This is a genomic window from Peptococcaceae bacterium (assembly GCA_024655825.1).
GTDB lineage: Bacteria > Bacillota > Peptococcia > DRI-13 > PHAD01 > JANLFJ01.
Map to the genome: position 1 here is coordinate 1 of JANLFJ010000003.1, position 57,671 is coordinate 57,671.

General features: G+C 49.4%; 55 protein-coding genes, 1 pseudogene, 1 CRISPR repeat array and 1 riboswitch (1 of these 58 running past the window's edge). Of the genes and pseudogenes, 3 read left to right on the forward strand and 53 right to left on the reverse strand.

The window, feature by feature from the left end:
* The 12 genes from NUV48_01730 to NUV48_01785 all read right to left on the reverse strand — a co-directional run.
* Positions 1 to 353: transposase (locus NUV48_01730; GenBank protein MCR4440858.1), on the reverse strand; the 353-nt coding region annotated here is incomplete at its 3' end.
* Between the two features lie 87 nt (positions 354 to 440).
* Positions 441 to 791, reverse strand: a complete 351-nt coding sequence (locus NUV48_01735) for a hypothetical protein (GenBank protein ID MCR4440859.1) — start codon at positions 789 to 791, stop codon at positions 441 to 443.
* A gap of 165 nt (positions 792 to 956) precedes the next feature.
* Positions 957 to 1,343: direct repeats of the CRISPR family, unit length 36 nt; unit sequence GTTTCCGTCCCCTTACGGGGTTAATAAGGTTCAAAT.
* Between the two features lie 174 nt (positions 1,344 to 1,517).
* Complete coding sequence (gene cas2, locus NUV48_01740) at positions 1,518 to 1,850, reverse strand: CRISPR-associated endonuclease Cas2 (protein ID MCR4440860.1); 333 nt, start codon at positions 1,848 to 1,850, stop codon at positions 1,518 to 1,520.
* 13 nt (positions 1,851 to 1,863) lie between these two features.
* Complete coding sequence (gene cas1, locus NUV48_01745) at positions 1,864 to 2,871, reverse strand: CRISPR-associated endonuclease Cas1 (GenBank protein ID MCR4440861.1); 1,008 nt, start codon at positions 2,869 to 2,871, stop codon at positions 1,864 to 1,866.
* Entirely contained in the window at positions 2,868 to 4,253 is a 1,386-nt protein-coding gene (locus NUV48_01750) for a hypothetical protein (GenBank protein MCR4440862.1), read from the reverse strand. Before NUV48_01750 ends, cas1 begins: the two co-directional genes overlap by 4 nt.
* The gene (gene cas6, locus NUV48_01755; protein ID MCR4440863.1) at positions 4,246 to 4,995 is read right to left on the reverse strand and encodes a CRISPR system precrRNA processing endoribonuclease RAMP protein Cas6; all 750 of its coding nucleotides are present in this window, start codon (positions 4,993 to 4,995) and stop codon (positions 4,246 to 4,248) included. Before cas6 ends, NUV48_01750 begins: the two co-directional genes overlap by 8 nt.
* A gap of 2 nt (positions 4,996 to 4,997) precedes the next feature.
* A complete protein-coding gene (gene csm5 / locus NUV48_01760) occupies positions 4,998 to 6,197 on the reverse strand; it encodes a type III-A CRISPR-associated RAMP protein Csm5 (GenBank protein MCR4440864.1) in 1,200 nt (399 codons plus the stop codon).
* Positions 6,194 to 7,174, reverse strand: coding sequence for a type III-A CRISPR-associated RAMP protein Csm4 (csm4, locus tag NUV48_01765; protein ID MCR4440865.1), 981 nt, complete (start codon positions 7,172 to 7,174; stop codon positions 6,194 to 6,196). The genes csm5 and csm4 overlap by 4 nt, the downstream gene beginning before the upstream one ends.
* On the reverse strand, positions 7,171 to 7,899 hold the full coding sequence (gene csm3 / locus NUV48_01770) for a type III-A CRISPR-associated RAMP protein Csm3 (protein MCR4440866.1): 729 nt from the start codon (positions 7,897 to 7,899) through the stop codon (positions 7,171 to 7,173). The genes csm4 and csm3 overlap by 4 nt, the downstream gene beginning before the upstream one ends.
* Positions 7,896 to 8,288: a type III-A CRISPR-associated protein Csm2 gene (gene csm2, locus NUV48_01775; protein MCR4440867.1), complete on the reverse strand. Its 393-nt coding sequence runs from the start codon at positions 8,286 to 8,288 to the stop codon at positions 7,896 to 7,898. The genes csm3 and csm2 overlap by 4 nt, the downstream gene beginning before the upstream one ends.
* A complete protein-coding gene (cas10, locus tag NUV48_01780; protein ID MCR4440868.1) occupies positions 8,281 to 10,833 on the reverse strand; it encodes a type III-A CRISPR-associated protein Cas10/Csm1 in 2,553 nt (850 codons plus the stop codon). Before cas10 ends, csm2 begins: the two co-directional genes overlap by 8 nt.
* Positions 10,834 to 10,973: 140 nt before the next feature.
* On the reverse strand, positions 10,974 to 11,933 hold the full coding sequence (locus tag NUV48_01785; protein MCR4440869.1) for an AAA family ATPase: 960 nt from the start codon (positions 11,931 to 11,933) through the stop codon (positions 10,974 to 10,976).
* A gap of 122 nt (positions 11,934 to 12,055) precedes the next feature.
* Here NUV48_01785 and NUV48_01790 point away from each other — a divergent pair, with 122 nt between their 5' ends.
* Positions 12,056 to 12,736: an undecaprenyl diphosphate synthase family protein gene (locus tag NUV48_01790; protein MCR4440870.1), complete on the forward strand. Its 681-nt coding sequence runs from the start codon at positions 12,056 to 12,058 to the stop codon at positions 12,734 to 12,736.
* A gap of 52 nt (positions 12,737 to 12,788) precedes the next feature.
* Here the strand turns inward: NUV48_01790 and hfq are convergent, their stop codons facing one another.
* The 9 genes from hfq to NUV48_01835 all read right to left on the reverse strand — a co-directional run bounded on the left by hfq (position 12,789) and on the right by NUV48_01835 (position 24,713).
* Positions 12,789 to 13,025 carry an RNA chaperone Hfq gene (gene hfq / locus NUV48_01795; GenBank protein MCR4440871.1) on the reverse strand — a complete coding sequence of 79 codons (237 nt, stop codon included), beginning with the start codon at positions 13,023 to 13,025 and terminating at the stop codon, positions 12,789 to 12,791.
* A gap of 33 nt (positions 13,026 to 13,058) precedes the next feature.
* On the reverse strand, positions 13,059 to 14,012 hold the full coding sequence (gene miaA / locus NUV48_01800; GenBank protein MCR4440872.1) for a tRNA (adenosine(37)-N6)-dimethylallyltransferase MiaA: 954 nt from the start codon (positions 14,010 to 14,012) through the stop codon (positions 13,059 to 13,061).
* Between the two features lie 54 nt (positions 14,013 to 14,066).
* Positions 14,067 to 14,843, reverse strand: a complete 777-nt coding sequence (locus tag NUV48_01805) for a class I SAM-dependent methyltransferase (GenBank protein MCR4440873.1) — start codon at positions 14,841 to 14,843, stop codon at positions 14,067 to 14,069.
* A gap of 14 nt (positions 14,844 to 14,857) precedes the next feature.
* Positions 14,858 to 16,666, reverse strand: a complete 1,809-nt coding sequence (gene mutL, locus NUV48_01810) for a DNA mismatch repair endonuclease MutL (GenBank protein MCR4440874.1) — start codon at positions 16,664 to 16,666, stop codon at positions 14,858 to 14,860.
* A gap of 6 nt (positions 16,667 to 16,672) precedes the next feature.
* A complete protein-coding gene (locus NUV48_01815) occupies positions 16,673 to 18,004 on the reverse strand; it encodes a histone deacetylase (protein MCR4440875.1) in 1,332 nt (443 codons plus the stop codon).
* Complete coding sequence (locus tag NUV48_01820) at positions 17,997 to 19,673, reverse strand: hydantoinase/oxoprolinase family protein (protein MCR4440876.1); 1,677 nt, start codon at positions 19,671 to 19,673, stop codon at positions 17,997 to 17,999. The genes NUV48_01815 and NUV48_01820 overlap by 8 nt, the downstream gene beginning before the upstream one ends.
* A 45-nt stretch (positions 19,674 to 19,718) precedes the next feature.
* Positions 19,719 to 22,355: a DNA mismatch repair protein MutS gene (mutS, locus tag NUV48_01825; protein MCR4440877.1), complete on the reverse strand. Its 2,637-nt coding sequence runs from the start codon at positions 22,353 to 22,355 to the stop codon at positions 19,719 to 19,721.
* Between the two features lie 70 nt (positions 22,356 to 22,425).
* A complete protein-coding gene (gene miaB / locus NUV48_01830; GenBank protein MCR4440878.1) occupies positions 22,426 to 23,739 on the reverse strand; it encodes a tRNA (N6-isopentenyl adenosine(37)-C2)-methylthiotransferase MiaB in 1,314 nt (437 codons plus the stop codon).
* 116 nt (positions 23,740 to 23,855) lie between these two features.
* Positions 23,856 to 24,713, reverse strand: coding sequence for a patatin-like phospholipase family protein (locus NUV48_01835; protein MCR4440879.1), 858 nt, complete (start codon positions 24,711 to 24,713; stop codon positions 23,856 to 23,858).
* Positions 24,714 to 24,885: 172 nt separating this feature from the next.
* Between NUV48_01835 and NUV48_01840 the strand changes: the two genes are divergently transcribed.
* The gene (locus tag NUV48_01840) at positions 24,886 to 25,848 is read left to right on the forward strand and encodes a peptidoglycan-binding protein (protein MCR4440880.1); all 963 of its coding nucleotides are present in this window, start codon (positions 24,886 to 24,888) and stop codon (positions 25,846 to 25,848) included.
* Between the two features lie 55 nt (positions 25,849 to 25,903).
* Here the strand turns inward: NUV48_01840 and NUV48_01845 are convergent, their stop codons facing one another.
* On the reverse strand, positions 25,904 to 27,409 hold the full coding sequence (locus tag NUV48_01845) for an aminotransferase class I/II-fold pyridoxal phosphate-dependent enzyme (GenBank protein ID MCR4440881.1): 1,506 nt from the start codon (positions 27,407 to 27,409) through the stop codon (positions 25,904 to 25,906).
* Positions 27,410 to 27,592: 183 nt separating this feature from the next.
* Here NUV48_01845 and NUV48_01850 point away from each other — a divergent pair, with 183 nt between their 5' ends.
* Entirely contained in the window at positions 27,593 to 28,609 is a 1,017-nt protein-coding gene (locus tag NUV48_01850; GenBank protein MCR4440882.1) for a rod shape-determining protein, read from the forward strand.
* On the opposite strand, the gene NUV48_01855 is transcribed toward NUV48_01850, so the two are convergent.
* From NUV48_01855 to NUV48_02005, 31 genes and pseudogenes are all read right to left on the reverse strand, one after another.
* The gene (locus tag NUV48_01855; GenBank protein ID MCR4440883.1) at positions 28,602 to 29,420 is read right to left on the reverse strand and encodes a polysaccharide deacetylase family protein; all 819 of its coding nucleotides are present in this window, start codon (positions 29,418 to 29,420) and stop codon (positions 28,602 to 28,604) included. The genes NUV48_01850 and NUV48_01855 overlap by 8 nt on opposite strands.
* 89 nt (positions 29,421 to 29,509) lie before the next feature.
* Positions 29,510 to 30,964: an IMP dehydrogenase gene (gene guaB / locus NUV48_01860; protein MCR4440884.1), complete on the reverse strand. Its 1,455-nt coding sequence runs from the start codon at positions 30,962 to 30,964 to the stop codon at positions 29,510 to 29,512.
* Positions 30,965 to 31,059: 95 nt separating this feature from the next.
* On the reverse strand, positions 31,060 to 31,359 hold the full coding sequence (locus NUV48_01865) for a YkvA family protein (protein ID MCR4440885.1): 300 nt from the start codon (positions 31,357 to 31,359) through the stop codon (positions 31,060 to 31,062).
* 17 nt (positions 31,360 to 31,376) lie between these two features.
* Entirely contained in the window at positions 31,377 to 31,994 is a 618-nt protein-coding gene (locus NUV48_01870) for a histidine phosphatase family protein (protein MCR4440886.1), read from the reverse strand.
* A gap of 39 nt (positions 31,995 to 32,033) precedes the next feature.
* A complete protein-coding gene (gene cobS / locus NUV48_01875) occupies positions 32,034 to 32,774 on the reverse strand; it encodes an adenosylcobinamide-GDP ribazoletransferase (protein ID MCR4440887.1) in 741 nt (246 codons plus the stop codon).
* A 48-nt stretch (positions 32,775 to 32,822) separates the two neighbouring features.
* The gene (gene cobU / locus NUV48_01880; GenBank protein MCR4440888.1) at positions 32,823 to 33,377 is read right to left on the reverse strand and encodes a bifunctional adenosylcobinamide kinase/adenosylcobinamide-phosphate guanylyltransferase; all 555 of its coding nucleotides are present in this window, start codon (positions 33,375 to 33,377) and stop codon (positions 32,823 to 32,825) included.
* A 1-nt stretch (position 33,378) separates the two neighbouring features.
* The gene (locus tag NUV48_01885; GenBank protein ID MCR4440889.1) at positions 33,379 to 33,645 is read right to left on the reverse strand and encodes a translation initiation factor 2; all 267 of its coding nucleotides are present in this window, start codon (positions 33,643 to 33,645) and stop codon (positions 33,379 to 33,381) included.
* Between the two features lie 71 nt (positions 33,646 to 33,716).
* A complete protein-coding gene (locus NUV48_01890; GenBank protein ID MCR4440890.1) occupies positions 33,717 to 34,586 on the reverse strand; it encodes a PHP domain-containing protein in 870 nt (289 codons plus the stop codon).
* Positions 34,555 to 35,532 carry a dipeptidase gene (locus tag NUV48_01895; protein MCR4440891.1) on the reverse strand — a complete coding sequence of 326 codons (978 nt, stop codon included), beginning with the start codon at positions 35,530 to 35,532 and terminating at the stop codon, positions 34,555 to 34,557. Before NUV48_01895 ends, NUV48_01890 begins: the two co-directional genes overlap by 32 nt.
* Positions 35,533 to 35,606: 74 nt before the next feature.
* Positions 35,607 to 35,867 (reverse strand): stage V sporulation protein S, encoded by a 261-nt coding sequence (locus tag NUV48_01900; GenBank protein MCR4440892.1) that lies wholly within the window; start codon positions 35,865 to 35,867, stop codon positions 35,607 to 35,609.
* A gap of 103 nt (positions 35,868 to 35,970) precedes the next feature.
* Positions 35,971 to 36,762, reverse strand: coding sequence for a TIGR00282 family metallophosphoesterase (locus tag NUV48_01905; protein MCR4440893.1), 792 nt, complete (start codon positions 36,760 to 36,762; stop codon positions 35,971 to 35,973).
* Between the two features lie 300 nt (positions 36,763 to 37,062).
* Positions 37,063 to 38,613 (reverse strand): ribonuclease Y, encoded by a 1,551-nt coding sequence (gene rny, locus NUV48_01910; GenBank protein ID MCR4440894.1) that lies wholly within the window; start codon positions 38,611 to 38,613, stop codon positions 37,063 to 37,065.
* Positions 38,614 to 38,866: 253 nt separating this feature from the next.
* Positions 38,867 to 39,325 (reverse strand): recombination regulator RecX, encoded by a 459-nt coding sequence (locus NUV48_01915; GenBank protein MCR4440895.1) that lies wholly within the window; start codon positions 39,323 to 39,325, stop codon positions 38,867 to 38,869.
* A complete protein-coding gene (recA, locus tag NUV48_01920) occupies positions 39,325 to 40,356 on the reverse strand; it encodes a recombinase RecA (GenBank protein ID MCR4440896.1) in 1,032 nt (343 codons plus the stop codon). The genes NUV48_01915 and recA overlap by 1 nt, the downstream gene beginning before the upstream one ends.
* Positions 40,357 to 40,420: 64 nt before the next feature.
* A complete protein-coding gene (gene thpR / locus NUV48_01925; protein ID MCR4440897.1) occupies positions 40,421 to 40,987 on the reverse strand; it encodes an RNA 2',3'-cyclic phosphodiesterase in 567 nt (188 codons plus the stop codon).
* Between the two features lie 53 nt (positions 40,988 to 41,040).
* Entirely contained in the window at positions 41,041 to 42,420 is a 1,380-nt protein-coding gene (locus NUV48_01930) for a metallophosphoesterase (GenBank protein MCR4440898.1), read from the reverse strand.
* Complete coding sequence (locus tag NUV48_01935) at positions 42,417 to 43,670, reverse strand: competence/damage-inducible protein A (GenBank protein MCR4440899.1); 1,254 nt, start codon at positions 43,668 to 43,670, stop codon at positions 42,417 to 42,419. Before NUV48_01935 ends, NUV48_01930 begins: the two co-directional genes overlap by 4 nt.
* A 107-nt stretch (positions 43,671 to 43,777) precedes the next feature.
* Positions 43,778 to 45,268 carry an AAA family ATPase gene (locus NUV48_01940; protein MCR4440900.1) on the reverse strand — a complete coding sequence of 497 codons (1,491 nt, stop codon included), beginning with the start codon at positions 45,266 to 45,268 and terminating at the stop codon, positions 43,778 to 43,780.
* Positions 45,268 to 45,828: a hypothetical protein gene (locus tag NUV48_01945; GenBank protein MCR4440901.1), complete on the reverse strand. Its 561-nt coding sequence runs from the start codon at positions 45,826 to 45,828 to the stop codon at positions 45,268 to 45,270. Before NUV48_01945 ends, NUV48_01940 begins: the two co-directional genes overlap by 1 nt.
* 124 nt (positions 45,829 to 45,952) lie before the next feature.
* On the reverse strand, positions 45,953 to 46,381 hold the full coding sequence (locus NUV48_01950; protein MCR4440902.1) for a phosphatidylglycerophosphatase A: 429 nt from the start codon (positions 46,379 to 46,381) through the stop codon (positions 45,953 to 45,955).
* Positions 46,378 to 46,923 (reverse strand): CDP-diacylglycerol--glycerol-3-phosphate 3-phosphatidyltransferase, encoded by a 546-nt coding sequence (gene pgsA, locus NUV48_01955; GenBank protein ID MCR4440903.1) that lies wholly within the window; start codon positions 46,921 to 46,923, stop codon positions 46,378 to 46,380. The genes NUV48_01950 and pgsA overlap by 4 nt, the downstream gene beginning before the upstream one ends.
* Positions 46,907 to 48,256 carry a 30S ribosomal protein S12 methylthiotransferase RimO gene (gene rimO / locus NUV48_01960; protein MCR4440904.1) on the reverse strand — a complete coding sequence of 450 codons (1,350 nt, stop codon included), beginning with the start codon at positions 48,254 to 48,256 and terminating at the stop codon, positions 46,907 to 46,909. Before rimO ends, pgsA begins: the two co-directional genes overlap by 17 nt.
* 98 nt (positions 48,257 to 48,354) lie before the next feature.
* Positions 48,355 to 49,131 (reverse strand): DUF4115 domain-containing protein, encoded by a 777-nt coding sequence (locus NUV48_01965; protein ID MCR4440905.1) that lies wholly within the window; start codon positions 49,129 to 49,131, stop codon positions 48,355 to 48,357.
* Positions 49,132 to 49,158: 27 nt separating this feature from the next.
* The gene (gene mnmH, locus NUV48_01970; protein ID MCR4440906.1) at positions 49,159 to 50,193 is read right to left on the reverse strand and encodes a tRNA 2-selenouridine(34) synthase MnmH; all 1,035 of its coding nucleotides are present in this window, start codon (positions 50,191 to 50,193) and stop codon (positions 49,159 to 49,161) included.
* A 33-nt stretch (positions 50,194 to 50,226) separates the two neighbouring features.
* Positions 50,227 to 51,675: pseudogene (locus tag NUV48_01975) on the reverse strand (DNA translocase FtsK).
* A gap of 914 nt (positions 51,676 to 52,589) precedes the next feature.
* Positions 52,590 to 52,817: a YlzJ-like family protein gene (locus tag NUV48_01980; protein ID MCR4440907.1), complete on the reverse strand. Its 228-nt coding sequence runs from the start codon at positions 52,815 to 52,817 to the stop codon at positions 52,590 to 52,592.
* Positions 52,814 to 53,554: an ATP-dependent Clp protease proteolytic subunit gene (locus NUV48_01985; protein MCR4440908.1), complete on the reverse strand. Its 741-nt coding sequence runs from the start codon at positions 53,552 to 53,554 to the stop codon at positions 52,814 to 52,816. The genes NUV48_01980 and NUV48_01985 overlap by 4 nt, the downstream gene beginning before the upstream one ends.
* Positions 53,555 to 53,663: 109 nt before the next feature.
* On the reverse strand, positions 53,664 to 55,331 hold the full coding sequence (locus NUV48_01990) for a ribonuclease J (protein MCR4440909.1): 1,668 nt from the start codon (positions 55,329 to 55,331) through the stop codon (positions 53,664 to 53,666).
* Between the two features lie 157 nt (positions 55,332 to 55,488).
* On the reverse strand, positions 55,489 to 56,370 hold the full coding sequence (gene dapA, locus NUV48_01995; protein ID MCR4440910.1) for a 4-hydroxy-tetrahydrodipicolinate synthase: 882 nt from the start codon (positions 56,368 to 56,370) through the stop codon (positions 55,489 to 55,491).
* 20 nt (positions 56,371 to 56,390) lie between these two features.
* The gene (gene dapB, locus NUV48_02000) at positions 56,391 to 57,185 is read right to left on the reverse strand and encodes a 4-hydroxy-tetrahydrodipicolinate reductase (protein MCR4440911.1); all 795 of its coding nucleotides are present in this window, start codon (positions 57,183 to 57,185) and stop codon (positions 56,391 to 56,393) included.
* Between the two features lie 124 nt (positions 57,186 to 57,309).
* Positions 57,310 to 57,492, reverse strand: a riboswitch (Lysine riboswitch).
* An 87-nt stretch (positions 57,493 to 57,579) separates the two neighbouring features.
* On the reverse strand, positions 57,580 to 57,671 hold the 3' portion of the coding sequence (locus NUV48_02005; protein ID MCR4440912.1) for a YlmC/YmxH family sporulation protein. It continues 175 nt past the right edge of the window; only the last 92 of its 267 coding nucleotides appear in the window; its start codon lies off the right edge, out of view; it ends in the stop codon at positions 57,580 to 57,582.

Here is a 57,671-nt window from a genome sequence, read left to right on the forward strand (position 1 = left end):
TGAAACTTGCTTTTGGGCTCCAGGCAACGGTTGATGGCCATTACCTCTGCGAAGGGCAGGTCAGTAAAAAAGTTGTCCAGTCCCCAATACTGCCAGAAATGATGCAACAGCGCTACATCCAAAAACCGATAGTGGGTTTTGGCTACTACATCTGACAACCTACCAACAAACACATCTTCGTTTTGAGTAACCTTAAGGATCAGCCTGATTCGCTGGGCTTGGTTCTCGGTTAAAGACCCTAAATTCCAGATATTCCGGTGTTTAACCTTACCGTCTTCCCGATAAGATTCAGTCAGGGCATAGCTTTCGTAGACCTTGCCTTTAAAGGTTTTGGTAGCTCGTTTGAGGAACATCACAAACCTCCGCTAGTATAATTCTATACTACGATTATACTAGAAAAGGCCGGTAATTACAATTATCTTAGGAGTCAATATCTGTCGTTATACCGCATATTCTATACTACAACCAGTTCGTTTCGTAGCCGTGTATCCGTGATTTATAAGGGTTTGGTAAAATATGTCGCCAAACTCGGGTTTTAACCAATCATAAATTTGGGCAGCGGTTATTTCACGATAAGTCCGCAACCATGAGATAATCAACTCTTTGTGTTGCTCAAGACTGGATTTCTTAGCCGGTTCGAGGATTGTCTCCTGAAACTCATCAGGTGTCATATCCCAGTATTTCTTAACAGTATTACGATGAATCTGTAGCAGTTTTGCCACTTTACGCTGCTTGAAACCTTCACTTTTCATTACCTGAATTTTACTGTACATGTGCCACCTCTTAATCATTTTTCGCCTCCCATAATATTACTTTTTTGGTTCCGCACCAATTAAGATAATACCATGAAAAGCCATAATATTTGCCATTACTGGCTTATTTTAGTGGCACACTTTTCATTAGCGTTTTTGGTACACTTTATTTTAGCATTTACACATAGGCTTTCCGACGGTCTCGTTTCCGTCCCCTTACGGGGTTAATAAGGTTCAAATCCCTCGAAGACGATTTTGGAAAGCCGATATATGTCGTTTCCGTCCCCTTACGGGGTTAATAAGGTTCAAATCCCTCGAAGACGATTTTGGAAAGCCGATATATGTCGTTTCCGTCCCCTTACGGGGTTAATAAGGTTCAAATTCTACAGCTACCAACTCAAAGATGTTCTAAAAGCCGTTTCCGTCCCCTTACGGGGTTAATAAGGTTCAAATCGAAAGCGAGAAGCCTGACAGAATTATCATCTTTTGTTTCCGTCCCCTTACGGGGTTAATAAGGTTCAAATAGAAGGAGGGGGAGGAGTAATATGTCAATTAGTTTCCGTCCCCTTACGGGGTTAATAAGGTTCAAATCCTGCCGTTGCAATCACCTGCCGGAGTAAGCCTCAAAATTCGTTTTGCGGCTTATGCATCGATATTCATAATGCTTGCTCAGATTTTTGCCCCAAAACCTTGGTTTTTCCAATAAAATCAAAGTGCGGCTCATACTCATGATTTTTCTCTCCATATTCAATAAGTTGAATTTTTTTACACGACTATCACTTCATCAACTTCTGTTTTTTGGATATTTCCCCAAACCTGGACGTCAGCATTTCCAGCTAAGCGGTAAATCCTAAGCAAATCATCATCGGTCACATATTTGCTTATCCCTTGAATCAGTTTTTTATGGGTTTTTGAGTCAAGGATACATTCAAAGGCGGACTTTTGAACACGAAAACCAAAGCTTTTCAAATATTTGGCCAGCCTGTTCCTTCTTTTGTTATCAATAACGTCATATATAACTACCACCAGGTACTTGCGCTTTTCTTCCGGTTCCGTTTCATCAAACAGAAAATAGTCTTCAAAAAGCTTAACCTCCACCTTGTACACCTCCTTAACGCAAGCGGACCGGATGATAGTAGTCAATGTTATTATTTTCTATACAACTGGCCAATACTCCTGCCTGGTGCTGGATAGCCCGTCGGTAGCTCATGCGTTGATTTGCGTAGGGGAGGTAATTGGCTTCACTGCGGATTTTTTCTTCAAAATATTTGATGAATTTGTGGAGAGCTTTTTTCTCTAACAACACTGCGCCGGTTTTCTTATCTGTGGTAAAATCTTCAGGCACAAGGCTGCCTCCTTGAACAATGCTCATTACCAAGGAATCTGCAATCACGGGCCGCCATTCCTCAATAAGATCGCTGGCTAATGCTGGATGGCCCTGCCTGTCCTGATGCATCAACCCGGCGTAAGGATGAAGCCCTTTATTCACAACTGCAGTATATGTTTCATATAACAGCAACGTATAACCCAAACTAAGCAAAGAATTAAACGGATCCAAAGGCGGCATCCGGCTTCGCCCTGAAAAAGCGAACCTCCTGTTGACCATAAGCGACAGAGCTTTGAAATAATGCCGGGAAGCCGCCCCCTCATAGCCCATGATTTGGGCAATAGTTACTGCTCTCAAAACAGCATCTTCCAAAAGCAGCATCTGGGAGATGTGTTCATTTACGGCGGCATTTTCGATATGGCGGTTATACCGTCGCAGTACAACCACCTGGTTGGGGATTTTTGCGGCAACAACTTTGGCAGAGAATTTTAAGCAGAAGTCCTTGTCGTCACCCGCCCTGAACTGCTCTCTCTGTCGAATGATGTTGACATGTTTGGTCGATTCCAGGCGGCCATAGAACAGGCCGGATTTGGACAGAAAGGTTACAGGGATACCTTTTTCCAGCAGTTCAGCCGAGCACGATGATGTCATTTGCGCCGAACCCATCAGAACTACACCTTCCAATAATTCCAAAGGTATGCTGACATTCAGCCCGCCGCGTTTTTCGGCAATAATCCGGCCTTCTTCTATCCTGATTCTTGTATCAGGCTCACAGACATACAAAAAGCTCATAAAGACCTCTCCAGTTCACCGGAGATTTTTGCATTGATGGTATCAAAGATGTTGAAAATCTCCTGCTTACATCGAGATTTAAAGACAACCGCAATCAGTTTTTCCAATTTTTTAACGATCTTACTGCTGTTCATACCCACTTGTTCATGAATATCTTCTTCCAAAACTCCACAAAGGCTGTGAGCAGCTGTGTTCCTTTCTTCTTTATTGAGGTTTTCCATCGCCAGCAGGAAATCGCTAAAAGATTTGATTTGACTGTCCGCATTTCTTTTTAAAAAATAGCTGATCAGGCAGTTTTGCAATTTTATATTGACATGGCTGTTATCACGATATTCTCCATTGTAGTATTCATCAATGTATTTTAGCATTCTTTGATCATAGTCCTTGATCTTATGCCTTCTGACCACCTTCTCTGGTTCCTTTTTAGGTCCTTTGGTTCTTTGGGGTTTATAGCGCTCTTCAATTATTGTATCAATTGAAAAGCCTAAGCAGTATTTAAGAAAGAGGCCTTGCAGCTCTGTGACGAGCGGGTTCAGCCGGAGAACAAAGTCCGTTAAATGCCCGGTTTTTTGCAGCAGCTTAATCGCGTTAAAGTATTCGCATACTTTCTTGCAATCTTTATCCAACTCCGGATAGCGTGCCAATGCTTTAGCAACAGCAAACTCCGGGCTATCGGATGCTGGATCCAGGTTTTTCTTGCAGTCCGCAAATTTGAGCAATGCCATTACCGACGAATCCTCTTCAGCCCCGTAGCTTCTTAGAATCTGAACGGCCTCCGCATAGTTGTATTTTTTTATCAATACCTGCACCTGCCCTTTGGCCAAGGTGCGCTTAAAGCTTATGATGTCTGGGAGCACACAGCGGTTGGGAGCGTCTGGTTCGTTATCAAGGTTGTCCTGAAACTCCCGTTCCACATCGTACTCTCTTCCCCCCGCCTTGCTCTCGTTAGCTTTGGCGGCCGGAGTGATCACCTGCACCGGGATTAATGGTTTTGACGACACAACGGTCTCCAGACAGAGCATGGCCATCATCTGGGGTGTACCCGAGCTGACGTTCAACAATATTTTGTCTTTTGGGTATTGTTGAGCGATTTCTTCCAAATGTTTGCTGAAGATGCCGATAAACGCATCGAAGTCATGAGGGTTTTCGATATGAGAGAATATCAGCTTAATATCAACGGGGTGAGCCAATTTCTCGCCCAGGAACTTTACTCCCCTGGAAAAGCGCCGGTCTTTTTCCTCCCGCATCCCCATTTCCTGCGACAGGAAAATATAGACGGTGTGCGGCCGGTAATGCCTGATGATGTGAAGCATCGGCCCGTCATAATTATCCCGGACAGGATCCGTGGAACCCGTACAGGAAAACAAAACATAATCATTCAATGCCCATCGCCCCCATTCCCAAGGCTGTTTTAATGCCGAGACCGGACCATTCACCATAACTGAAAAGCAGATTGGCCAGGCTGACCATGGTTTCCGGCCCGCTAATCACTAATTCCAGTTTCCCGATAAACGAAGGGATTTTTATTCCTTCGAGGGAATAGCTGGTGCTTCGCAGAGAATAATTTCTGATCCTGGTATTTTGCGAGAGGTGCCGGAGGGCTTCTTCATTTTTTAATGAAAAATCATCAGCAAAGGCGTCATATTTATTCATCAGGCTTTGATAGATTAAAGCAAGGTCCGGAAAAATCATGTATTGGTTGGCCGATTTAAAGGAGCAGGGAGTGAGAAACCTGATTTTAACAATTCTTCTTGGGGTTTGCTCCAGATAGAATTTCCTGGTCAGTTCCCGGTAAGTTACGGGCGGCGTTTCCTTTTTGTCCTTGATGACCAGTTTTAAATCCTTATCCTTGATGATTAACTCAGTCAGGTCGTCCTTCAAGAGAGGCTCGCCTATACCCTGCCAGGCCTGTTCGGTCAAGGTGTTGACGATCCAGACCCAGGTCTTTCCTCCTTCGCCGCAGCCAAGGAACTGGCTGAAGGGTTTAAGGCCGCTTTCGTGAAGGTGCGCAGCATAGCTGCGCTCAACTCTTTCCATCAGGATCCCATGGAAAAGCGACGCCATGTTGTAATTGCATTTTTCTTCCCTGCCAGGCTCCAAGACAATTTTAATTGTTCTCAGCATGATCAGCTCTCCCTGATCCGGCAAATACCCATAAACATGTCCTTCCCGTTGACTCTTGCCACCTTCAGCGCCCGGGGAGAGAGCGGGCGGTCCTGGAAATGCTTGTGTCTGGGGAAAACCATCTGCATGACTTTTTTCGACAATTCGTTGGCCTTCTTGGGGTCCGCCGCCAAGGAGGAAATGACGGATTTGGAATGGTAGCCGGCCCCTCCCCCCATAATTAACACTCCTTTGCCGCTGTCCTTCAGCGCTTCTCCAGGCAGGAATTTCATGCTGCCAGGCCAAACGGAAATAACGCCGGCTGAGCCAAAGAGCGCTTCAAACCTTTTTTGCAGACACACGGCAATATCGTCAAAGGTTGTAATCCCATACTCCATCTTGATCTTGAAGGAATCGATGGTTAAGGAAAACTCCACTTCGGTCCCCGGCCGGGCGCATTCCCGGTAAAGAGGCAAAGCCCCTGCTCTCTCGTCCTCGCCCTTCAACCGCCCGTCTACCAGGGATAGGTCTCTCTTCTTAACCAAAACCAGGCTTTCCGGGGGAAAGGGAGTAGAATCGCTGACGGAGATGCCGGCCATCCCTTTGAAATCTTCCAGGCGGCCGTTAATATGTTTCCGGTAGTCCAACAGGTTTTTCTCTATTTCTTGGCCCAGCCTTTCAACATCCTTCTTCTTATATTTGCCGTCGCTTGCTCCTCCCAGGATGGCCTCCATTTTTTGAAGATATTTCTGGTTTGGAGCGGCCTCCCTGTGCAGGAGAGAGGCTACGACCGCCGTGCGCAGGGCGCCCTTGATGCTGCTTCCCGGAATATAGGGAAGGCCGGCCGTATTCTTAATAAAACCGTGGATGTCATTGGTTTTAAAATCAGGGTGTTCCGCCGTGGAATAAACTACCTTGCTGACCTGTTTAAACACTGCTACCGCCCGGTTTTTGATGCGGTACTCTTTTTCTTTCAGCCATCTAAAAGTGTCAAACCCTCCATCTTTTGCCTTCTGCTGGATGAAAGCAGCGTATTCATTAAACAGCCCTGTGGACAGCAAATAATTGATCCATTTCCGCTCGTCCAAAACATAAACCTTTTTTTCGTCAGGCACAAAGGCATAGTTAAGCCTGGTAAGCTTAGTGCTGTCCCCTCCGCCCACAAAAAGGGGAGTAATTACCTGCAACTTGAGGCGATAGTTGGTTTTGCCGGCCAGGCTCATATCTTCACCCCCAGATACATCCCTTTTCCGTACCGGTAGACCGGGTGACCGCCGCGGTCAGAAACGTCAAGCACCTGCCCTTTGATTCGTTCCGGGAAGCAGGCCCCGGCAGCAAACATCACCACCGGTTTTCTTTTTAGCTGGGCTGCGGCGTAGGTCTGAGAAGCCACAAAACCGGTTCTGCCCACCAGGGTATAATACGAGTTGTCCTGTTTGACGATGCTCAGTTCGTCCTTGGCAGGAGCCAACACAGACAAGGACATATACAGCCCCACCTCTTCCGTCAGCAGCTCATCAAGGATGCAATCGCTGTCATAAAGGCCTGTCTCAAAGGAGTCCTTGACCAATACAAATTTCCCCAGCCCGCTGCTCTTTTTGCCGCCGATACCGGATAGCCCCAGACTCTCCATGACCTTATCAAGCCTCACCCTCCACTCTTCGGAGACCCCAAGGATGAAATACAGGCCGCTGTTTTTACGAAAGCAGTATGCCGAGACCGGGTAAGGCATGGTCTCCTCTTCCCGGGCTGTCTTCGCCCGGTAAAGAAGCGTTTCATAGGCAAAACTCTCTTGTTCCTGGAGCCAGGGCAGTTCTCCACCCCGGCGAAGAAAACCAAGATACGCCCTAAACTTGCTGGCCGGGATATAATCCAGCTTTTTCAGGGACTTTTTGTCGGTCTTTCCTTCTTCTTCCCCGTCCTGCTTAATATATGGGGGTATGGCCGGCTTTGGCAGATAAAGCTCCTGCCCTGACCAGGGAAACAAATCAGAGAGCAGGAACAGGCCGCTTTGGGCAGCCTCAATCAATTCGCCACATCCCTGCACTCCGTAAACATTTATCCATTCCTGGCAAATGGCGCTAAAAAGGGTGTCGGCATGGCAGGCCATCCTGCTTTGCGCCAGCACGGCTCCGGCCCTGTCGCCGCCAAAGCGGACCGGGGTCAGAAACTCCATCTTGTATAGATAGTGCTTCATCATATGACCACGCCGTTTCTGCCGTTCTGGAAGGCCTCTTCCGCCTTTGTTCTGACGTCAAAGCCTAAAGCCTTTTTGCCTGAAACCTGGGCGTAGTCCTTATATTCCAGTGTTATTCCCGCGAATTCAACCCGCCCGCAGCCCCTGCTGCCGTGGCCCCCGATGTAATCATCCTGGAGCAAGGAAATCCCGCAGCCCAGGTGCCGCATGTCTTCCTCCAGTTCTTCGGGCTTTTCCAGGTTGTAAACCAACTTAAAAGCGAATTCCGCTCCGGCCGGCACCCGCTCCATTTGGCGGGGATTGGCTATTCCGCTGAGACGGGGGATGGTGTTTTCAAATTTGATTTCGGTCAAATAAAGGTCGGTGTCCATTTTTTTCAGTCGTTCTAAGCTCTCCTTTGTCATGAAAGCATCATAAAACTGCAGCCGGGAGAGGAAGAGCTTTTCGCCGCTGCTGCCGAAAAGGCGCAAAAGCTTATCGTCCTCGTCCTTGAAATCCTTCAACTGCCCTTCCCGCGCATAAACCCGGGCCAAAAGGTAGCGCATTTTCCCCTTCAGGCTGCTGCCGGGGATATAGGGGCTCTTGGTCAATGGATCGCGGACCACGACCATATCCACTGCGCCGATGGAGGAAAAGTTCTTGGAAGCGCCGATATGCAGCCCGGTCTTCAGGCAGATCTTGCCCCCCAGAATCAGTTTGCCGCAAATTCCGTTGATGTTATTGCTCATGAGTCTTTACCCCCCTCGAATTTATGATAGGCCACAATGGCTTCGATATAATCGGCAAAATTGTTGAATCTGCTGGCGCTGGTCTTGATGGCATTGATTTCTTTTATCAATTCTGCCTTTTTCTCAAAATCCTTTACTTCCTTCATATCTTTTTTGCCACACTGGTAGATCAGTTTTACTTTTAAGGCTTGGATGTCCCCCAAAATGTCTTCGTGCAGCCTGTCATCCTGGATCAGGCCAGCCGATTCGTAGATTTGGAGCTTGTTTTTAATGGCGTTTACTCCGGCCAGAAACTTGCGGATCTGGCTGATGGTCAGGCTTATTTGCCCTCGTTCGTTTTTTAGGCTTTCCACAACCGCTTTGGCCTTGTCCACATACTCCTTATTCACGGTCATCCTCCTCTTTCCGGTTGAGATAAATGATGAGGCTGAGCGCAGTCATGAACTCCTGCCGGTCTTTCTCCGACAGGGCCCATTGATAGATGGCCTGCTTCATCTCGCGGTAAACACCGCCCACGCACTCTTTGTCTTTTCCGGAAGGCTCCATCCGGCCCAAAACATAGGCTAAACGGGCTACTTCGATTCGATCGCCGCTGCGCCAACCCTCTTCAATTCTTGCAAAAAGCTGGAGCAGTTTGTAAAGCCTGGTCATGCCGCATTGCAGTTTGCCCGGCTCGGTTTTGTCCTCGCCGATACTGAACCATTTCACGAGTCCCCCCAACTTCTCGCCGCATACCTTTTCGGTGAAAGCGTCCCAGTCATAGACATGTTTAAAGACGTATTCCGCCTGTTTCCCTCCCTGCCCCTCAATTTCAGGTCCAAAAAGCGATATTTTGTTTTTCCCCGCGACCTTTGCCGATTGCTCCAGCTCCCCGGTCAGTTTCGCCATCTGGCTGACAGGAAAAGCGGCATGGAAAACACCTACGCCGGCGGATATTGTCATTTTCCCGTTGGTGAGTTTTTTAAAGGCCCGGTGCAGGTCCACCGCCAGTTCCAGCGTCTCATCCCAGGCGCCGACGATAAAAACGTCGTCTCCGCCTGCATAAACGATAACCACGTCTTTTTCCTTGCCTTGCTCCTGCATTTTTCCCGGCAGCCTGAAGGGGGCAAGCGTCCCCAACTGTCCCCGGCACAGCTTGTTGATTTCGTGCTTAAAAAAGAGGGAAAGGCTGTAAGACAAGGACGCGTTGCGAGAAAGGGACACGTACCTGAACCGCTCCGGTTCACCCTTGGGAAGAATAAAACCCTTAACAAAGGCTTGTCCCAGGTTGTCGACATCGGCTCTCAGGACCCCGAGCCGCTTGATTCCACAGCTCCTTTGGGCCAAAGTGGCGAAGTCGATCAACCCTTCGCTGCCGCTTGCCGCGCTGTAGGTTCCTGCCCACAGGTTGGTCATATAGTGTTCTCCCGTCAAGAGGCTGTTGATGGAATAAACCCGTAGAGCCTGTCCCTCACGTAATAGCTCTTGGGCTTCCTTGATCCCTGAAAACGAAAGATAAACCTGCCCCTTCTCCAGGGACGGCAGAGGGAGCTGGTCTCCCGCAGGGTCTTCCAGCCTGATCGCAATTACCGGCCTCTCCTCTGCGCTGACTTTTAGCCTGGCCAGCTTGTCGCCTGCCCGGAAAAGCGCCAGGCAGTTCCTGCAGACCATAGAGCCGTCTTTGTCTTTCAGCAGATGGTGGGAAGAACCGCAGACGGCGCACTCTCTGCCGGCCTCCAGCTGGCTGTTTAACGGGCTGTCGGGATCAGTCAGTTCCTCCAGCTGCTGGCATGAATACCGCTGCAGCTTTCCCAGGGAATTGGCCCTGGACACCTGGCGGAACAAATTGCCCAAGAGGTTCTCCGTCTTTTCTTCACGGTTAAGCCCGTTGGCCAACTCGTGGGCGCTGGCCTCAACAGACGAGATTTCCAGATAAAGCCCCGTGGAGCACATTCCCATCAACCAGCCGTTTACACGTTCCTTGGCCGTTTCTAAGACGCCCTTGACCGTTTGAGTATTAGGAAGGATCAGATAAAAATGTCCTCCTCCCGAGTAAAGCAAATTGGCCCGGCAAAGACCGCAGGCTTCCAAGATTTCATCTATCACGTGCTCAAGGAATATTTCCAGGTAAAAGGAACGTCCCCGCAGAGATTTCAAGGCTCCCTTGCTGGAGATTGTATAAATGAAACTCTGGATGCCGGACATGTCCCCGGAAACCAGGAGCGCGGTCTTTTCAGACCGGAGTTTTTCAGGCTTTTCGAAACACAGTTCCTGATAGCTCTTGATGCCTTGCTCAGCAAAGTAATAGTAAAGGCACCCTGCAATCATAGCTGTTATCTTGCTGTGGTTGAACAAAGAAATGTCAGGCACCTCATTGGCGCTGGTGCTGGACGGAACGTAAGCCAAGCAGACTTCCAACAGTTTCAGCAGTGATTCTATGGAATCGATGCCTGCTCTCATCTTTTGGAAGCCTTTTTCAAAGGACTGCAGCAAATAAGCGTATTTTTGCGAGGATATTTCCGCACTGCCCTCTTTTTCAGGAAAAGTTATCTGCCCGAATTCTTCGATTGTTTTTAAGAAGAAGGCCGTCTTTTCAGCTGAAGCTTCTTCCTTAAAGACGTTGAAAATGCTGTGGAGGGGCATGTCCTTGCGGAAAAGGCCTTGTTCTGCCGCCGCCTCTGTCCTCCTCCGGTCAGCTCCAGCCGCAACGTTGTCCGCTTCATAAACAAGGTAGGCCAGGCTGCTGTCCGCCAGTCTCGCATTTCTAAGCGCTTCGGCATGATGATAACGGATGCAGTCTTCAACCTCACGCCATTCTTTGCCTGCCAGCACATTTCGAACAAATTCTGCCCCCCTGTCGCTGTGGCTCCCCTCCCCAGGGCTGGCCCGCTGAACCAGCTTGCCGATATCATGAAGCAGCGCGCCGTACATCAGATGCTTATAACCGGCATTCAAAATGCATCATCCCCTCTTAGTAAGAGTTATATCGCTATTCAATACTTTCAGTATTGATTGCGTTTCATAATCTTCGCATTTTTCCGCCATATACCCATTTTCGTCCCCCCCCAGGTACTTGAATAGGGCTTTATCGGTTGTCACAGCAACGCTTTGCTTAAGTCGCTAGCGGTGATCGTGATCAGTTCTTGGCGCGAGACGCTGTTTTCGCCCACCAGGCGCAAAGCCTGCTGCCTGATGGCTTTTTCAATGATGTTGCGCACCAGGCGGGCGTTGCCGCTGTGTTCATGCCGCGTCAGCAGCGCGCTGTTGAGGTGTTTTTCCAGTTCGAGCTTGGCTTCTTCTGTAAACTGGTACTGCCTTTTTGCCAGCATTATTTGAGCAATATCCAGCAATTCCTGCACTGTGTAATCCGGGAAATCAATAAAAATAGGAAAGCGCGACCGCAGGCCGGGGTTGGTTTCCAAAAACCAGTTCATCTCGTGTTTATAACCGGCCAGAATAAGGATAAGGTTTTCCTTGTATTCTTCCATGTTTTTGACCAGGGTGTCGATCGACTCCTTGCCAAAATCCCTCTCTCCGCCGCGGGCCAGAGAATAGGCCTCATCTATAAAAAGGACGCCTCCCAGCGCCTTTTTTATTTGCTCCCGCGTTTTATGGGCTGTATGCCCTATATATTCGCCAACCAGGTCGGCTCGTTCCACTTCCACAACATGCCCCTTTTCAAGCACACCTAGTTCCTTGAAAAGACGTCCCAGGATGCGGGCCACCGTGGTCTTTCCTGTACCTGGATTGCCTTTGAAAACCATATGTAAGACCATCGGCTCGCAGATAAGAGATTCCTTTTCCCTGCGTTTTTGTATCTCGACGTAAGCCCTTATTTCCAGGATCAGCTTCTTTACTGAAACCAGCCCCACGAGTGAATCAAGTTCTTGAAGTATCTCCTCTATTTTTCCCCGGCGACCGTTATTTTGCGGTTCGTGTTCCCATTTGAAAACCTGCAGTTCAGAAAGCCTGGGCGCTGGGTATGGAGGTTTGTTAACAACCAGTACCGGCGGCTCGTTGTTTTTTTGATGATTGAATGAGTAACGGATAGCCATAATCTTGCACCTCCCGGCTAAAATCCAGTTACAAAATATGCGCCGGAAAAGAGATGGTGCATATTTGGAAATAATATAACTAACCGTTTTAAGGAGGGGAAGTATCCGTGAAACCGGTTGTAATGTCAAGCCCTTTGTTTAAAAGAATACCGCGTCATATAGGCGTTATCCCTGATGGAAACAGGAGATGGGCCGTACAAAATGGGCTAAGGAAGGAACAGGGTTATTCATATGGTATTGACCCTGGTTTCAAGTTATACCAGGACTGCCTGCAGCTTGGTATCGAGGAAATGACTTTTTATGGTTTTACCCAGGATAACACTAAAAGACCAGCCATACAGAGGATAGCATTCCAAAAAGCTTGCGTAAACGCGGTATTAAAACTGGCACAAATGGATGCTTCATTGCTGGTGGTGGGAAACACCGATTCCCCGCTTTTCCCGGTTGAATTGCTGCCGTTTGCCTCTAAACGCGTCACTTTTGGCAACGGCAGGATGAAGGTTAATTTTCTTGTTAATTACGGCTGGCAGTGGGACCTGGGGAAAGCCCTCTCTATAATGTCAAGCAATCAAAGCAATCCTTTAAGAACGGATATTCTCGGAAATTTAGGCTCTAAAGACATCTCGAAAATCGACTTAATCATCCGTTGGGGCGGCAGGAGGAGATTGAGCGGGTTTCTGCCAGTCCAGACAATATATGCGGACTTTTATATCATAGATGATTTATGGCCGGACTATACGACGGAACATTTATATGATGCCCTGCACTGGTATGAAGAACAGGACATCACATTAGGAGGATAATTGCGCTCTACCTCATAAATGTATTGAAGTCCTCCTCGCGGAGGACTTATTATCAGCTTTTGTTTTCAGGGTTTAAGTTGACGGGACGAAGCGGTGAAATTGTGGAAATGGCATGTTTGTATACAAGCTGCTGCTTGCCTTCAGCTTCAAGTATGACTGTGAAATTATCGAACCCTTTAACGTTTCCCTTGAGTTGGAACCCGTTTATCAGGTAGATAGTCACTGGTAAATTTTCCTTCCTCACCTGGTTCAAAAACGAGTCCTGCAGGTTTATCTGTTGTTTGGTCATCAAAGTCCCTCCGATACTTCCTATACTCACATTTTAGTATTCTACATTTATCTTGATAGTCCTGCCAACTATTGTCATTATTTCGGAAAGTAAGTGCTGTTTTTTTTCGTAAGCGTCTGTGCGGAACCAGTAAATGCGCGGGTCGCGCCGGAACCAGGTGAGCTGCCGTTTAGCGAAACGCCTTGTATCCCGCTTGATCAGTTCCACCGCCCCTTCCAGGCTATGCTCCCCCTTAAGATAGGCGATAAGCTGGCTATAACCCAGTCCCTGCAAGGCTGGCGCTTCCGGAGAGTATCCCATCCTCAACAAGCCCTGCACTTCTTCCAGCAACCCTTCTTCCAACATTGTGTCAACTCTCTTGTTGATCGCTTCATAAAGATTTCTGCGTTCCATAGTCAAACCTATCAGCACCGCGTTGTACTTTTTCATCGCGGAGCGCTCGCAGCCTTCACGGTTGGCTGAAATGGGCCTGCCGGTAAGGTGGTAGTATTCAAGGGCCCTGGTGATCCTTTTCAGATCGTTTTTATGTATTTTTTCAGCTGAGACGGGATCGACAAGCGCCAGCCGCTTGTGTAGCTTTTCATTCCCTTCGGCGGCGGCCAGAGCGTAAAGTTCTTTCCTTAACGCCTGGTTGCCTTTTTGTTCTTCGAAATTGTACTTGTCGATCACCGATTGGATATATAGTCCTGTGCCGCCAACAAGTACAGGCAGCCTGCCGCGAGCGGCTATTTCTTCAATTTTTTCCTGTGCCAGCTTCTGGAATTCGGCCACGCTGAATTGTTCATCGGGGTCCTTTATGTCGAGGAGATGATGAGGTATCCCCTTCATTTCCGCCGGTTTTATTTTCGCCGTCCCGATATCCATGTGCCTGTATACCTGCATTGAATCGCCGGAAACAACTTCTCCGTTGAGGGCGACGGCCAGGTCGACCCCCACTTTCGATTTTCCCACAGCGGTGGGTCCAACAACAGCGAGTAACGGAAGCAAGCAATAATCTCCTTTCTATTATTGTTGCCACAATGGAAAAATTTACACATCCATTTAACTTTTCTCCCAAACGCCGTATGCCACAGGGCTGTAACGCCCCCCGCTTACGAAGTGGGCTTTTAGCCTGGCAAACTCGCCGCTTTTGGCGCTTTCTTTTACCACAACGCGGCATTTTGCCACCCGCAGCGCTTCCCGTATGTCTTCCTCATTCAGCGGGTCGTGTTTGGCCAGCGGCCTTAACGCGTTGATAGATGATGATTTTTTCCGGCCATGCCGGAACATGGGATCAAAATAAACCACGTCAAAACTGCCGGCCGCCTGCTGTTTTAAAAACTCCCGGAAATCGACGTTGATAACTTTTAGGCGGTCTGTGGCCTTCCGCAAATGCTTATTTTGACCGCCAAAATGCCGCAGGCCCCATCTGGTAATAAAGGCCAGGTACTTGCTTGCCTCCAGGCCGGTAACGCTCCCGCCATCGCCAGCGGCGTATGCGGCAACCAGGGCATCGGAACCTAAGCCCAGGGTGCAATCGAGGACGCTGTTTCCTTCCCTGAGGGCCATCGCTTCAACCATGGGGTCCTTTTTCCCCTCGCGCAAGGCTTTAATCCTGGGAACAGCCATGCTGGGATGCCAGTTCAGAATGGTAGCTCCTTTTAAGACGACCTGTTCCCGCTCCACGACCAGCAAATAATCGAGCATGTGTTCAGCCCTAATACTGTCCAGGCTCCGCCCGCGCCTGGGTATCCAGGGAACATCGAGTTCCCTGGCAATGCGCTGCGCCCGGCTTTCCGTCATCTCTTCATCCCTTGAGGTGGTTACGGCGATTCTCATGCACTCATGTCCTCTTACCGGCGAAAGGCCTTGAGTATTTCTTTATGAGAAATTAAGTTTATAACTGGCCGCCCATGCGGGCAAACCAAAGGACATGCCGTGCTGTTCAGGTCGTCGATGAGGCGCTGCATCTCTTCAACGGACAGTTTCTGTCCGGCTTTTACAGCCCCTTTGCAGGATGCCAGGATGATAAATTCTTTCCGGACATCGACAGGGTTTGGCTTTTTATGCCTTTCTGAAAAATGCTGGATTAATGAGCGGAAAAAATCTTCCGGAACACTTTTTACGATGGCAGGCACGGCCCGCAGCAGGTAGTGGCAAGTCCCGAAGTGTTCCAGAATGATTCCCAGATCGGCAAGAGGAAGAATCATTTCGATAACTGTTTCTTCTTCCAGCGGGGTAAGCTGGACGGGAACCGGTTCGAGCAAGACCTGGCTTTCCATCGGACCGGCCTCCGCCTGTTTCACCATGCGGTCATAGATTATTCTTTCGTGAGCGGCGTGCTGGTCGATAAGATAAAGCCCTTCTTCTCCTTCCGCCAGGATAAATGTTCCGGCTAACTGGCCGATGATCCTCAATTCAGGCAGCCTTCCGGCGCCACGTCCAGCTGCAGGGCTTTCCCGCCGCGCATCCTCCGGTACCTGGAACACTTCCTCGCGCGCTGGCGCGCTTTGTTTTTCCTCCAATTTTCCGCTGTCCCAGGAAAAAAAATCCCGAAAAGATTCCTGCCGGTCTTGCGATGGCCGGAGCGCAGTAGAAACCTGGCGGTATGGGGCCTGTTCTTCTCCAACATCGTTTGAAAGAACAAAACCGGGTATATACTGCGGTACTTCTTTAACTTCCCGAAGCCCTTCCTTTAATACGGCGATCAGATTGGCGACAATGGCCGGTTCGCGCAGTCGTATCTCCAGCTTGCTCGGGTGCACGTTGACATCGATAAGGGAAGGATGCAGGTCAAGGTGCATTACAGCCAGTGGGAAGCGACCTCCCGGCAGCATGTTTTCGTAGGCTTCTTCCACCGCCGCAAGCAGCTCCCTGGAAATGACCCGCCGAGAGTTGACAAAAATAAATACCGCCTTCCTGTTCGCCCTGCTGTAACCGGCACCGGTCAGGAAAGCCCGAACCTTGCCGTGGGGAGGCAGTTCTTTTTCTACGGAGACTAGTGCTCCTCTTGCCTCAGGCCCATAGTACAACTCTATCAGTTCGGGGATGTTGTTCACCCCTTTAGTGTTAAGAACTTCCTTGTCGTCTCTTATCAATCGGAAATTAACGGCCGGGTGGCCAAGAGAAAACTGCGACACCAGTTCGTGAATAAGCCCGCCTTCGTAACTCTCGTTCCTCATGAATTTTTTCCTGGCAGGGGTATTAAAAAACAAGTCTCTCACCGTCACGCTTGTTCCTTTTGGAGCGCCGGCAGGCTCCACGTCAAGCAGTTTATTGCCTTCCAGTTTCATTTTCGTACCTTGCGTTTGACCTGCTGCGCAGGTCAGTATTTCCAACCTGGCCACCGCATTTATGCTGGGCAGCGCTTCTCCTCTAAAGCCCAGTGTCTGCAGTGCATTTAGGTCATCAAGGCTTTTGATTTTGCTGGTGGCGTGCCTTTTTACGGAAAGAAGCGCGTCTTCCTCGGACATGCCGCAGCCGTCGTCCGTTACCCTGATATAGCTTAACCCGCCCTGGCGGATTTCAACCGTGATGGTGGACGCTCCGGCGTCAATGGCGTTTTCAACCAGTTCCTTGACTACGGAAAATGGCCGCTCTATAACCTCGCCCGCCGCTATCTGGTTGGCTGTCGATTCATCAAGCAAGTGAATGCTGGCCACTTTTTTTCACCCTTTTTCTCTCAAGTAGCGGTTTCCCTTTTTGTCCTGGAGGTAAAAGCAGTCAGGCCCGTTCCCTGAGTTTTTCTTTCCAATTATCTTTTCCCAGTATTCGTAAGCCCTGGCCTGACAGGCCGGGCAAGCGTACAGTGGTATGGACATGCCCCATATCCAGCGGCTGTCTCCCCAGGTTTTTTTGGCCCGGGATTCCACCTGGTAAAGCCCCGGGCAATCCGGGCAGTATTCAACCGATTCGCGCTGCTGCTCGTATATCTGGTCGGTGTCATAATAGATGCTACGGCTGCGCAAATACAGCCCTTTTCCGCCAAACAGTTCGTCTTTACCGGGCGGTTCCCGGCCCAGTTTCTCCTGCCAGTAACCGGTAATCCGGTCTATTGCCTGCTCGATCTCTTCGGACTGGCGCAGTACAGTTCCCCTTTTTTGCGGTTCGATGACGTTGCTGTAATCTTCGCCGGCCAGGGCCAGCAGGATGGCCAGATTAACGTACGGCAGTGCCGTCTCGACAGCATACCCGCCTTCAAGTACGGCCAGGTCCGGCTTCAACTCCTCTGTCAGTTTCCCGTAACCGGCCGCGCTTACCCTCATATTGGCCAGAGGATCGGTAAAGTGATTGTCCTGCCCGGCCGAATTAATGACCAACTCCGGTTTGAACGCCTCCAGTGCCGGCTTGATGACCCGGCGCCAGGCCTTAAGGAACCCTTCGTCAGTTGTTCCGGGAGGCAGTGGGATGTTTATAGTTTTAAGATAGGCCCCAGGACCTCCCGCTTCATCAACGAAACCGGAACCGGGATACAAGGTCCGGCCGTCCTGGTGCAGGGAAACAACCAGGACATCGGGGTCATGATAAAAAATATCCTGGGTTCCGTCGCCGTGATGGACATCGGTATCAACAACCGCTATCCTGCGTATGCCGTATTTGAATCGCAGGTATTCCACCAGGATTGCCTCGTTGTTTATATTGCAAAATCCCCTGTTCCCGTGGACTACGCGCATGGCATGGTGCCCGGGAGGTCTTACCAACGCAAAACCGTTTCTAATTTCCCTGTTTAACAGCGCATCTCCCAGTTTAAGAGCGCTGCCGGCTGAAATCAAATGCGCGTTGGTTGTCTGACTTGCAACATCGGGCACGCAAAAATGGACGCGTTCGACATCTTCTATTTCCGCCAGGCGCGGTTTATATTCCACTATCCTGGGGTTATCCAGGATACCTTCTTCAAATATCTGATCCCTGGTATAAAGAAGCCTTTCTTCACGCTCCGGATGTGACGGCGAAATTGCCCAGTCGAAAGCCGGAAAAAAGATTAAAGCCGTCTTACGCACCGGTTCCCGCCCCCTTTTCCAAGAAAGCTCGCAGCCCCGGCGGCGTCTGCATCCCTATCTGGTATATCTTTCCTAGTGTGTTCCACCCGCGAATGATGTTGAATCCTTCCTCGTAAAGCGTCTCACTGCGTGAAACGGGCATATCCAATTCTTTTGCTGCCTGCCGGAAAAGGGATTCGGCAAATTGTTTCGCTTCTTCCAGGTTGGGAAGAATGTGTTCCAGCGAACCGTGCAGCCCGCCAATGTTGGTGGAATAAATCATTTGCTGGGTATCGGCAAAAAAGTCCAGCCGCAGCGTAGTTTTTGACAGCGCCGCGCCAATAGCGTTCGCCACCTGGGCATGGCGGGGAACGATTACCTGCCATCCTTTCTTCTTCCCCCAAAGTATTCCGAGCCCCTTGGCGGGTCCCCCCAGGCAAACAACGGTGCGGGGTCGTTTCTTTTGCCCCGATATTACCTGCCAGATGCGGTAGGCCGGCTCCTCCTCCCACACCGCAAACATCTCTTCCAACTTCCTTTCCAGGGACTCAAGGAATATGGAAACCGCTTTTTCCGCCAGTTCGCCGGCCTCAAGACCGTGCCGGCGCGACATTTCCTCCAGGATCGGCAGTATTTTTTCCCTGCCCGCCAGGTCGCTCAGTCCTAGGTAGACAAGAGCGTCTGTAACGGTAAGCCGTGCCCCTCCCAGGCACATGGCCTTCCCGTACCTTTCCCCCAGGACAACCCTGCCGTTTTCCAGGGTTATGGTCGAATCCCCTCCCAGGGCCAAAGAAGCGACCGCCATAGCCCTTGTGCATACAGGGTAACCGTTCACGAATGCTCCCTTTTCCGAGAAAAGGGGCCTGCCCTCAAGAACCAGGGCCAGGTCGGTGGTCGTGCCCCCTGTGTCCATCACCACACTGGTCAAACCTTCGCCTCCCGCTGCCAGGGCTCCCAATGTACTGGCCGCAGGTCCCGAAAAAATCCCTTCCAACGGTCGCTGAAGCGATTGTTCAAGCGGAATAGTGCCGCCGTCGGCTTTTAGTATGCAGACAGGGCATTTCAAACCCAAACGCTCCATCGACACTGCAACCTCGCCGGCAAATAAACGGTAATCATCGGAAACCTGCAGGCTGAAAACCGCGCCGTTAGCTCTTCTGACCCAGTTTAGCAGACCGCTTACCCTGCTGCTGGCCAACACCCGGACTGCAGGACACTCTTCTTCGATCAGCCTGCTTATCTCTTCTTCCAGGGCCGGGTTGCGCTGGCTGAACTTGCAGGCAACGGCAATGCGCGATATACCGCTGTCCAGGAACCTTTTCAGCGCCGCTGAAACTTCCGCCGGATCGATTTTTTCGATGATTCTCCCCCGGTAATCCACGGCCCCTTTAATGATTTCCGCCTTAGCGGCAAAAGGTAAATCCCGCGGGTTTACACCCGGACCGGGAAGCAAAATCAAGCCGGCAGGCGCCACCCTCCCCTGAGCGATTATATTCGTAATCAGGGTTGTGCTTAAAACCACACGTTTTACAGAAAACGGATCAATACCTGCCAGCAGTTGCTCCAGCACACCCTGGATGGAAGAAGCGATGTCTTCGCCCGTCTCCTTTTTTACCCAGTTCACCACTTGGCCGCCGTTCATGACCACGCCGTCGGTAAATGTCCCTCCGACATCTATGCCAATTTCCAAACCGTCACTGCCGCCTCCTTTTCTTGTCCAGGTTAGCTGTTTATTTTACTTTTCGACGCCTCCGCGTCTTTCTTTTTTCAGCATCTCCTGGAGCTGGTAGAGTTTGTTCAAGGCTTCCAGAGGTGTGATGTTCAACAGGTCCATTTTTTCAAGAAAGGCTAGGCATTCACTCCCGGCAGCGTCTTCCGGAACAAAACCGGCTGTTTTTTCTTTATCCTGTTCCGGCCGCGTGACAGCAGCAGGATTATCTTGCCCGTCAATGTGCCTTCTCTCCATATTATTCAAAACGTCCTCAGCCCTGCCGATCACTTCCGGCGGAAGCCCGGCCAAACGCCCGACTTGGATGCCGTAGCTTCTGTCAGCCGGCCCTTCCACAATCTTGTGCAGGAAAATAATTTCTTCTCCTTTTTCCCTAACGGAGGCGCTGAGGTTTTTAATCGAAGGATAGCTCTCTTCCAGGCGGGTCAATTCGTGGTAGTGTGTGGCAAAGAGCGTCTTTGTTTTAAGAACTGTGGCCAAATACTCGCTGACTGCCCAGGCCATACTGAGACCATCGTATGTGCTTGTCCCCCTGCCCACCTCGTCGAGTATTACCAGGCTGTAAGGCGTGGCATTTCGCAGGATATTGGCGACCTCGTTCATCTCCACCATGAAGGTGCTTTGCCCGCTTCCCAGGTCGTCGCTCGCCCCCACCCTGGCGAAGACCCTGTCTCGCAGCGAAATGACGGCCTCTTTAGCCGGGACGAAGCTTCCCGCCTGGGCCATAACAACAGCCAGGGCCACGCTGCGAATATAGGTGCTTTTCCCCCCCATGTTTGGTCCCGTAATAATGCATAGGCTCGTGTCCCCGGCAAACTGCAGGTCGTTGGGCACAAAATAATTATTTGCCGAAAGTTTTTCCACCACCGGGTGGCGCAGCTCGCGGAAAAACAGCCGGTTTTCTTCCTTGTCTAGTAAAGAAGGACGGACGTAATCGTTCTGCACGGCCAGTTCAGCCATAGACTGCAGTACATCTACCTGGGCCAATACCTGGGTGGTTTTTTGCAGCGTTTCGGCGGCAGCGCCTATCTCCGCGAGGACCTGGTTGTAAACTTCAAGCTCGCGGGCCAGGAGCTTTTCTTCCGCTCCCAGCACCTGGTTTTCAAGTTCGAGAAGCTCTTTCGTGACGTACCTTTCCCCGTTGGCCAGGGTCTGTTTTCTCTGGAAGTATTCGGGAACAAGCGATAGATTGGCTTTGGTCACCTCGAAATAATACCCGAATACCTTATTGAAACCTACTTTCAGCGACTTGATGCCGGTTTTCTCTTTTTCTTCGCTTTCCAGCCTGGCTATCCATTCTTTCCCGTGCCGGCTGGACGAGCGCAGGTCGTCTATTTGAGGGTCATACCCCTGCCTGATAACCCCGCCGTTGTTCAGGTTATAGGGCGGATCTTCTTCAATGGCCCGCGCCAGGAGCCGGTATGCCTCATCCAGGGTCTCAAGCTCGCCGTGCAGGCGCTTGAGGTATGCCGAGCCTTCCAGTGAACCAAGCACATTTTTGATCTGCGGGAGAACAGCCAGGGAATTTCTCAGGGAAACCAACTCCCTTGGTCCGGCCCTATTGTAAAGAATCCTGGTCATCAATCTTTCCAGGTCATAAATCTCCTCTAGCAGTTTTCGCAAGGTCTGGCGCTGCGACCACTGCTTGGTCAGGACCTCCACCGCCGATAATCTTTCCTCAAGGACGTTTTTATCAGTGAGCGGCTTTTCCAACCACTGCCTGAGCAGCCTTGAACCAGGAGCCGTTTTCGTTTTATCCATGATCTCAAGCAATGACCCTTTTTTTTCATTGAAGCGCATTGTTCTGGTCAATTCCAGGTTGCGGAAAGTCGTGCTGTCTATGAGCAGGTACAAGTCCGGCGAGTATTGTTTTAGCGTTTTAATCTGCCGTGGCGACGCCTTCTGGGTTTCCTGCAGGTAAAAAATAATCGCTCCGGCACACGCAACAGCCAGCGTCAGTCCCGTGCAGCCAAACGATTCAAGCGATAATACGCCGAAATGTTCCAGGAGAATCTGGCTGGCTCTCCGGAAAGAAAAAACACCTTTTTCAAGGTAAGTGGCTGCCGGGCAGTTTATAAAAGCCGGGGTTTTGTCTTTGATCCCTTCACCGGGCAACAGGACCTCCGACGGGCTGAGACGAAAAAGTTCGTCCTTGAGCCTGTTTTCAGCGTCAGGACCGGTAAACTCCGCAGCATAAAAATCTCCTGTCGAGACATCGCAGTAGGCCAGGCCCCAGGCATACTGCCGGCCTGTCACCGCTGCCAGGTAATTGCTGTACTGCGCTGCAATCATCTGCGATTCAACTACTGTACCGGGAGTAATGACGCGGGTAACTTCGCGCCTGACAATTCCCCGGGCTGACCTGGGGTCTTCAATCTGCTCGCAAATAGCTACCTTGTACCCTTTCTGTATTAACCTGGCTATGTAATTATCGGCCGCATGGTAGGGAACGCCGCACATGGGCACACGCGCTTCCAGGCCGGCGTCCCTGCCGGTAAGGGTTATTTCCAGTTCCCTGGAAGCCAGTTCGGCATCGGGACCGAACATCTCGTAAAAATCTCCCAGGCGAAAGAAAAGAATGGTATCGGGATACCTGGCCTTGATTTCCTGGTACTGGCGCATCATGGGTGTTTTTCCCAGCATCGGCATCTTACGCTCCTTGTTGGCAGGTGGTTTGGGCAGTGATTCAATGCTTAAATTTAATTATACCACATTAAACAAGCCTGCCTTTTAAAACCCATGTCTGCGGGCTGGTTATCTTTACCTTTACTATCTGGCCTGCGAGTTCTTCCGGACCCGAAAAAAGAACCGTCTTATTGCCGTCAGTTCTGCCTGTCAAGATGTTCGACGCAGTCTTGCTGCGGCCTTCCACCAGCACTTCCAGTACCTTTCCTTTCAACGACTGGTTGATCTCCAGGCTTATCTTGTTCTGCAGTTTCATCAATCGCTGCAGCCTGTCCTTTTTCACGGCCTGGGAAAGCTGGCCTTCCATGACGGCGGCAGGGGTTCCACGGCGAGGCGAAAACATAAAAGTGAACGCCGAGTCGAACCTGGCACGCTCAACCAGGTCCAGGGTACAGGCAAAGTCCTCTTCCGTCTCGCCCGGAAAGCTTACAATAATATCAGTGGTGACTGCTGCCTCCGGAAAAAGCCGGCGCACCTTTTCTAGGAGAATCAAATATTCTTCCCTTGTATAACCGCGGTTCATTAGCCGCAATATCCTGTTGCTTCCGGCTTGTACGGGCAGGTGAAAATGGCGGCAAACTTTTTTGGAGCGGGCAATAGTTTCCAGCAGCCTGTCCGAAAAATCCCTGGGATGAGAAGTCATGTACCGGATGCGCCTTAATCCTTCTATCCCGTCGATCTCTTCCAGCAGCCTGGCAAAGGTCATCGGCGGCCGGAGGTCCTTTCCATATGAGTTCACGTTCTGTCCAAGCAGCATTACCTCGACAGCACCGTCCGAGACTGCCCTCTTGATTTCGGATATAATATGCTTCGGCTGCCTGCTTTTTTCCCTCCCGCGGACATAAGGCACAATGCAGTAGGTGCAAAAGTTGTCGCAGCCGTATGTTATGTGAACAAGCGCTTTGAAAGAGTACTGTCGATTATCGGGGAGCCCCTCGATGACATTCTTCATTTCCGGATAAACGCTCACCTGCGCAGCCTTTTGCCTGCCTAGTTTTTCAAGCAGCAAGGGAAGCTCATGAACGTTGTGAGTGCCGAAGATCAAATCAACATGCGGGGCGCGGCGGCGGATTGTTTCAGCCATACTCTCCTGTTGGACCATGCAGCCGCAGATCCCGATCACCAGGTCCGGGCGCTTTGACTTGAGTTCCTTCAATTTGCCTACCTGGCTGAAAACCTTGTCCTCCGCTTTTTCCCTGACACAGCAAGTATTAAAAAGTATCAGGTCGGCTTCATCTAGCTTTTCCGCAGGTTCATACCCTTTTTCCATCAATAGGCCCCTGATGATCTCCGAGTCTCTTTCATTAGCCTGGCAACCGAATGTTGTAAGAAAGAACCGCATGTCATCCCCTCGTTCGTTATTATTCCTGCTATCACAACTATACTATAATTCAATTTAATAAAGAAACTCAATAATAACACATCCCGGAATTACAAACGTTTCCGGCATTGTGCCGTTCAACGCGCCAGCAGTTGTTTTATTCTTGGGATTTCGCTCTTTGTCGCCCGGTAGCCGCACTCGATTAAGTAATCTATTTTGCTCATGTCGCTGTGTTTCACATCACAAAAGGAAGGGGTTATGACAACATCGGCCATGGCCAGGCTCGGCCTGGTTATTTGATAAATCATCAGGTCAATTGACTGTAGAGAAATCTCCAGTATATCGTCCACCCCGGGAACCGGATATCCGCTATAGCCCAGGTTTACCGCTATCACTTTGCGCGCACCCATTCTCTTTATGGCTTCAACGGGAAGGTTGGCCCGCACCCCGCCGTCCACCAGCCTCATCTTGTCGATCATCTTGGGCTTGAAGATCCCCGGTATGGAAATACTTGCGCGTATGGCTTCCGCGATCGTGTTCCCGGTCAGGTACACGCAGTCTTCCTGCCGCATAAACCTGGTGTTGCAGTTTGTAAAAATAACAAGATGGGTATTGTTGATATCAACGGCAGTGATGGCGACCGGGATTTTTGCGTCTTTTAACCTGGCCCCTTTTGTCAGCCTGAAAAACATGCACTCCAGCAAATCACCATGTATCAGCCCGCTGATGAGAATATTACCCCGGCAAAACAGGGAAACCATTGTTTTCAATATGCCTTTATAATCCACATCAAAACAGTTGCTGCCGATCTTCCGGGCGATCAACCTGATCTCTTCCGGCGAATAACCATAGGCGTAAAGACCAGCTATTATTGAACCGGCGCTGGTTCCGGCAATCATCCCCGGAAATATTTTCTCCTCGTGAAGAGCCAGAAGAACACCGATGTGCGCACCACCTCTTACCCCGCCCCCAGAAAAAACCAGACCCAACGTCATACGTCCAATCCCCATTCAAACAGTCTTGTTACACTATATGATTTAAACAGCCAGCGGGGTGCGAAAGTTGATTGCCTGGGAAATATTACCATGCGGGCTTTTTAAAAGCACGCATCGATTGTTTTCATCTATGAGAAAATAAACCTGAACATTCGGGGAGGTGACATGGTTTTTGTCAATCAACAAACAGGCGTTTTTCAAAACTGCTTTACAGTTTTTCTTTTGTTGCGTTCTGGCGGCGGGACAGGCAGTTTTTGCAGCTGACACAGCGCCCGGGAACCACGAATGCCCTTGCTGTATCGAAAATTTCCCGGATTTGTCCATCCAAACCCCTAGTTCCGAGAAACCTTATATCCTGGAAGTCCAGGAAGCCTTAAAACAAACCGGCTATTACCGCGGAGACTGCAGCGGGGTTTTTGACGAAAAAACGGCGCAGGCCGTCAGGTCTTTTCAGGAAAAATCAGGACTTGCGCCCGACGGGGTTGTCCGCTATCACGTCTGGCTTAAGCTGGCTGCCGAACTGGAAAAGGCGACTGTCTCCAAGGAACTGTCTCCCCCGTCAGGAGAAGTGTCTGTGGTCATTGACACGTTTCGCCGAAAATTGATCGTCCTCAGCGACAGTGCTCCTTATGCGCAGTTCCCCATCGCCATCGGCAAGGCCGAAACCCCTTCGCCGATCGGAAACTGGACTGTCATCAATAAAGCGTCCGGGTGGGGAACAGGTTTTGGAACACGCTGGCTGGGTCTAAATGTGCCCTGGGGCATTTACGGCATCCACGGGACAAACCGTCCCTGGTCCATAGGATCCATGGCCAGCCACGGTTGTTTCCGCATGCGGAATACCGATGTTGAAAGGATCTATCCCTGGATAAAGACAGGCACACGCGTATTTGTGGTCGGAAACCCGTTCGGTTATATGTCGGGGGGCATTCAGCGCCTGAACAGGGGAGACAATAATGCTGCCGTCAGGTACGTTCAGGAAAAATTGAAACGCCGCGGTTTTTATAATCATGAGCCTGACGGGATGTTTGGTCGTATTTCGGAAAGGGCCGTGCTGCAATTCCAAAAAAAATACAACCTTGAACAAACCGGACAGTTTGGGACAAGAGAGTATGAAATCCTCGGCCTGTGGTAAAAGCCATTAAGAGATTATTAAAAGGAGGCGCCAGGCCTCCTTTCTAGTTGTTTAATTAGATTACTTGCTGGTTTAACGTCTCTTCGTTTTGAATGAGAACAAGCCGCCTGTTTAACACCCTGATCATCCCGACCTCAGGGTCTTCAGTCCCTTGCAGTTCGGCTGCTTCGTTTTTTAGGATGTTGATATAATCAATTATTTCTCTGGTAATCCGTTCTCCGGGACAAACAATAGGTATTCCCGGCGGGTAGGCCATGACCATTTCAGCGCTGATCTCGCCTTCTGCCTCGTTAAGCGGGACTGTCCTGCTCTCTCCGTAAAAGGCTTCTCGTGGTGAAACCACCGCCTCCGGGATGGCCGGCAGCGGTATGAAATATTTTACGACATTGCTGTGGCTTTGTGCCTCGGCCATTGCGGCAAGAGCTTCAATCAGGCGGGAGAGGCTTCTTTTGTCATCGCCTATGCTGACGAGAACAATAATGTTTAACAGGTCGGAAAGCTCAACCTGTATATGGTATTTCTTCCGCAGTATTTTCTCCGCTTCATACCCGGAAAGTCCCAGCGCCTTAACATTAATCACTATTTTGGTCGGATCAAGAGAATAACACCCCAACTGGCCGAGAACCTCTTCGCCCATTACATAAAGACCCTCGATTTTGCTAATCTCCTCACGCGCCCAAACTGACAACTGCCAAGCCTTGTTTATCATTTCCTTTCCTCTCCCCGCCAGCTGCCGCCTGGCAATATCCAAGGAAGCCAAAAGGAGATAAGAAGGGCTTGTCGTCTGGGTTAAATTCAAAGCCGCTTTGACTTTTTGAGGCTTGATCAACTGCCCCTGGTGAAGCAGGAGCGAACTTTGGGTTAATGAACCACCCAATTTGTGGGTGCTGCTGGCAGCCAGGTCGGCGCCGGCTTCCATGGCGGAAAGCGGCAGATTTTTATCGAAATTCAAATGGGCCCCGTGAGCTTCATCAACTATTACGGGAATTTGAAAGGAATGAGCAATCTCCACTATGCTTTTCAAGTCGGAAGCAATCCCGTAATAGGTGGGATTAATCATAAACACGGCTTTGGCGTCCGGGTGCGATTCCAGCGCCCTGGCCACCGTTTCCGGCCTAACCCCCATGGCAATGCCAAGCTGCTCGTTTATTTCCGGCTCGACGTAAACCGGTTCAGCTCCGCTTAATATCAACCCGCCGATGGCCGATTTGTGCGCGTTTCTCGGGATAATAATCTTATCACCAGGATTGCAAACGCTCATAATCATGGCCTGAATGCCGCCGGTCGTACCATTCACCAGAAAAAAGGCGTTTTCCGCTCCGTACAGTTCTGCTGCCAGTGCTTCCGCTTCTTTAATGACGCTTACCGGGGTGCAGATATTATCCAGGTCTTCCATACAAGTCAGGTCGATTTTTAAACATGCTGGTCCCAGCAGTTTTTTTAAATCCCTGTTTCCTTTACCCTGTTTATGGCCAGGAACATGGAAGGGGATGGTCTTCTCTTTGCTGTATTTAAGTAGCGCGGCAACGATAGGTGTCTTATTTTGTCGATCAATCCTCAATTATACCCACCACCTGTTTTATACACAATGAGTATTAAAACATATTTTCATCAAATATTCAATAACCCCGGGCATGTATTTTACAGAAAACCTTTTAAAATACTAATAATAACTGGTTGCAAAGCCCGTATACAGTAAAAAGAGGTGACGTTTTTGGGTTATAATAAACCGTTCAGATTAAGACTGCATCTTTTTAAAGACATCGGGATTGATCTTGGAACCGCCAACACCCTTGTTTTTATGAAAGGAAAAGGGATAGTCCTCAAAGAACCGTCGGTTGTGGCCATAGATGTAAAAACCGGCAGCTTGCTGGCCGTAGGTAATGAAGCAAATGAAATGATCGGCAGGACTCCCACAAATATTGTGGCCATTCGCCCTCTCAAAGACGGTGTCATTGCTGATTTCAATACAACCCGAATGATGCTGAAATATTTTATTTCCAAAGCAATGAAAGGGGCAAGAATGACCAAGCCGCGCGTTTTGATCGGCATTCCCCTCGGGATAACGCAGGTGGAAAAAAGGGCGGTGTTGGAAGCAGCTTACCAGGCAGGGGCAAGAGAAGCCTACCTGATCGAGGAACCTGTTGCCGCAGCCATTGGAGCAGGTTTGCCTGTTGCCGAACCAACAGGGAACCTTGTGCTGGATATCGGCGGCGGGACCTCCGAAGTAGCCCTGATCTCTCTGGGAGGAGTCGTCGTGGGCAAATCTCTGCGGGTTGGCGGAGATGAAATGAACCAGGTTATTGCGCGTTATTTAAGAAAATCCTACAACCTTGATATAGGCGAAAGAACAGCGGAAAAAGGCAAAATTGAAATCGGTTACGCCATCGACCCTCCTCAAAACCTTACTTGTTTTATTAAAGGTCGCGACCTGGCAACCGGCTTACCCAACGGGATTGAAGTAACTTCAAAAGAAATCTGTGAAGCGCTAAGTGAACCGCTGCAGTCAATTCTTGAGGCCGTCAGGTCCACTCTAGAAAAGACGCCGCCGGAACTTGCCGCTGATATCATTGACCACGGCATGACCTTGACCGGCGGCGGCGCGCTCCTAAAAAACATCGACAAATTTATTGCTCGGCATACAAATATGCCCGTTCACGTGGCCGATGACCCTCTTACCTGCGTAGCCCGGGGAACGGGAAAGGCACTGGAGGAAATCAATCTTTTAAGGAAGCTGGCCGTAAATTGGCGGGTCAGTTGACTTTTAATTTTTGAATTCCGTTCACGTCTATATAATAATTATCTTTGTATATAAGCTCGGAAATAGGAATAATGCTGTAACCATCACTTTTTAAATATTCGATAATCGGTTCCAGCGCTTGGGGCGTGTTGGTGCCGTCATTATGAAAAAGAACAATGGCTCCAGGATGGATCCTTTGAGTTACGCGCTGGATGATCGCTTCGGCGGAGAGATTTTTCCAGTCTAGCGAATCAACGCTCCACTGGACCGGGACCAGGTTCTCTTCCCTGGCAATCGTAATAACCCGGTTATTATATGCGCCAAAGGGTGGTCTGAACAGAAAAGGCTTCTCACCTGTCACCTCGATAATTTTCTGCCGGTTTTCGACAAGCTCGCGGCGAATTTTTTCATCGTTTAATCCGGGCAGACTGGGATGGCTTGCTGTGTGAAGACCGGTTTCATGACCCTGAACCACAATCTCTTTTGCCAGTTCCGGGTATGAATTAAGCCAGATATTGGTTAGAAAAAAAGTCGTCTTAAGGTTGTGCTTTGCTAAGACCTGCAAAATTTGAGGGGTTCTGCTGCTTCCCCAGGTAGCATCAAAAGAAAAAGCCGCTTTCTTTTCCTGGAGGTCTACCGCATATATGGGATGGAGCTTGTTTGTTCCCGCGACCAGAACACTGACCACTTCCCCGGCAGTATCCATAATGGGCACATGAAAGAAACAGCAGACCGCCAGCAGGATGGTTGCCGCCAGCAGGAATCCGGCTGCATGCCTTTTGGAAAAATATACAATTGAAATGGTAATCCCTCCTTCCCGTTTTTTTATCACATTTTATTCATAAACGCTCAATCTAGACCAGTTCACTGGCCTATAAATAAAAAAGAGAGCCGTTTTGACTCTCTTCTAAACATCTATGATTATGATAAGGAATAGTTCGGCGCTTCTTTGGTGATCTGGATGTCATGGGGATGGCTTTCTCTAAGACCTGCCGGGGTCTGTCGGATAAACCTGGCTTTGGTCTTCAGTTCCTTAATAGTCCTGCAGCCCGTGTAACCCATCCCTGCCCGCAGGCCGCCCACCAGCTGGTAAATGGTTTCGGATACCGGCCCTTTGTACGGCACGCGCCCCTCTACGCCTTCGGGCACAAGTTTAGGAATATTCTCCTGGAAATAACGGTCTGAAGAACCTTCCTTCATAGCGGTGATGGAACCCATTCCCCTGTATACTTTATAACTTCTCCCCTGATATATTTCTACATCGCCAGGGCTTTCTTCTGTTCCTGCCAGGAGGCTGCCGATCATTACCACATCAGCCCCTGCCGCCAGAGCCTTTGTTATGTCGCCGGAGTACTTGATCCCCCCGTCGGCAATGACGGGTATTTTATATTTCATGGCCTCGCTGGCACACTCATAAATGGCCGTTATCTGAGGCACGCCCACGCCTGTTACCACCCTGGTCGTGCAGATCGAGCCGGGTCCTATGCCTACCTTGACCGCGCTCGCTCCCGCGCTGATCAGTTCCCTCGTAGCTCTGGCAGTTGCCACATTGCCGGCAATAATGTCAAGACCGGGATAGTCGCGTCTTATCTGTTCAAGCGTCCGAAGGACTCCCTCGGAATGCCCGTGCGCCGTGTCAATAACCACAACGTCTACCTTTGCTTCCACGAGTGCCTTCACCCGCTGCATGGTGTCATTCCCTACCCCTACGGCCGCGGCAACACGAAGCCTGCTGTTTTCATCCTTCGCCGAGTTGGGGTATTTGATTGTTTTTTCTATATCCTTGATGGTTATTAACCCGGCCAGGTTGAAGTCCTTATCGACCAGGGGAAGCTTTTCTATTTTATACCTGCGCAGTATTTCCTTGGCCTCTTCTATCGTCGTTCCAACAGGCGCCGTTATAAGGTTGTCCTTGGTCATGACCTCGTCTATCTTTTTGCTGTAATCGTTCTCAAACCTCAGGTCCCTGTTGGTCAGTATGCCGATCAGTTTATGTCCTTCAGTAATGGGTATTCCAGAAATGTGGTAACGTTCCATGATCTGCAGCGCTTCGTAAATGGTATGGTCCTTGCTTAAAAAAACAGGGTCGGTGATTATGCCATGCTCCGAACGTTTCACTTTGTCAACTTCCAAGGCCTGCTCTTCTATGGTCATATTCTTATGAATGACCCCGATGCCGCCTTCCCTGGCCATAGCCCTGGCCATCCTGGAATCGGTCACGGTGTCCATTCCGGCGCTCATGATCGGTATGTTGAGTTTAATATTCTGGGTGAGGTTTGTTGTAATATCAACATCTCGCGGCAACACCTGGGATTTGTCCGGAAGGAGGAGAACATCGTCAAAGGTCAGTCCCTCCCCTTTGAATTTATCCGGCAGCACAAAAAAATTCCCCCTTTTCTCCTTGAGATTTATTTCGGGCTACTTCGTATTATTGGAATTATATCATATCGAGAACCGCAGTGGACAGAATATTATTTTTTATTCTCTTCATCTTCCTCGAAATAATAATCAGCTTCAATGTGGTCATCGGGAACTGCCCTGTTGACGAACCAGTTCAACAGCAAAAAGATAAGGCCAAGGTCGTCAAGCTGGCCGATCAGCGGCACATCAGGTACCAGGTCAAACGGCCAAAGCAAATAACCCGCCCCCAACAGCAAAAGAAGGAGTTTGTTTCCCCCGGGGACACGGGGATCCTTTAATAGCAGCCAGCTCGTTTTTATGAGACGAGGAATATTCCAGATCATATTCCATTTGCTGCGGAAAGCAGCCATGACTGATTCCTCCTTTCTTATCCAGTTTCTTCAAGATGCGACGTGTCATTCAGCAGCTCTACCGTGACCTCTTTTCCCCTAATAACGACTATGTTTACGGCCGCGTTTTTCTGCCGGTATTTCCACATGTTGGAGAGCGGTTCGTTTAAAAGGCCGCAAAGCATTGCGGCAATAGTTCCTCCGTGGGTTACCACCGCGATGTTTCCGCTTGGATAAACAGCCAGTATTTCCTGCAAGCCCTTTAAAGCCCTCTCCTTCAATTCAACAAAAGTCTCCGCCCGCTCCACTTTTAAAAGATGCGGGGCTTCTTTCCATATCCTTAACTGTTCCGGGTAATCCCTTTCAATATCCTGGTAAGTCAATCCCTCCCAGACCCCGAAATTTATTTCCCTCAGTAGAGGAGACGTTTTTACCTCGAGTCGATGCGAACTCGCTATTATTTGCGCCGTCTCCACAGCCCTCCTCAAGTCGCTCGAAAAGACGGCCACCAGTTTTTCGTTCCTTATCCTTTCCCGGAGGGCCCTGGCCTGCCTGACTCCTTCACTATTCAACCTGGTATCAGTATGCCCCTGATAACGCAATTCATAATTCCATAATGTAAGGCCGTGCCGAATAAGAATTATACGGGCTGTCATTTTTACTCCTCTTTCTTTTTCTTTACCTAACATTATAAACTAGAACCGGCCTGAGAACACGGACCAGAATAAAAAAAATGACCCGGTCATCTCGTTTATCAAGCCGTAGGTATCGCCTGTAAGCCCCTTTAAAGCGTTATTGATCTTCTTGGCAGCCAAGTAGACGCAAAACAGCGTCAGGGGCAAGGCCAGGTACAATTTTGCCGGCAAAATGACTATAGAAAAAATGAGGGTGTAAAGTGAGGCCCAGAACAGGTTGATTTTACCACTATAACCGTGGAATAATTTTCCCAAGCCCTCTTGCTTGGCGTACGGGAACAAGGAAATGGCACATGCCATAGCCCAGCGCCCCAGCATGGGCATAACGAGAAGGACCTGCACATACAGGTTTGCCGGCAGCTCAAGAAGAAGCAGGACCCTGATCAAAATGTGAACGACAAGTCCCAGCACTCCCATCGAGCCAACCCTGCTGTCTTTCATTATTTCCAGCATCTTTTCCCTGCCGCAGCCGGATAAAAGCCCGTCGCAGGAATCCATTAAACCATCGTGATGCAAGCCCCCTGTTATGACAATTTCCAGGACGATTACAAGGAGCACGGTGGAAGGCTTTTGCAAAAAAATGCTGCCTGCGCGTGCGGCCATGGCCAGCAGGCCGCCAATAAGCAAACCGACCAGCGGGAAAAAAACCGTGGAATCCTTAAAATCGTCTTCAGGATTGTACGCGTTCTTTATTAAATTCACACGAGTAAGAAATTGGAGCGCAGTTAGAAACCTTTTCAATAAAACCACCTTGCTATCGATAAATCTTTAGCGCTTTCAAACTGTAATTTATTTTAGCCTTACAGGTATACCCAGGGCAACCAGGTACACTTCCTCAGCATGCGAGGCCATTTTCTGGTTAACAAAACCAACCACATCCCTGTACAACCGGCTGAGCGGGTCAGGCGGCACCAGGCCCCAACCCACTTCGTTGGTCACAGCGATAAGGGTGAGATCAAGGCGGCGAACCGTTTCCATCAGGCTGTCAATACTCTGAAAAATGTATTCCTCGATGCGTTTATCAGCCAATTTCTCCTCATGCACGTCCTTAACCACGGAAAAAAGCAGGTTCGAAACGTAAAGGGTCACACAGTCTAAAAGCCACACCTTATAAGCCGGGTGGTGTTTTTCTATTACCAGGTGCACGGCAGTTTGTTCCTCAAAGGTTTGCCAACCAGCCGGCCTCCTTTTCTTATGCCGTTCAATCCTCTCTTCCATTTCCCGGTCCAGTGCTTGTGCCGTGGCCAAATAGGCCACATGCTTGTCCATACCTGCAGCGAGTTTTTCAGCGAACAGGCTTTTACCACTCCTTGCAGCCCCCGAAACAATAATTAATTTTCCCAATTTATAGTTCCTCCATCAAACTGCGTTGTTCATCCTTTAACTCCACCAGGTAAGAGTTGTATTTCATCAACCTTTTGGCGTACCTGCGGTTATCCATTTGCAGTTTTTTATTCTCTTTCTCCAGCCTGCTTACACTATTTTTCTTTTCTTCTTCCATTCTTTCGATGAGGTTCATTAAAACCCTTCTGCTTACCCGCAGCTGTTCCACTTGTTTTTCCAATTCCTTAACCCGCCGGCGGAGCAGCCAGATTTCTTGTTCATAACCCATCGTTTACGATCAGCTCCCGCAATATATTCTCATTTTTATTATATTCCCGGGAGCTTTTTCATAGTCTTTTGTCAGCCCGAAATTCCGGCTTCTTTTTTTAAAGAGCTTATAGTTCCGGGCGGGACAAAAACAGCGCCCAAATTATTTATATCACCTGGTTCATGCCCGTGAAAATCGGAGCCTCCCGTAATTATCAGACCATGCTCTTCGGCCTTGTGTGAACAGTATTCTTCCATCTCCCTTGTATGCAGCGGATAAAACGCCTCTATTCCCCTAAGGCCCGCCTCCATACAAGGTTCCAGCAGCTCAAACGGGAAACCCAAACCGGGGTGGGCCAACACCGGTACGCCGCCCGCCGTTTTTACCAGCCCAATGGCCTGGAAAGGTGACAGCCTGCAGCGGCTCACATACCCTGGACAGCCCGGGTTGAGCAGCCTGTTGAAGGCCTCTTCCATGTTTTTGACATAACCTTTTTCTACCAGGGCGAGGGCAACATGAGGCCTGCCGGCACTGGCAGAACCGGCTGCTTTTTTTCTGACATCATCCAGGGAAAGTTTGTACCCCGCTTTATTCAATTTGCCAACCATTTTCTCAATACGCAGTTCCCTGAAAGCGGCCAATTCCTCCAATTTATTCTGAAGTTCAGGATTAAAAATGTCAATGTAATATCCTAAAATATGGACCTCGTACCGGCAGTATTCAGCACTTAACTCTATCCCCGGGATAACCTGCAGTAAAAACGGGTCGCTGTTGGCATCTTTTAACCGGAAAAGGCCTGCTGTGGTATCATGGTCAGTAATGGCAAGATACTTTAAATTTTTCTTTCTGGCCAGTTCCACTACCTGGGCGGGTGAATAAAGCCCGTCGGAAGCACTGGTGTGCACATGCAGGTCCATTTTCTCCTCGCTGTTATTCTCCCGGAAGAACCTCGTAAAGGACACGTATAAAATTACCTCCCATTACTTTCTTGATGTTTTCTTCTTTCCAGCCTTTTTTAAACAGCCTTTCCGCAAGGTCGGGCAAGCAGGCGACGTTTGCCAGGCCGGCCGGAGTTTTATTTATGCCGTCAAAATCCGACCCTAATCCGACGTGGTCAACACCGGCCACTTCCGCGGCATGCTCCAGGTGTTCAACAACCTTCTCTATCCCGACATTATTATCTCCCAAAAATCCCGGGAAAAAGTTTATTCCTATTATACCATTGTTTTCAGCCAGCGCACGCAGCTGTTTATCACTAAGATTGCGCGGGTGGTCTTTCAGCGCCCTGCAGCAGGAATGGGTGGCGGCTACCGGTTTGCTGCTAAGCTCCATCACATCCCAAAAGCCTGCTTCAGCCATGTGCGAGACATCGATAAGCATACCCAACCGGTTCATTTCCTGCACCACGTCCCGTCCAAGCCTCGTAAGCCCGCCGCGGCTTTCATTTTCCCATGCGCCGTCAGCCAGGCTGTTTCTTTGGTTCCAGGTAATGGTGAGACAGCGGAATCCAAGTTCAAAAAGGATGCTTAAGATGTTCGGCTTGCCTTCGATCGCCTCCCCGCCTTCAATCGCGAGCAAGAACCGGGTCACGTCGGGGCCCAGCCGCCGCAGGTCGTTTTTTTCTCTCACCACCTCAAGCCGTTCTTTATTCTCTTCCTGCAGTGACCGGAAATATGCCAACAGTTCCAATACCCTGGCCAGAGACCCGGCCGGTTTATACGCCGGTTCAATATAAAAGGCCAAAAACTGCAGGTTTACCTTGCCTTTTTTCAGACGCGGCCAGTCAAGGTGCCCTTTATTGTTTTCCATCCAAAAACATCTCTTTTTTTTGTACAATTCTAATATGGTATCGCAGTGGCCGTCCACAACTGTCATTTCTTCGTATCTTTCCCGCCATTCTTTTTTCAAAAACCTCACCTCTTGCCTGGTTAATAAATAAAACAAAAAAAGCCTGTCAATCAACAGGCCCAGTTTAAAAATATTTATCTGGGTTCCACGATAAGCTTGATCGCCGTTCTTTCTTCCCCGTCAATCACGATGTCGGTAAAAGCGGGGATACAGATCAAATCAATACCGCTGGGAGCTACAAAGCCCCTGGCAATAGCTACCGCTTTTACGGACTGGTTTAAAGCCCCGGCTCCTATTGCCTGAATTTCTGCACAACCTCTCTCCCGGATCACACCGGCCAGTGCGCCTGCCACCGCATTTGGGCTGGACTTTGCTGAGACCTTTAAAACTTCCAATCTTGTTACCTCCCAACTCACGCGCATAGTAAGATTTGTATAATAACTATTCTACACGGTTTATGAAATTCCTTTAAAATCCAGAGTCAAATGTTGGACAAATTTAAGTATTTCTAATCATTTTTTCATCAATCCTTTCAATTTTCGACGTCCTGCCTGATGATTCGTCAATATCCAACAGCAGGGCGTTAAACTGGACAGGACCGCCTGCCACTTCGAAGCGGGTAGGCATCTGGCTCATAAATTTCCTTATAACCAGTTCCTTATCCACCCCGAGTACAGAATCGCGGGGACCGGTCATGCCTACATCCGTAATATACCCTGTACCAAGAGGCAGTATCCGTTCATCCGCGGTCTGGACATGGGTATGCGTCCCGACAACAGCCGATACCCTTCCATCCATAAACCAACCAAACGCGATTTTTTCCGAAGTGGCCTCGGCATGAAAGTCTATGATTATCAAATTGGTCTCCTTTCTCATTTCCCGAACAATCGATTCTGCCGCGCGGAAAGGGCAGTCCAGGGGCGGTAAAAAAACACGTCCTGCCAAATTAATTACTCCCAGCTTTAAACCGCCTCGCAGGCTCAAGACGACGCTCCCCCTTCCGGGTGTTCCGGGGGGGTAGTTCGCCGGCCTGATCAACAGCGGGTCGTGCTCAATGAATTCTAATATTTCTTTTTTATCCCAGGTGTGATTGCCCATAGTAATGACATCAATACCCGCATCATACATTTCACGGGCAATCGGCTGAGTAAGACCGTTGCCGCCGGCAGCGTTTTCTCCGTTGGCAATAACCACGTCCAGGTTGTATTTCTTGCGGTATGGTTTTACCAGTTCTTTTACTGTTTTTCTTCCAGGACGTCCTACAATATCCCCCACCATCATGATCCGGATCATAATTTCCTCCATATAACATTATGCTCGCGCAAATATATTATTACCTAAGTGGTAAGCAGGCTAATCGTTTCTTCATCGTTTTGTCTTCTTCCTTTCGGCTTTTGCCTCACATATACCATTCTTTGCGTTATGTACACAAATTTCATTATTCGTTGCCTCAGGCTAAAATCCTCTTCCCGGGTCAATTTTGGGTTCTTGTACCAATGGTAAAAAAGCATTTAAACAATGTTGTTGCTCACTAATTCGTAATAAGAAACGGCTGCAGGCAGCCGTTTCTTACCGTTTTTGCTTTCAGGTTTATTTTGCGTAATCAACCGCTCTTGTCTCCCTGACGACAACAACCTTTATCTGTCCAGGGTATTCAAGATTCTCTTCAATCTTTTTGACAATATCGCGCGCCATACGGACAGACGTGGCATCATCGATCTTTTCGGGTTTTACGATTATCCTTATTTCCCTGCCTGCTTGAATGGCATATGACTTCTCGACGCCTTCAAAAGCGTTAGCAATTTCCTCCAGCTTTTCCAAGCGTTTGATGTACGCTTCGAGAGTTTCTCTTCTTGCTCCGGGCCGGGCTGCCGAAATGGCATCAGCGGCAGCCACCAGCACCGCTTCGATTGTTTGAAAAGGCTGGTCGCCGTGGTGAGCAGCAATCGCATGCACGACTTCGTATGACTCCCTGTACTTTTTGGCCAGGTCTGCCCCAATTGCGACGTGCGGCCCTTCAACTTCGTGGTCGACTGCCTTGCCGATGTCGTGCAACAACCCCGCGCGTTTAGCAACAGCCACATCCGCCCCTATTTCGGCCGCCATGATTTTAGCGAGATGGGACACCTCGATGGAATGTTTCAAAACATTCTGGCCGTAGCTTGTCCTGTATTTAAGCCGTCCCAGTATTTTGATGAGCTCCGGGTGCAGGCCGTTTACGCCAGTTTCAAACGTTGCCTGTTCGCCTTCTTCCCTTATTTTCTGTTCAATCTCTTTTTGTGATTTTTCAACCATCTCTTCTATCCGGGCGGGATGGATTCTTCCATCCTGGATCAGCTTTTCTAGGGCATTCCTGGCCACTTCCCGGCGAATAGGATCAAAACCTGAAAGTATTACGGCTTCCGGCGTATCATCAATGATCAGGTCAATTCCCGTCAGGGTTTCCAAAGTCCTGATATTTCTTCCTTCTCGACCGATAATCCGTCCTTTCATTTCATCATTGGGCAGGGCGACAACGGAAACGGTTGACTCGGCCACATGGTCGGCGGCGCAGCGCTGAATGGCGAGAGAGATAATATCCCGCGCCTTCTTTTCCCCTTCCTCTTTGGCCTTGTTTTCATATTCCTTTATTAACATGGCCGTTTCATGCTTGATTTCATCTTCTACCCGCGCCAGCAGTATTTCACGCGCCTGTTCAAAAGACAGATTAGATATTTTTTCCAGCTCAGACATTTGTTTTTGCAAAACTTCGGATAGGTTTCTTTTTTGGTGGTTTAATTCATGCTCCATTTTATGGAGCATCTCTTCTTTACGTTCGATTGAATCTGTCTTTTTATCAAGCGTTTCTTCCTTTTGCAGCAGTCGCCTTTCCAATCTCTGCAGTTCATTGCGCCGTTCTCTCATTTCCCTTTCGGCTTCCATACGGAAACGGTGGGCTTCTTCTTTTGCTTCCAGAATCGCTTCTTTTTTCCTGGCTTCCGCGTTCCTTTTAGCTTCCTCCAGCAATTTCACCGCGGCTTCTTCCGCTGAGGCTATCTTTGCTTCCGCCGTCTTTTTTCTGACGATATACCCGGCAAAGGACCCGCAGGCAAGTGCCAGCAACGCTATAACAACATAGTAAAGAATCTTCTTCACCTCCATCTTTATTATTTCGACTAATAAAAAAAACCGAGTTAATTCGGTTATTTTAAGCATCCATCATATCATTACCGCGGGTCAAGACCATACTTAGCCCTCGGAGGGCAAAGCTGCATCTGGCTATACAAAACCCGTACCGGGATTTAAAGCTTATATATACTTTGAGTTAATATATATGCTAAAATCCAACGATGGAGATTAAAACAACCGGATTTATCCATTATCATTCTAATATTTCTTGAAATAACTGTCAAGATTAGTCCCCATTTAAACAATGGCCGCGAAAACACAATTCAACAACTTTTCTGATTGTTTCGTCAGAAAACCCCTTACGAGCAAGGTTCCCTGCCAGGGTACCAGGAGAATATTTTTTTTGCAGAAGATATTTATTTGCCAACCTGCACGCTGTTTCTATTTCCTTGTCGCTGTCATAATCCGCGAGCACATCATCAATTATATCCCGGGGTATTCCTTTTATTTCCAGCAGTTGTTTTAAATAAAGCGGCCCGCGCGGTTTGCGGGTGGTATGATAAGAATATATCTCCCGCGCCAGGTTTTCGTCATCAAGATATCCTGCGCGTTGGAGACGTTGAACCGTTTCATCCGTTTCCGGCAGTCCGTAACCGGCCCTCAACAGGGCTTGCTTAATCTCTTCGCTGCTGTAACCCCTCCGAGCCAGTCTTTTCAAAGCAAAAGCAAACGGTTCTTCCTTCATCAGTCAACCTGTGAGTCATCGGCGCTGCTGGCGCTTTTTGCGCTTGTAAAACTGAAGGTACTGCGCACCTTTTCTTCGATTTCTCTGGCAATTTCAGGATGTTCTTTCAAATATTGCCTGGCATTCTCCTTTCCCTGGCCAAGCCGCGTATCGTTGTACGAATACCAGGTGCCGCTTTTCGAAATAATATCCTGCTCGGCTGCCATGTCGATTATGCTGCCTTCGCGTGAGATTCCCTCGCCGTACATTATATCAAAATCCGCCTGCTTGAAAGGCGGCGCTATTTTGTTTTTCACAATCTTAACCCGCGTGCGGCTCCCTACTAATTCAGAACCCTGTTTGAGCGTCTCGATTTTTCTTACCTCCATGCGAATAGACGCGTAAAACTTCAGCGCCCTTCCGCCGGGAGTTGTTTCCGGGTTACCGAACATTACGCCAACTTTTTCCCTGATCTGGTTAATGAATACAGCAATCGTGTTTGACTTGCTGATTGCCCCGGTAAGCTTACGCAGGGCCTGGGACATGAGCCTGGCCTGAAGCCCCACGTGAGCATCGCCCATCTCGCCCTCGATTTCCGCTCTGGGTACCAGCGCCGCCACCGAGTCAATAACAATAACATCCACCGCACCGCTGCGGACCAGGGCCTCGGCGATTTCCAGAGCCTGCTCGCCGGTGTCAGGCTGGGAAACCAGAAGGTTATCAATATCCACACCGAGATTCCTGGCATAAACGGGGTCGAGGGCGTGTTCCGCATCGATAAAAGCCGCTACCCCGCCATTTCTCTGCGCTTCAGCCACAATATGCAGGGCAACCGTCGTTTTCCCGGAAGACTCAGGCCCGTAGATTTCCACTACCCTGCCACGCGGCACCCCGCCGACTCCCAGGGCCAAATCAAGCGAAAGAACCCCGGTGGAAATCACATTCACCTGCAGTTTGGCCGGCGATTCGCCCAATCTCATAATCGACCCTTTGCCAAACTGCTTTTCAATTGATATAAGGGCCATTTCCAGCGCTTTTTTCTTATCCGACATGGAAACCCTCCTCAAACAAAACATTTGTTCGATACTCTGATTGTACAATTTTTGGTATGCTTTGTCAATTATGATTATTTTTCAACGGGAAATTACAGTATACACTGTAAATAGGACCATCAGGCGTCAAACGGCTGGTGTACAGGTTTATCTCTTTCAATAAGAAGCTGCTGTTTTCCACATGCTCGTATTCCCTGAGCTCACTGGTATCTCTTTCTGCTGCCCGTTTGCGGGCAATAGTGATGTGCGGGAAAAAAGGCCTTTCTTCAATTTGACATCCAATATTCTGGAGGACTGTCCCCGTATGATTGTGAATTCGCCTGATTTCCTCAATCTCCCCGCGTAAAGAGAACCACAGCACTCTGGCCTCATAACGGTTTGGAAACGCCCCTATTTTCCCGGGAACAACTTGTACAGCCCGGAAATTCGCCAGCATAGGAATGCACTGCTTGGCTATTTCCTTAAGCTGTTCTTCTGTTTGATTACCTAAAAAATGGATGGTCAGGTGAAGATTCTCCTTAGCCACCCACCTGAAACCGGAATAAACGTGACGCAGTTTCTCCTGTGTTTCAACAATCACCTTGAGCAATTCCTCAGGAAGAACGAACGCCAAAAAGGAGCGCAGAACCATTTCGCGACCTCACCCTCGCTTCTCTATTCTTAATAATCCCTACCTGTTTTATTTTACCTGGAAAACAGTTTTCTTTCCAGGGTAAAGCCTTTTTCCCAATTATATATTTTTATGGTGTCGGCGGCAGCCAGCCGCAGTTCGTTTTTTTCATCCCTTTGGAAATAGAGAAGGACAACCGAATATGGTATTTCCTTGGCCACCTGCAAACCCCTCAGACCGGCCCCTCCTGTGGTTCCGGCATTAACCAGCACGGTCCCCTTTTCCTCCCCGATCATATACTGGTGCGAATGCCCGTAGAGAATCAAAGGCACCATCCCCGCAAGCGGTTCAGCCAGGTTGAAGTTGTGTACGGCAACAAGACAGGGTTTGGTTTCCGCCTCTTCCCACAAGCTAAGCAGCTTGGCCCTGGCCGTGTTTTCCGAAGCTGGATCGGGCGGCGCAACGGACCTCGAAGATGATGCGGGATCCGCCATCCCAAGTATCCTCAAGCCATGGATCTCAATAATCCCCCCGGACAACACCTGCACCTGCGGGTACGCGGCCAAGATTTTCTTGATTTCCGGAGAATCGTGATTCCCCGGTATGAAAACATAAGGCACTTTCAAATCGGCCAGACCGGTCAAAAGGCGGCTTTCCAGCGGCGTCCCGTAGTCGGTAATATCACCTGTATCGATTATCAAATCAACGGGGAAGCTTTTGACTATCTGCTGTATTAACCTGTGAGCGGCAGGATTATTATGAATGTCGCTGACATGCAGGACCAGCAGGTCTGCTTTTTCCTGTTCCAGCGGCTTTATTCTTTCAATCTTTTCAAATACGGCATAGAGGTTGGCGGCAATAACCTGCATTTGATCTCCCAGGAGGTTGAACTTGTTAAAGGCGGCTTCAGCCATATCAATGACCCAGGGCGCCGCCCTGAGAGCCCCGTGATACTCGGGTGTCTTCAGCTTTTCCACCTGGTATGACGACAGAGTCATGGAAATAAGCGCCGCGCTTAAAAGCAACCCCGCTGCGGCTCCCCACAAGGCAGGCTTGAGCTGACGCCCGCAGATGAGAGCCGCGCCCAGCAAACCTCCCAACGCGGCGAGAAACAGCAAGCGCCGCACATAGTTGTAAAGAACTTTCCGCAGTTCGTCTTTCAGCTGGGCGATTAAATGAACGGGCGCAGGCGCTTCATCAATAAGCTGCTGCAGCTCGTCGAGGTCAATGTTTTGGAGAACAAGTTTCAGCTTCAGCGGCGCCCAATGGGTGTGCGCGGTGATGCTTCCCACCGGCGGGAACTGGATTTCCGTTATCCCCTTTGCGTAAAATGAAACTTCCGTTTTGAAATCCATTCCCTTAAGGTTGAAGGTCATACCGCTCAAAAAAGTCGTGAACAGAAGCGACATGAAGAGTGCCATCATTACTGCCCTGGCTGTCTGATTATTCATCATCTGATCCCCGAAAGGTATTTATAAATCAGGTACTGGGCCGCTTTAACGCTTCTTTGCCTGATAAATTCCCTGTCTCCCGTAAAATGATTGGAAACAGACAGTTTCTTATCCCCGGCGTCAAGTCCGATAAAAACCAGCCCTACCGGCTTTTCCTCGCTCCCGCCGCCAGGACCGGCAACTCCCGTAATCCCAAGGCCGATGCTGCTGCCTGTCATTTTCCTTACGGTTCCCGCCATGGCTTCCGCAGCCTCCACGCTGACAGCGCCGTATTTTTCGATCAAAACTGCGGGTACCCCGAGCAAGTTTATTTTGACGTCGTTGCTGTATGCCACCACCGAACCCAAAAAATACTGGGATGAACCGGGAAGGGAAGTCAGGCTGGCGCTGAGCAGGCCGCCCGTGCATGACTCCGCCGCGCTTATGGTTAGTTTTAATTGTTTAAGCCTGCCAGCAATAGCTTCAAGTAGCGTCCCACCGTCCTCAGCCACGAGGTATTCGCCGGCTCTATTCTTGATTTCCTTCAAAACGGGTTCAATTATCTCCTGGAACTCCAGTTCATCCCTGGCCCTGGCCGTAATTCTCAGCTGTATTTCACCCAACGAAACAAGCGGGGCCAGGGTAGGTACGGTCTGCCGGGCGATGAGATCTGAGAGGACCTTTTCCAGCTTGGATTCGCTGATCCCTACAAATCTCAGAAGGCGCGAGTACAGCGCAGGCGTGCCGGGTTTTATTACGTTTTCTTTCAACCAGGAAACGGCATATTTTGAGAACATGTGTTCCATTTCCCTGGGCGGTCCTGGAAGGAGGATAAAAGTTTTGCCGTTGTTATTAACGGCAACGCCTGGGGCAGTGCCGTAATCGTTTCTCAGAACCGCAGAGCCGGGGAAAAAAGCGGCCTGCTTGGTGTTTGACTCGATCCATTCTATCCCTCTTTGGGTAAAATACCTTTTCAACCTTGCCAGCTCCCCGGCATCAACCTGCAGCGGCAGGTTTAAAAATTCTGCCAGCGTTTCCTTGGTCAAATCGTCGCTGGTCGGGCCTAGGCCCCCTGTGGTTATAATAATATCCGCCCTGCCAACCGCCCTTTCATACGTTTCCAACAGCCGCAGGCGGTTGTCACCCACCGTGGTGTGGTAGTATACATCTATTCCCAGTTTGGCCATTTGTTCTGATAAATACCGGGCGTTCGTATTCAGAACCTGGCCCAGCAGCAGTTCCGTGCCGACAAAAATCAACTCGGCGATCATCATTCTTCCCCTCCTAAAACCGTCACTTGAATCATTTTACTTAAAAAACCCGGCCTTATCAACAATTAAAAGCATGAAAAGAAAACACGGTCTTCACCGTGCTTCACTTGCTAAGCAGTCGCCGTATAGTGGTTGCCCGCGTTTAGCAGGCCGCGCAGTTCGTTCCCGCTTATTTTCTCTTTCTCTTGGAGAAGACTTACAATTCTGAAAAGCATTTCCCTCCTGCAGGCAATGATTTCCACCGTTCTTGCCTCCAGACTGCGGATGATTTCCTGGCAAATCCGGTACAAATCGCTTTTGGGGATCATTTCGGGCGAAACCACTCCCAGCCTGGAAAGTCCCGTTCCAACAATTTTTTCAGTCAGGCTCAGCGCCTGTTGAAAGTCATTGGCCGCTCCCGTGCTCCGCTCTCCCAGGAATAGGTCCTCGCTGATCGCTCCGGCCAGGAGGATCATAATTTTTTTTTCCAGTGCCGATTTCGTATAAAGCTGCTGTTCCTCCGCCTGGTTGTGTCTCACATAACCCAGCGCACTGCCGCGCGAAGTCACCGTAACCTGGTCTACCGAACCCGGGTTAAGAGTCTCGCTTACCAGTGCATGACCTGCTTCATGAACCGCCACCCGGTGCAGTATTTCCTTGCTAGCCCTGTTCCCCAGCTTTTCGCCAAGTATGACCTTGTCCACGGCTTCCCTCAGGTGGACCTGTGTAATATGCTGGCTTCCGTCCCGCAAGGCAAGAATGGCCGCTTCATTGGTGAGGCTCTCCAGGTGCGCACCAGAAAAACCGTACGTCCCGCTGGCTATTTCTTCGACATCCACGTCCGGGGCCAGAGGTTTGTTCCTGCAGTGCAGCCGGATAATGGCGGCCCTGTCTTCTTTGTCAGGCAGGTCTACCCTTACCTGGCGGTCAAAACGGCCGGGCCGCAGAAGGGCTGTGTCCAGCAAGTCCGACCGGTTGGTGGCGGCAATCAGGAGGATCTGGCAATCTTTTTCAGTGGTAAGCCCGTCCATTTCTACCAGCAGCTGATTAAGGGTCTGATCGTATTCCAGGTGACTGCTGTGGCTTCCTCTTTTCCCGCCGAGCACTTCTATTTCATCGATAAAAATGATCGCTCTGTTCTTTTTTTCTTTCTTGGCCATTTCACGAGCAGTCTGGAACAGGTTTCTCACCCTTTGCGCCCCCACGCCGGCATACATTTCAATAAACTCGCTTCCCGACGCGGCCAGAAAAACGGCGTCGGTATAACCTGCCGCAGCTTTCGCCAGAAGTGTTTTCCCCGTGCCGGGAGGCCCTGTAAGGAGAATCCCCTTCAAGGGCCTGATGCCCATTTTTCGAACCTGTTCCGATTTCAAAAGGAAATCCAACGCTTCTTTCAATTCCTGCTTGGCAGTCTCCTGCCCACCAATATCGTCAAAATTAAACTGCCGCTCCTGGTAAACCTTTTGGTGTGAATCCAGCCTCAGCAGCCCCTTTTTCCTGGAGATTACATAAAAAGCGTAACCGAAAGCGCCTAAAATTAACAGGGGCGTAACATCATAACCCAGGTAGACCAGGTAAGAGAGTATGCCAAGAGAAATACCCGCAATTATTTCCTTATTGATCACAGATACTCTCCTCCCATGGTATTGATTATCATTAATGGCGACCCGCCCCGGTTGAGGATCATGTGGGCTGTCTTATCGCCGGAACTGGCCGTAATAAACACATAATTATTGTCCACTTCCAATTCATAAACAACGCCCATCCGGCTGGCCTTCCTGTCAAGATGCGCAGGCAGTTCGGTAAACTTGCCAGTGCTGATCGCTTCAAACAACGGCAGCCTGGCCTGCGTCATGAAATCCCGCAATTCAGCGTTTGAAGGATTCTGTATTACTATGGTTAGGTTTTCGGGCTCCCGGTAGTTTTGTTCGGCAAGCTGGTCAAGCAAAAGATAAAAACTGGCCCTTAACTTTTCTCGTACGGAAAACTGGACTTCTATCCGGTAACGCGATTTTAGTTTTTCCACCTTAAACGAGCTGATGGAGCTCATCTTGGTCATCGTGTTTTCCAAAGGCTTGGCATAAACCACTCTATTATAAAGGTGGGTAGCTCCCACCAGGATCACCATTGTCAAAAAACTCGAAATAATAACTGTCAGCGCACGCACAGCTTTTTGGGGCAAAATTACCACCTCTCTTTCCCGAATATTATATCACAGCAAGTCCCGCCCTTCCTTAGAGAAAGGCTGGAAACACGAAAAGACGCCGGGACGGCGCTCCAGCGTCTTATAAGCTAAAACACAACAATTACCAGATAAAACCTGCTCCGGCCGACAGCAGCCTTGCCGCCAGTCCGGCAGCCAGGTCGTCGGCCATTATCCCTAAACCTCCCGGCAGTTCTTGCAGTTTATTGATCGGGAACGGTTTTACCATGTCAAAGAACCTGAAAAGAACGAAAGCGACCAAAAAGATCCTTATATCCTGAATCTGCCAGGAAGCAATAAACATCCCGCAGATTTCATCAAAAACAATATGGGGGCTGTCATGTTCGTTTAAGATAGCTTCAGCCCTATCGCAGATAAATATCCCCGCCGCACACAGCACGATGATCTGCCATATATCAGGGTGGTAAATCCAGGCAATTACCGCCGCCAGGGCGCTGCCGGTCGTTCCTGGAAAACGCGGCGCGTAGCCGCTGCCGAAACCTGTGGCTATAGCCTTGATTAAAAACTTCATTCCAGCTTTAACCTCGTACTTCGCCTGGCCTTAAGATAGTAATCCACCCCTGACCAGATTGTAAAAATAACGGCTACATAAATGGCATATTTTCCAAAAGTTATGTTGAACAAACTTAAGGGGAAATCTTTGAGCAGCAGCGCGGATATGGCTACTATCTGGCTGATCGTTTTTAGTTTTCCCAGTTTGCTTGCCGCAATAACGACCCCTTCGCCAGCCGCAATAGCCCTAAGACCAGTGACGAAAAATTCCCTTCCGATAATGATAACGGCAACCCAGGCGGATATTTGTTTAAGGTCCACAAGAGAAATGAGCGCAGCGGAGATCAGCAGTTTGTCGGCGAGAGGGTCCATGAGTTTTCCCAGGTTTGTCACTTGCCTCTTTTTCCTGGCAATATAGCCGTCCAACCCGTCCGTACTGGCCGCGATGATAAAAATAACTGCCGCAATATATTCCCCGAACGGGATTTTGATCAACAAAAAAAACATAAACACCGGGACAAGAAAGATTCTGGAAAGTGTAAGCTTATTCGCCAAATTCATGCATTATCTCTCCTATTAAGGCGAATTCTTGACTGTGGGTAATTTTAACTGCCAGTATATCGCCCGGATTCACACCTGGTACTGGTCTGAAATACACCACCCCGTCAATTTCAGGGGCATCTCCTCTTGTTCTTCCTTCCCAAAGCCCTTCGCAATCTGAACTTGGGCCATCAACTATTATTTCTGTCATTTTGCCAACCTGCAGCGCTTGCTTGGCGCTCATGATTTCTCTTTGTATTTTAACAGCTTCTTCAAGCCTTCTCTGTTTTTCCCTGGCGGGTATCTGCCGGCGAAGTGAAGCCGCCGCGGTTCCCGGTTCCCGCGAATAAGTAAAAAAACCCGCCCTGTCAAACCTTGTCTCTTCAAGAAAAAAAAGCAACTCTTCAAAATCTTTTCTGCTTTCTCCAGGGAAACCCACGATAAATGTCGAACGCAGCACCATATCAGGCACAAAGGCGCGAATTCTGTCCAGCAGCCTTCTTATGCTGTCTTTGCCCAGTGTCCTGCCCATCTTCTTCAGTATCCCGTCCGAGATGTGCTGCAGCGGAAGATCGAGATAGGAACACACCTTTTTTTCCTCCTTGATCACCTGCAGCAGCGAATCTGTGATATGCGCCGGATATGAATAAAGCAGCCTCACCCAGGCCAGTCCCGGGATTTTGACCAAGTCTTTCAACAGTTCCGGCAGGACAGGTTTCTTATATATATCATAACCATACCAGGTCGTATCCTGGGCTACCAGGATTATTTCTTTTACACCCTCCTTAGCCAGGGCATCCGCTTCAGTAAGTATGGCTTCCTTCCTTCTGCTGCGGTAAGGGCCGCGCACTGACGGGATTACACAATATGAGCACCGGTTATCGCACCCTTCGGCAATCTTCAGGTAGGCGTAATGCTTTCTCTCTCCAGGCGGAAACTGCACCCCATCATTGTACAGAAACCCAGCAGGATCGCCCACGCAGGTCGCTTTCTTCCCGGGCTTCAAGGTTTTTAGGACAACCGGTAAACGCGGAATATCGCCAGTACCTATGATTATATCAATTTCAGGTATTTCTCGTTCCAGTTCCCCGGCATATTTTTGTGCCAAGCAGCCTGCAGCAACCAGTACCCGGCAATTCCCTTTTTTCTTCCAGAGGGTCATGTCGAGAATTGTCTCGATTGATTCGCGCCTGGCATCTTCAATAAACCCGCAGGTGTTGATTATAATAATCTCGGCCTGCTCCGGGTTCTCAGTAAGACAATAACCTTCCTCCCGCAAATAGCCTTTGATCTGCCTGCTGTCCACCTGGTTTTTGGGACAGCCCAGCGTTACAACCTTAACGCGCCGTGGCATCCGGATCCTCCATATCTGCCGCCTTCAACTATAACTTGCTTGAATAAGTATATAACACCGCTGCAGTGATGTCAAAAAAAACCTGTTGCGGATTACCGTTATCTGTTAGAAATCTTTACCTCTTTTATTTCATCGTTCTCCACAACATACTTCTTATAAACGGGTTCTCCTTTTTTGCCCAGCACGCCAAGGTAATTGTCGTTAATATACACTTCAACGTCTCCGGAATTACCCAGAGCAAAATAGACCTGGGTCAGGTTTTCAAACGTTTTTTCTTCCCCTTTGTTCAACGTCCCTTCAAAAAGCAGTGCCTGCCCGCTTCTTACTTCAATCCAGCATTTATAGTCAACAACCCTTATCACCAGGTTTATACTGTCAACCGTTTGCTTGGCTGGCTCCTCAGGCTGTACTTCGGTCGCGTTTTCATCCGCAGCGCCGGCACCAGGCTGGGGTGCCTGGCTGTTTTCCCGGGTGAGTTCATTGGTCCCTCTCATTCCGGACGGCTGACTGATGAACCGGACATAAATGTACTGGAAGGATACCAGCAAGACAACGGCAATGATCCCAACTATGACTGTCATTCTCTTGCGCGGTTTTCCCGGGAGCTCTATTCTTTCGGGAAGAGGTTCAAGCTGAGGTTCTGGATGGAAGGTTTCTTCCAAGGATTTAAGCAGTTCGTTTTCGTCAAGCCCCAGGAAGCGGGCATAAGTCTTCAAAAACCCTTTCAGGTAAACCATGCCGGGAAATATGCCCCATTCTTCTTCCTCCATTGCTTCCAAGTATTTGCGCCTTATTTTTGTGTTTTTCTCGGCTTCGTCCATTTCTATCCCTTTTCCCAGCCTCGCCAGTCTCAGTGTCTCCCCGATTTTACCCATTGTCCTCACCCCTCGTACTAGATATGTTCAATCTTTAAAAAACGTTTTCCTAATAACCTCTGCAGCATATTCCGGCTCGCTTCCGGAGAGGCATGTCTCGTATTCCTTCGAAGGACCGGCAGGATAACGATAAAGCGGGTCATAATAGTCAACAAGCAGTTTTTCAACGAACTCGTCATACCTGCGTTGTTCCAGCAGTTGTAGGATTCTTGCCGTTTTTTCGCCGCCCAGGCGTTTTTTTAACCTCAAAACAGCTTGCTTCAATTGTTCTTCATTTTCTCCCCCAAGACAGGGCGCATACGTGGCAATAAGCCGTTCAACGCGTTTCTCCATCCGGTCATAAACCAGCACCCTTATTCCTTTTTGCATAAACTCAAAAAAACGTGTCGGGAGCAAGACAGAACCGATCCTTCTGCTTTCACACTCCACCACAATCTTGGAAGACTGCCTGTGTTTAAAACACTCCCAGTACAAAAGACCTTCAAAATGTTTTTGGGTGGGCTGTTTCGGCAGCCCAAGATGGCCAAAGACAGAACCCCTGTTACCGGCAATGCCTTCCAGGTCTACAGCTGGCAGGCCTTTATCCTTCAGCTTTTTCAATAATTCTGTCTTGCCGACCCCTGTAAGTCCATCCAATACCACTACTTCTTTTTCAAAATCCCTTTCAAAATAGTTCATAACATGGCGGCGGAAAGATTTATACCCGCCTTCCAGCCTGAAGTGTTTCGTTCCTAGAATATTTAAAACCTGGGATAACGCCTCGCTGCGCATTCCTCCCCGCCAGCAATAAAGAACAACATCTTTTTCCCTGCTCAATCTTTTTATATTCTCGTGCAGCGCTGGAAGCCGTGGAGCGATAAGCGAAAAGCCTTTATCAACCGCTTCTTCAGGAGAACGCTCTTTATAAACCGCGCCAATCAGCGCACGTTCCTCATTATTCAACAGGGGCATGTTAACAGCCCGCGGGATATGGGCTTCCTCAAATTCCAACGGTGAGCGCAGATCGACAAATTGAGGTTTAGGAAGATTTAAGGCCTGTTCAATAGTAATCAGGTTACCCATGTAGTCTTTTTTTTAAACCTCACTTAAGTCAGTCTAATTATTCGGGGTTGGCCTGGTAGCACGACCAAAGGTTTTTTCATACTCCTCCCAGGTCATGCGAATAGCCCTGGGTTTGCTTCCTTCATAGCCTCCCACAATCCCTTTTTGTTCAAGCTGGTCGATAATGCGCGCAGCGCGCGTGTATCCTATCCTGAACCTTCTTTGCAGAAGCGATATTGAGGCCTGCCCGCTTTCAATAAAAAGGCGGGCTGCCTCAGGGAGCAGTTCATCATCCTCGTTCATTTCAGGCGCGTTTTGTTCTGTGTCCGTCCATGGCGTTGTATACTGGGGCGTCTTTTCATCTTGAAGATAGTTGACCAGCCTTTCAATCTCCTGATCGGAGACAAAAGCTCCCTGAACCCTCAACGGCTTGGCCATCCCGGTTGGATAAAAAAGCATGTCCCCGCGGCCTAAAAGCCGCTCGGCGCCCCCCATATCGAGAATCGTTCGCGAATCTGTCTGCGAGGAAACGGCAAAAGCAATCCTGGAGGTGATATTGGCCTTAATGACGCCGGTTAGAACGTCCACGGAAGGCCGCTGGGTAGCCACAACCAGGTGTATACCCGCCGCTCTGGCCATTTGGGCCAATCGGCAAATGGCGTCCTCCACATCGGCCGGAGCAACCATCATCAGGTCCGCCAGTTCATCGATAAACACCACGATATAGGGAAGCAGCGGGACGCTCTGCCCCTGGGCCTCCGTTTTTCTAGCCTGGTTGTAGCGAATTATGTCTTTTACTCCCAACCCGGCAAAGAGTTCATAGCGGTTTTCCATTTCATGAACAACCCATCTTAAAGCAGTGGCCGCCTTTTTAGCGTCGGTAACCACTGGAGATATAAGATGAGGTATCCCATTAAAGTTCGAGAGTTCCACCACTTTCGGATCGATCATCAACATCTTTGCCTCGTCCGGTTTCGCTTTAAATAATATACTGCCGATAATTGCGTTCATACAGACGCTCTTTCCCGAACCTGTTGCTCCCGCAATCAGAAGATGCGGCATTTTTGCCAGATCGGCCACAATGGGATTGCCGGCAATATCCTTGCCCAGGGCAATTGTGAGCTTGGACTGGGATTCCTGAAAGAGACTGGTTTCCAAGACTTCCCGCAAGGTAACAATGGCAATTTCCTCGTTGGGCACTTCTATTCCCACCGCGGCTTTCCCCGGAATAGGCGCTTCAATCCGCACCTGCGGAGCAGCCAGAGAGAGCGCTATGTCATCGGCAAGGTTGACGATACGGCTAACCTTGACGCCTGGCGGCGGCTGTATCTCGTACCTTGTAATGCTTGGTCCCCTGCTCACCTGCGTAACCCTGGCTTTAACCCCGAAATTTTCCAGTGTTTCTTCGAGGATGCGAACATTTCCTGTAATATCTTTATTTAAACGCTGGCTTTTTATCCTGCTGGGAGAATTCATGATTTCCAAAGGTGGCAGCTTGAAATTGTCGGCGCAAGAAAGCTGAACGGGAAAACGTTCTTCTTCCCGAGAATCCCTTGATTCCTGTTTTTGAACCAGCTTGAGATGGCCTTTTACCAGCGCCGGCGAACCGGTCAGGTTTAACGGCATCGGCTCCGGCCGCTGCTGTTTTTCCACATGATCAACGATCAGCGGGAGCACACTGCCAGAACCGGCAATTTCTTTAGACGTCCCTTTTTTTGCAGCCGGGACGTCTTCATCATCAACCTTCTCCAAAATGAAATCTGCCAATTCTTGCCTGGTCCTGGAAAACAGCTGCTGCAGGCCCATCTTTAGCTGTTTGAGAATATCAGTTAAAGGCTTTTGGGCAATGCCTATCAGCGAAATGCCCAGGCAGGCAGCAAAAAAAATGTACGAACCCACCAGACCGAACATGGCCAGGGTAAGGCGCGAAAAGAAGACCCCGGTTATTCCTCCTCCTTCCCCTTTCCACCCGGCGGACAGCGTTTGAAATTCCGGGGGCAGGCGCAGCTGGAGAATGGCGAGCAAGGAAAGAAAAAGCAACAGCCAAGAAACGACGGTAAACTTATCCCAGGCCGTCCTCTTCCACAGCTTCGTTACGCCGAGAAGAAACATGATCGCGGCAACCAGTATTTTACCCTCCCCGAACAGTGTTGTCATCGTCCGGTAGATAAAACTGCCGACTGCTCCCACGGTCCCGTAGTCATTTTTACCCGTTCCCTGCCAGAGGCAAAAGAACATGAACAAACTGAGGGCAATCATAATTATGCCCGATAACTCATTCTTCAGTTCATTCTTAAAACTCTTTTCCTTTTTCATTTTTTCACCTCATCATCATAAGTGTACTATTACAGTTCATAGAGGGCAATGCCTTTCTTGTGCAAAATTCTTGTTAAAAAAGCCTGCCTGTTAGACAAGCCTCAATGTTTTGGGCCAGCAAGGTATTCAACTTCGCTGCCTGGCTGGCAAGACGGCTGCAGGTAAGCGTAAGGATCAGTGCTTAAAACGCGTTCAACCTTATAAGAGTTATCCGCACTGACCCTGAGCTGGACGGGTATTCCGGCGATCACATCTTCCACCAGCCGGAAATCCGTTTGCTTTGCGTCGTACCACAGCACTTCCGGAGGTATCGGCGAGTAAATGATCACTGCAGACGCCTCCCCTCCATATTTCGTTTGTTTATGCCTATTAATTCGTTCAGCTTATGAACAGCCCTGGAAAGCCCGCCAACCTCATGGATAAGACCGAATTCAACAGCGTCTTTGCCCACCAGCACCGAACCTATATCCCGGGCTAAGTCTCCCGTTTTAAACATTAAATCCCTCAATTTCTCCTGAGTAATGCGCGAATGTTGCTCGATGAAACGAATCACCCTGTCCTGCATCTTGTCCAGGTACTCGTATGTCTGGGGAACGCCGATCACCAGGCCGGTCAACCTGATGGGATGAATGGTCATGGTTGCAGTGTCCGATATAAACGAATAATCTGCTGCCACAGCGATCGGTACGCCGATGCTGTGACCGCCGCCCAAGATCAGGGAAACCGTCGGTTTGGAAAGCCCGTCTATCATTTCCGCTATGGCCAGCCCCGCTTCAACATCGCCTCCCACAGTGTTTAACAGGACCAGCAGCCCTTCCACCTGAGGGTTCTGCTCCACCGCAACGAGCTGCGGGATAACATGTTCATACTTTGTTGTCTTGTTCTGGGGTGGTAAAATAATGTGCCCTTCTACTTGGCCAATAATGGTTAGAATATGAATATTTGAAACCTGCGCGGGGACCGGCACCTGAGCCGTGCCCATTTCTTTGATCGCCTCCACGTCAGCCGGTTTCTTATTCTTTTTTTTAGACCTTGGGTTGACTGCAGGCTCAGGAGAATCAGCCACCGGTTCTTCACTCTCCTTTCTTTTTCATTCGTAACTAGGATGCGTAAGTAGGAAAAAAAAATGCGCGCACTGCTGCGCGCTGCCTTAAACAGCCTAGCTTTGTTCTTTTTCATATTTCCATGATGATCGGCATCACCATAGGACGGCGGCCTGTTTTTTCATACAAGAACTTGCCAAGCGTTTCCTTGACCTGGGTCTTAATTGTCGTCCAGTCGGCTCCTCTTTTTTCAAAGCACCTGTCAACCACCTCTTTGACGATCACCTTTGCTTCCTCAATCAGCTCCTCCGCCTCCCTGACATAAACAAACCCGCGGGAAACAATATCGGGTCCGGCAACCAAAAGGTTTGCCTCCTTGTTAATCGTCAGCACGGCAATAAGTATCCCTTCCTGGGACAGCTGCCTCCGATCCCGCAGGACAATGTTGCCGACATCCCCTACGCCGAGCCCGTCGATCAATACCCGCCCTGCTGTAACTTTCGGGCCAAACGAGCCTTTTGCCTTTGTAAATTCTATTACCTGACCGTTTTCGGCCACAAAAATGTTTTCTTTCGGGATACCCATTTGCTGGGCCAGTTTGGCATGTTTCACCAGGTGCCTGTATTCGCCGTGAACCGGCACGAAAAATTTTGGTTTAACCAGGTTGATCATCATTTTCAACTCTTCCTGGCTGGCGTGCCCGGAAGCATGAATCCCGCTTACTGCCTCGTGCATCACATCTGCTCCCTGCCGGTAAAGCTGGTTGACAATCCTGGCAACCAGCTTTTCATTCCCCGGAATGGGTGTCGCCGAGATGATCACCGTGTCGCCGGGAATAATTTCCACCCTGCGGTGATCGGACATGGCCATTCTAGTCAAGGCCGACATGGGTTCTCCCTGGCTCCCGGTGGTGATAATCACTACCCGGTTCCGCGGATAATTGCCAAGCTCTTCCACCTCAACCAGCGTGCCCTCCGGGATAGTCAGGTAGCCCGTTTCCTGGGCGATGGAAGCGACGTTTACCATGCTCCTGCCCAGTATCGCCACCTTCCGGTTATACTTGTTGGCGGCGTTAATGACCTGCTGGATGCGATGGACATTTGAAGCGAATGTCGCCACAATTATGCGCTCTTTGGCCTGGCGGAAGGTTTCTTCAAAGGTCTGGCCGACGACGCGTTCCGATGGCGTAACCCCTGGCCGTTCCACGTTAGTGCTGTCAGAGAGCATAACCAGCACGCCTTTTTCTCCATACTCGGCGATTCGCGCGAAGTCTGTTACGGCACCATCTACGGGTGTCTGGTCGAACTTAAAGTCTCCGGTGTGAAGCACTATGCCTTCGGGAGTATGGATCGCCATCCCTACAGGGTCGGGAATACTATGGCTTACCCTAAAAAACTCAACTTTGAAAAATGAACCAAGTTTCACTTTATCTCTGGGACGAACAGGGATAAGTTTAGCGTTGTTAATGTGGTTTTCTTTCAGTTTTCCTTGCAGTAGTCCCAGGGTCAGCCTGGTGCCGTACACCGGGGTATCAATTTCTTTTAAGACATACGGCAGTGCTCCGATATGGTCCTCGTGACCGTGTGTCAAAACTATTCCCTTGACCATCTCCTTGTTTTCCAGAAGGTAAGTGACATCAGGAATCACAATATCAATTCCCAGCATCTCATCCTCTGGGAACATCAAACCAGAGTCAATCACCATTATTTCGTCGCCGTACCGCAAGACCATCATGTTTTTGCCGACTTCCCCCAGGCCGCCCAGGGGAATCAGCATCAGTTTTCTTTCGTTATCTGCCATTAAATACCTCCTCATATGTTTTATGAAATAGCACAAAAAAAAACCTTCCCCATTCGTCCGCTCAGAAGGTTTTCGATCATCAAGATTAAACCGATCCGACCAGCTACCCTGCGTATATTATAAACCAACAGGGTTTATATGGCAAGTGTTCGCAGAATCATATTAATTCCAAATTTTCCATGGCCTTTTTAATAACCCTTGTTTCTTCCGGCGTGGCCTCGACCAGGGGAAGCCGCGGTTTCCCGGCAGGCAGCCCCAGCAGTGAGACCGCTTTTTTTACCGGAATAGGATTAGTAGTCACAAACATGGCCTTGTACAGCGGGAAAAGCCTCCGGTGAATCTGCCCGGCTTCTTCAATCCAACCTTTCAAATAAGAATAAATCATTTTATTCATCATCTTGCCAGCCACATGGCTGGCCACGCTGATCACGCCGTAGCCGCCTACGGCCATAATGGGCAGCGTCATGCTGTCATCGCCGCTGTATATTAAAAAGTTGTCGGGAATCATCGTCATTAAAGCTGAAACCTGGTCCATATTCCCGCAGGCCTCTTTCAGGGCGGTGATATTTGGTATACCGGCCAACCTGGCCACTGTTTCGGGAAGCATGTTCACTCCTGTCCGCCCAGGCACGTTGTATAGAATTACCGGCAGGTCGGTTGCTCCGGCTACTGTCTTAAAATGCTGGAAAAGTCCTTCCTGGTTGGGCTTATTGTAATAAGGCGTCACGGCCATGATCCCGTCAACCCCCAATTTGGAAGCCTCTGCGGTAAGCCGGGCGCTTTCGATCGTCGAGTTGGAGCCGGTACCGGCAAAAACCCATCCCTTTTCTCCGACAGCATCCTTAATCGCCTTAAACAGGTCCAGTTTTTCTTGTTTCGATAAGGTCGGTGATTCGCCGGTGGTCCCACTTACTACCAAACCCTCGTTGCCGCAATCAAGCAGTTTAAGGGCCAATTGCTGCGCGCCCTCGTAATCCACTCTTTCATCGTCCTTGAATGGCGTAATCATAGCCGCTATCAAGCGGGGATATGCATTCATTTAAAATCAACTCCTTTCAGTTAATCCATAATCGATTCCAATCCGATTTTTAAGCCCTGCCACCCGTCTATCTTTCTCACAGCCATTAAAATTCCTGGTATAAATGATTCTCGAGAAAAAGAATCATGCCTGATGGTCAGAAGCTCTCCACACCCTGAAAACAGTACCTCCTGGTGTGCCACAAGGCTTTTCAGCCTGACGCTGTGTATCCTGATCCCGTTATAATCCGCGCCCCTGGAACCGTCTTCTTTTACCCCGTTCACGCTTCCATTGGCCACAATGTTTTCCCTCATCCCCCGCGCAGTAGCTATGGCTGTCCCCGAAGGGCTATCCAGCTTTTTCTCGTTGTGAAATTCTATTATTTCCGCCTGGTTGAGGTAACGGGAAATCTCCCTGGCCATTTTCATCATCAAAACCGCGCCGAAAGAAAAATTCGGTGCAATCAGCATTCCAACCCCGTTTTTTTTTGCCAGGGAATCAAAGACCTCCAGGTCCATTTGCGACAACCCTGTTGTTCCCAGCACCACCGCTGCGCCCTTTTTCAGCGCAACTTGCACATTTTCCCTCGCTGCCTCCCTATTGGTAAAATCAACAACCACCACCGGTTTTTCAAGTCTATCCAGGAGCTCGCCTAAATTTCCGGAAACCTGGATTCCCGTCGGCCTTGCCTGAATTAAATCCCCAATGTCGCAGCCTACTCCAGAAACGTCAACGGCTCCAACAATTCTTATATCCTCGCACTGGCTGAAACCCCTTATCACTTCTTTACCCATTTTTCCGCATGCGCCAACAACGACTGTATTGATTACTTTCATTATCATCCACCTCTCAAAATCTCTTTCATTCGAGCCGCTCATCGATGAGCAGCAGCGGCTAACAAATAACGACTAAAGGTTAGACCTTTAGCCGTGAACGCTTCCAGCCCCCCTCTCATGCCCTTCGTGAGATAGTGCTCCACCTGGCGCCTGGGCTGGTGCCGGGTGACAGTACTGCATCTGTTAAATGCAGTCCCAGCATAATAAACCGGCCGTTTACCATGCTTCGGCGGTTGCCCCTTTCCTCAAGGTCATTGCTGCCGCGCTTGCTGGAGTACTCTTGGCCACCGCAACCTCTACCCCACCCTAGTTGAGTGAGGTATTATGTTTTTTTTACATTGTATGCCGGCGAGTAATTTTTGTCAATAAATTTGAGAGCAATTCTTTTATATTTTTAATAGGTGTATCTTTTATAGCGCATATGCGAATCGTCGAGATCGACAATGATGACCTCTGAACCGATTTTCCTTACTGCTGACCAGGGAA

Excerpts from the sequence above, each read along its gene's own strand:
- NUV48_01930 (MCR4440898.1), bottom strand. The coding sequence starts at position 42,420 with ATGATGAATAATCAGACAGCCAGGGCAGTAATGATGGCACTCTTCATG.
- cas1 (MCR4440861.1), bottom strand. The coding sequence starts at position 2,871 with ATGAGCTTTTTGTATGTCTGTGAGCCTGATACAAGAATCAGGATAGAA.
- NUV48_01990 (MCR4440909.1), bottom strand. The coding sequence starts at position 55,331 with ATGGCAGATAACGAAAGAAAACTGATGCTGATTCCCCTGGGCGGCCTG.
- NUV48_01870 (MCR4440886.1), bottom strand. The coding sequence starts at position 31,994 with ATGACAGCCCGTATAATTCTTATTCGGCACGGCCTTACATTATGGAAT.
- hfq (MCR4440871.1), bottom strand. The coding sequence starts at position 13,025 with ATGACCAAACAACAGATAAACCTGCAGGACTCGTTTTTGAACCAGGTG.
- mutS (MCR4440877.1), bottom strand. The coding sequence starts at position 22,355 with ATGCTGGGAAAAACACCCATGATGCGCCAGTACCAGGAAATCAAGGCC.
- thpR (MCR4440897.1), bottom strand. The coding sequence starts at position 40,987 with ATGGTTCTGCGCTCCTTTTTGGCGTTCGTTCTTCCTGAGGAATTGCTC.
- NUV48_01785 (MCR4440869.1), bottom strand. The coding sequence starts at position 11,933 with ATGGCTATCCGTTACTCATTCAATCATCAAAAAAACAACGAGCCGCCG.
- NUV48_01965 (MCR4440905.1), bottom strand. The coding sequence starts at position 49,131 with ATGGGTAAAATCGGGGAGACACTGAGACTGGCGAGGCTGGGAAAAGGG.
- NUV48_01805 (MCR4440873.1), bottom strand. The coding sequence starts at position 14,843 with ATGAGAATCGCCGTAACCACCTCAAGGGATGAAGAGATGACGGAAAGC.
- csm5 (MCR4440864.1), bottom strand. The coding sequence starts at position 6,197 with ATGAGCCTGGCCGGCAAAACCAACTATCGCCTCAAGTTGCAGGTAATT.
- dapB (MCR4440911.1), bottom strand. The coding sequence starts at position 57,185 with ATGAAAGTAATCAATACAGTCGTTGTTGGCGCATGCGGAAAAATGGGT.
- mnmH (MCR4440906.1), bottom strand. The coding sequence starts at position 50,193 with ATGGGTAACCTGATTACTATTGAACAGGCCTTAAATCTTCCTAAACCT.
- rimO (MCR4440904.1), bottom strand. The coding sequence starts at position 48,256 with ATGCCACGGCGCGTTAAGGTTGTAACGCTGGGCTGTCCCAAAAACCAG.
- NUV48_01735 (MCR4440859.1), bottom strand. The coding sequence starts at position 791 with ATGATTAAGAGGTGGCACATGTACAGTAAAATTCAGGTAATGAAAAGT.
- NUV48_01835 (MCR4440879.1), bottom strand. The coding sequence starts at position 24,713 with ATGACGTTGGGTCTGGTTTTTTCTGGGGGCGGGGTAAGAGGTGGTGCG.
- miaB (MCR4440878.1), bottom strand. The coding sequence starts at position 23,739 with ATGCGGTTCTTTCTTACAACATTCGGTTGCCAGGCTAATGAAAGAGAC.
- NUV48_01885 (MCR4440889.1), bottom strand. The coding sequence starts at position 33,645 with ATGGGTTATGAACAAGAAATCTGGCTGCTCCGCCGGCGGGTTAAGGAA.
- NUV48_01790 (MCR4440870.1), top strand. The coding sequence starts at position 12,056 with ATGTCAAGCCCTTTGTTTAAAAGAATACCGCGTCATATAGGCGTTATC.
- NUV48_01865 (MCR4440885.1), bottom strand. The coding sequence starts at position 31,359 with ATGGCTGCTTTCCGCAGCAAATGGAATATGATCTGGAATATTCCTCGT.
- NUV48_01950 (MCR4440902.1), bottom strand. The coding sequence starts at position 46,381 with ATGAAGTTTTTAATCAAGGCTATAGCCACAGGTTTCGGCAGCGGCTAC.
- cas6 (MCR4440863.1), bottom strand. The coding sequence starts at position 4,995 with ATGCTGAGAACAATTAAAATTGTCTTGGAGCCTGGCAGGGAAGAAAAA.
- recA (MCR4440896.1), bottom strand. The coding sequence starts at position 40,356 with ATGTCGGATAAGAAAAAAGCGCTGGAAATGGCCCTTATATCAATTGAA.
- rny (MCR4440894.1), bottom strand. The coding sequence starts at position 38,613 with ATGGAGGTGAAGAAGATTCTTTACTATGTTGTTATAGCGTTGCTGGCA.
- csm3 (MCR4440866.1), bottom strand. The coding sequence starts at position 7,899 with ATGAGCAATAACATCAACGGAATTTGCGGCAAACTGATTCTGGGGGGC.
- NUV48_01935 (MCR4440899.1), bottom strand. The coding sequence starts at position 43,670 with ATGATGATCGCCGAGTTGATTTTTGTCGGCACGGAACTGCTGCTGGGC.
- dapA (MCR4440910.1), bottom strand. The coding sequence starts at position 56,370 with ATGAATGCATATCCCCGCTTGATAGCGGCTATGATTACGCCATTCAAG.
- pgsA (MCR4440903.1), bottom strand. The coding sequence starts at position 46,923 with ATGAATTTGGCGAATAAGCTTACACTTTCCAGAATCTTTCTTGTCCCG.
- csm4 (MCR4440865.1), bottom strand. The coding sequence starts at position 7,174 with ATGATGAAGCACTATCTATACAAGATGGAGTTTCTGACCCCGGTCCGC.
- NUV48_01915 (MCR4440895.1), bottom strand. The coding sequence starts at position 39,325 with ATGAAGGAAGAACCGTTTGCTTTTGCTTTGAAAAGACTGGCTCGGAGG.